Below are 57,671 nucleotides of genomic sequence, written 5' to 3'. Positions count from 1 at the left end.
CGCCAGTTTTGCGGCTTCTTCAAAATTGGTAGCAGAAGCTTCTTTCCCTTTAAGGAAGTTTTCTGATGCTGTTAAACGCCAGGGTTTATGTGCCACTCCGCCCATTGAAAGCCTCACTTCAGTAATTTTATGATCGGCTGAAATTTCTAATGCCGCTGCAACTGAAACCAGTGCAAAGGCATATGATGCCCGGTCTCTCACCTTCAGGTAGTGGAAATTTTTAGCCAGTTGGTTAACTGAAATCTCCAATCTGATGATCATTTCATCAGCCTTTAAGTTATTGTCCAGCTGTGGCGTATCTCCTGCCAGGCGATGAAAATCTTTAAATAATATTTTACGCTCTCCTTTCGGATTAGCCAGTACAACTATCGCATCTAAAGCAATTAGTGCCACGCACATATCACTTGGATGAACAGCAATGCATTTTTCTGATGTTCCAAAAATAGCATGCATCCTGTTGAAACCACCTATAGCCCCACAGCCCGAACCCGGCTGGCGTTTATTGCAGGGCATTTCAGTATCATAGAAATAGCCACAGCGGGTTCGCTGCATCATGTTTCCGCCAACAGTGGCCACATTACGCAACTGAGCAGATGCACCTGCATTTAATGCCATGGCCAGCAAGGGAAGTTTTTCTTTGATTAGCGGATGCTCCGCAACAGCCGTATTAGAGGCCAGTGCACCAATAATAATGGTATCACCCACCAGTTCGATTTGTTTCAAAGGTACATGGTTAATATCGATCAGTTTTTCTGGTGTAGCTACTCCACGTTTCATCAGATCAATGAGATTGGTACCACCAGCCAGGAACTTCGCATTTTTATCCTTTGATATTAAGCTCAGTGCAGATTTTGAAGTCGTTGTTCTTAAGTATTGAAAGTTAATCATATTTTATTTCCTCCTTTCGATACTTCAACAATGGCATCAACGATATTAGGGTAAGCACCACACCTGCAAATATTTCCACTCATATATTCACTGATTTCTGAACGTGAATTTGTATGTCCTTCATTTACGCAGGCCACCGCCGACATAATCTGCCCGGGCGTACAATAGCCGCACTGGAAACCATCATGTTTAATAAAAGCAGCCTGCATCGGATGAAGTTCATTGCCATTGGCCAGGCCTTCAATGGTGGTGATTTTTTTACCTTCATTCATCACCGCAAGGCTTAAGCACGAATTGACCCGTTCTCCGTCAACATGCACCGTACAGGCTCCGCACTGGCCATGATCACAACCCTTCTTGGTACCGGTGAGATGTAGTTCTTCACGAAGATAATCCAGCAATGTAACCCGGGGCTCCACAGAAGCCTGGTAAGTTTGATTATTTACCATAAGATTTAAGGGAATTCTTTCAAAAAGTTCGGCAAAACGTTCATCAGCCTGGCCTTCTGCCGCTTTTAAAGCTATTGTTGGAGTAAGGGCCACGGCAGTGATCAGTGAGCTTTTTTTAAGAAAATCCCTCCTGCTGTCGCCCTGATTATTTTTCGAATCAGATGAGTGCATAAAATATGTTTTGTAAAAATGGTGCAGTTTTAAATATCGGGAATATTAATCTTAAAATTACCCTCATCAGGAATTTAGAATAATTCTATCCGGTAATATTTATGTTTCGATGCGTCTTTGAATGTTCTGATCTTAATCCTGTTAAATATTAGATTGAAATCAACAGCCTTTCACCTGATGCTTAAAATTCAGAAAAAACTATTTGTTAAATGATTTCATAAAATCTGATACCATTTTCTATTTTTACCCAATGGAAGAGATGAAAGCACTGCCTGATTTATCTGCAGCAGAACAACGCGTATTAGGTTCACTGATTGAAAAAAGCAGAACCACTCCTGATTATTATCCCATGACATTAAACAGCCTGACTGCGGCCTGTAACCAAAAAAGCGCCAGAAACCCTGTGGTGAATTATGATGAAGAAACCATTACGCTGACCTTGAATTCACTTAAAATAAAAGGTTTAATTTCTACTGTAACAGGAGGTTCAAGCAGAACAATTAAATATAAACATAACCTTGGAATTGTATATCCGCTGGTGCCCGCTGCGCTTTCTATCCTGTGCCTGTTGATGTTGCGCGGACCACTGACACCTGGGGAAATAAACAGCAATGCTGCCAGGCTTTATGAATTTGACAGTATTGAGGAAGTTTTGGAGCAGTTACAAAAACTCTCTGAAGAAACGCAGCCATTTGTTAAACAACTGCCTAAAAGAACCGGTCAGAAAGAAGCACGGTTTGCACATTTACTGGGAGACCAAGCCGAACCCGAGGAGACTGAACAGGCAGCTCCTCAAGCAACAATTTTCCAGTCCAATGAAGAACTGGAAAATCGTATTTCAAAACTAGAACAAGAACTCGAAGAATTAAAAGAACTGGTTAACCTTTTAATGGATAAATAATTATCCTTCGTATTTTTTGAAAATTGTACTCGCCACATGACCACCGAAACCAAAGGTATTGTTAAGTACATAGTTGATCTCTTTTTTAATGGGTTCTGCAAGAACAATATTCAGACCTTGGGGGATTTTCTCATCCAGTTTTTCGGTATTGATTGTTGGCGGAATGATTCCATCCCTGATGGCCAATATACTGATCAGGCTTTCAACGGCACCTGCTGCACCCAGTAAATGGCCTGTCATTGATTTGGTGGCACCGATGATCACAGGTAAATTTCCGAATACTGTTTTTACCGCATTTAATTCACTTAGATCACCCAAACCTGTGGATGTGGCATGAGCATTAATATAATCAATCTTATCCGCTGTGATGCCTGCATCATGTAAAGCTTTTTTCATGCCCAATGAAGCACCTAAACCATCGGGAGGTGTTCCGGTTAAATGGTAAGCGTCGGCGGCCATTCCTCCGCCTACAACTTCAGCATAAATATGAGCACCACGATTGATGGCATGATCCAGCTCTTCCAGAATTAATGCTCCGGCACCTTCTCCCATCACAAAACCATCGCGTGTTTCGTCAAATGGTCTCGATGCCGTTTCAGGACTGTCATTTCTTTTAGAAAGTGCCTGTGCGGCGTTAAAACCACCAACAGAAGCTTCAGTTATAGCTGCTTCTGAACCTCCGGCAACCATGATATTGGCTTTACCTAAACGAATTGTATCAAAAGCACTGATAATAGCCGTATTGGAGGAGGCGCAAGCCGAAACCGTGCAATAATTTGGCCCGCGGAGTTTATGACGGATAGAAACCACTCCTGCAGCAATATCAACAATCATCTTCGGGATAAAGTACGGATTAAATCTTGGTGTCTTATCGCCCTGGTGAAATTCGGCCAGCTGTTGCTCGAAGGTAGAAATCCCTCCATTTCCGGTAGCCCAGATAACCCCGACTTCTGCAAGCTGATCATCTGTCATGATGGTAAAATCCAACCCTGCATCGGCAATGGCCTGATCAGTTGAGGCAATTGCATACTGCGTAAATAAATCGTACTTTTTAATTTCCTTCTTTTCAATAAATGAAGTGGCGTCAAAGTCCTTTACCTCAGCAGCAAAATGGGTTTTAAACTTGCTGGTGTCAAACTTAGTGATCGGACCCACTCCGCTTTTGCCAGCTAAAATATTTTTCCAAAAGCTATCTATCGTATTTCCAAGTGGGGTTATGGCCCCTAATCCAGTTACAACTACTCGTTTCATTCTATTTTTTTTAATTTTCTCCTGTGTACAGGTAAGGCATCAATCTAAAATTTCAATGCAATCGTTTTTACTTAACGCCGCAAAGGTGCCAATTCCTGTGCTTATTTATGGTATGTAAAGCGTAAAACTTCTTAACCGCCTGAAGCAACTGATCTTTTAGTCTCCAATCATACTTTCATACTCGTATTCATTGCCGCTAAAGGTGATTGCCTGAACAACTCATAAATTTTGCAGTATCTCCAACACGAATTTCAAACTCATCTTTTTCCAGCGCACTTATAAACGCATCAGCAACTATAGCAGGTTTGATGCCACCGTAACGATTCTAAATGGTACAGATCATGAATACTGTGGTTATTAGTTTGAATTTTGTAACTTTGTCACATGAGTACAATTGAAAGCCTTGAAGAATTCTATCAGAATAAATTTGATTTCCTCCCTGATAATCTGCAGAAAGATATGGGCCATTTCAATGTCTTTAAACTGGAAGACTGCCTTGGGGATGATAAACCACCCATGAATTACAGTCGAAGAGATTTTTATAAAATTGCATTGAACAGGGGGCATAACATTTATCATTATGCTGATAAAAGCGTAGAGATTAACGGCACGGCTTTAATGTTTTTTAATCCGCAGGTACCTTACACCTGGGAGCTCGCAAGCGGAAACATTGCTGACGTACGTGGTTACTTCTGCATTTTTACCGAGGCTTTTTTTAACGAAAAAATGCGTGGCCACATTGGAGATTTACCCATGTTCGCTTTGGGTGGAAAGCCGGCTTATGTATTAGATCAGCAACAGGATCAACTGATTTCATCTGTTTTTGAGAAAATGCTGGAAGAGATCAATAGTGATTATATCTACAAATATGACCTGTTGAGAAATTATACCACCGAAATCACACACTTTGCACTTAAAAGCAATCCTTCAGAAGCCTTATATAAACATCCCGATGCCAACTCACGGATTACGGCTGTTTTTACCGAACTTCTGGAGCGGCAGTTTCCGATTGAAAATACTTCGCAGCGGTTTACCATGCGTTCTGCAAAAGACTACGCCAGGCAACTTTCTGTTCATGTGAATCACCTGAACAGGGCAATTAAGGAAACTACCGGACGTACAACCACACACTATATTTCAGAGCGTTTACTTAGCGAAGCAAAGGCACTACTTAAACATACCGACTGGAATATCGCCGAAATAGGCTATTGCCTTGGTTTTGAAGAACCTACTCATTTTAATAACTTTTTCAAAAAATTAACCAACCATACCCCTACATCCTTCCGGATTGTTTGAATTTCGTAATCATCAGTTTGAATCCTGTAATACCATCATGTCATTCTTGCTGTAATTTTGTCTTAACAAAAAGAATAAAATTATGGGAATTAAAAAAGTTTGGTTTGTAACAGGTGCATCTAAAGGATTAGGACTAAGTTTAGTGAACCAGTTATTAAAGGCGGGTCAATCCGTTGCGGCAACTTCCAGAAATGTAAACGACCTGATTGCTGCAGTACACTCAAATGCTGAAAAATTTCTCCCGTTATCAGTAAATCTGGGAGATGAGCAAAGTGTCGAACAGGCTATAAAAGCTACGGTTAAACACTTTGGAAGAATTGACATTGTCATCAACAATGCCGGCTATGGCATTGGCGGCAGTATTGAGGAACTTACGGATGAAGAAACCAGAAACAGCTTTGATGTAAATGTTTTCGGAACCTTCAATGTCATCAGAAAAGTAAGTCCTTATCTAAGAGTGCAACGATCCGGTCATATTATTAATATTGCTTCCATTGCAGGTATTGCGGGTGCCACCGGCTGGGCAGTGTATTCGGCCGCAAAAGCAGCGGTAATTGCTCTTTCGGAAGTATTGGCTGAAGACCTGAAAGCATTCGGTGTAAATGTTACCGTTGTGGCACCAGGTGCTTTCAGAACAAGTTTTCTCACATCCGAATCACTGGTATTGACAAAAAATCCGATTGCCGACTATGAAGATGTTCGTGCCGTGCATTCCAGATATTTAAAAATGGATGGTGAACAGGTCGGTGATCCTGAAAAAGCCGCTGCAGCAATGATATCACTGGCAAGTATGCCAACCCCGCCTATTCATTTACTTTTAGGGAATGATGCTTTGCAACGGGCAACTACAAAAACTGACGCACTGATAAAAGAATATCAGGATTGGAAGGCAATAACAATTTCAACTGATTTTGATTAATCAGCAACGATCACCATTTATAAAAATTTAAACACAAAACTTATGGAAAATAAAAAAGTATGGTTTGTTACAGGTGCTTCAAAAGGACTTGGACTTACATTAGTAAAAAAATTATTAAGCCGCGGTGAACACGTTGCTGCAACTTCCAGAAACATAGCTGATCTGGAAAAAGCTGTCGGAAATCATGAACACTTTCTGCCACTTTCAGTTAACCTGATTCAAGAAAGCAGCGTGGAGGAAGCCATAAGCCAGACCATTAGCAAATTCGGACAAGTGGATGTAGTGGTTAACAATGCCGGCTATGGAATGCTTGGCGCATTGGAAGAGTTAAGCAACCAGGAAGCCCGTGAGAACTTTGATGTAAATGTTTTCGGCTCTCTAAATGTGATCAGAAAGGCATTGCCACAATTAAGAAAACAAAAATCAGGGCATATATTCAACATCTCCTCTATTGGTGGTTTCTCAGGCAATTTTCCTGGTTTTGGAATTTACTGTGCAACTAAATTTGCCGTGTCAGGATTTACAGAATCACTTGCGGCAGAGGTTAAATCATTAGGCATTAAAGCCACGGTGGTTGAACCGGGTTATTTCAGGACCGAGTTCCTGACATCAGGCTCACTGGCAGTTCCGGCAAATCCGATTGATGCTTATAAGGAAGTTCGTGAATCGCAAGCTGCGCACCAAAATGACATCAATAACCAGCAACCCGGCAACCCGTCCAAAGCCTGCGAGGTAATCATTGCAGCTGCAGATAGCGAAAACCCACCTTTACATTTATTTTTAGGCCCCGATGCTTATGCCGTTGCAAATACCAAGATTGCCGACGTACAGAAAGATATGGAAGACTGGTATTCGCTGGCAACCGCAACTAATTTTGACGAGATCAAAGTATAAACAACACCATTTTAATTCATGATCAGGAAGGGATAGTCATATCGCTTCCTGATTTTTTCAACTTTCTTAATTTAAGTTTGCCAGCTTGCTTTTTAATTCCGCTTCTGTAAATGTCTGTTCATAGAAACGCCTGACTTTTTGATTTACAAATAAAGTTGCCGGTATGGCACCTGACCATTTTTCATCAATCCTTTTGATATACTGTTGCTGATCTGGCTCATTTAGAAGGAAAACTTCTGCCTGAATATTATTTTTTTGCACAAATGGAATTACCGCTCTTTCTAATTTTGATTTAAAATCCAGACTGACCAGGAGTACCTGCACTGGTTTTTTTAAATTGGCCAGCCGCAACTTTTCAAAGTGAGGCAATTCATCAACACAAGGTGCACACCAGGTCGCCCAGAAATTAATGACATAAGTGGTATCCTTTCCGTTGCTGAGGCGTTTATCTAAATCATGTAATGTCAGCAACTTTACCTGAGCATCAGCTGAATAGGTGATGATTAATAAACAAAAGATAATAATGATGCGCATGTTTTGTATTAAGCTATTGGAGCCAGGTTATTCACATGGCGTAATCAGAATTGATTAAGACAACATTTAGTTTACTGAGCCTGATTTCACCAGAACTCTTTGATAAGCCGGTAAATTTAAATCATCTACAATTACCCCGCGGTTTGTACTCGCGTGTACAAAAAAGCCATTATTTAAATACACGCCAACATGATCAACATTATTTCCGCCAAAGGAGAAAAACACCAAATCACCTTCCTTTAAATTGTCAACGCTTTTATGTTTAATTACACTGGCCTGGTCTCGTGATACCCGTGGCAGCGTTACCCCGTAGATTTCTTTCTCCAGTAAAAATGCAAAACCAGAACAATCAACACCACTTTTATCCAACCCGCCAAAACGATATTTTACGCCTGTCCAATCGGTTATAAATCTATAGAGTTGCTTACTTTTTAAATTGGCCATCGCATCGGCGGCTTTTGATGCTTTGGTATCACTTTTAACGGTATATTTTCTCGAGCCGCAAGCTGTTATGATTAAGGAGAACATTAAAATTAACCAGAAAGAGTACTTCGTTTTCATCATATCGTTGTTATCTGCTATTCGACAAGTAAGCGCTAAACATGCAAAATTTAGTCTGTAGTTTCCACTAACTTAATTTTTTATCAGCCTTTGTATCTCATCCAGTTTCAATAATGCCTCTACTGGTGTTAATGCATTTACATCCAAATTATTGAGTGTATCTCTAATTTTAACCAGAACAGGATCGTCAATCGCGAACATTTGTAACTGATAAGCCTGGTTCTGTACTTTTTTAATACTGTCTTTAATGCTCTGTCCCTCTGTCCTATCGATTTCTAATTTCTTTAAAATCTCATTTGCCCGGCCAATTAATTTAGGAGGCATCCCAGCCATTTTAGCTACGTGAATACCGAAACTATGCTCACTTCCCCCTGGAATTAACTTCCTCAAAAAGATCACCTTATTAGTCATTTCCTTTACAGAAACATTAAAGTTTTTAATGCGTGGCATGGTATTCGCCAGCTCATTTAATTCATGATAATGGGTGGCAAAAAGCGTTTTTGGCCTCGCTGTTGGGTGTTGATGTAAAAATTCTGCAATGGCCCAGGCGATGGAAATTCCATCATACGTACTGGTTCCACGCCCGATTTCATCCAGCAAAATTAAACTGTCATCCGAAATATTATTCAGGATACTTGCGGTTTCATTCATTTCGACCATGAATGTACTTTCGCCCGAAGAAATATTATCAGAAGCACCCACACGGGTGAAAATCTTATCAACGATTCCTACTTCCGCATCTTTTGCAGGTACAAATGAACCCATTTGTGCCATTAACACAATTAATGCCGTTTGACGGAGAATTGCTGATTTACCGGCCATATTGGGACCGGTAATCATGATGATTTGCTGTGAATCTGTATCCAGGTAAACATCATTGGTAATATATTCCTGTCCGACAGGAAGTTGCTTCTCAATCACCGGGTGGCGTCCACCTTTAATATCCAGCACTTTATGATCAGTTACCTTCGGCTTATTATAATGATTTTTTTCAGCCAGCTGGGCGAAGCATAACAAACAATCTAATTGCGCAATCAGAAATGAATCGAGTTGAATAGGCTTTATATAACCCGCAGTTTCGTACATCAATTCGTTATACAAGCGAATTTCAATCGCCTGAATCTTTTCTTCGGCTCCTAGAATCTGATCTTCATATTCCTTCAGTTCGGGCGTAATGTAGCGTTCAGCATTAACCAGGGTTTGTTTACGGATCCAGCCTTCCGGAACTTTATCTTTGTGCGTGTGAGTAACTTCCAGGTAGTAACCAAAAACGTTATTGAAGGCAATTTTCAGAGATGGGATTCCCGTCGCTTCGGCCTCACGTTTTTGAATCTGAACCAGGTAATCCTTACCGCCAAAAGCAATTTTGCGCAAACGGTCGAGGTCTTCATCTATTCCATCCGCAATCACATTGCCCTTAATTAAAACAGCAGGAGGTTCTGGCTGTAACTCTTTTTCAATACGATCACGAATGGCGAGGCAAGGGTTTAACTGATCGGCAATTTTAATTAGAAAAGGATTTTTTGAATCTGCAGCAAGCTTTTTAACAGATTCGATATGGTAAAGTGCCCTTTTTAAGGCTACCAGTTCTCTTGGTCCGACACGCTGTAAACCTACTTTGGAAATCAGCCGTTCCAAATCCCCAATTTGTTTGATGTGGGTAAGAAATTCTTCCTGTAATACTGTATTGGCCACGAAGTAATCCACCATCCCCAGGCGTTCCTGAATAGGTTTCAGTTCTTTCAGGGGCATAATGATCCATTTCTGCAATAAACGGGCGCCCATTGGCGTGCAGGTATGATCAAGGATGTCAAATAAAGTTACCGCATTGTCGTTTGGTGAATTTACCAGTTCCAGGTTACGAATGGTAAACCTGTCCAGCCACATATAGCGGTCTTCTTCGATCCTGCTGATGGAAGTGATGTGCTGCAGGTTACGGTGTTCTGTTTCACCCAGGTAATGGAGTACGACACCAGCAGCCACAATGCCGCTTTGAAGCCTGTCTACACCAAACCCCTTTAAGGAAGTGACATCGAAATGCTTCATTAAAGTTTCATTCCCGTAATCAGCAGTAAAAGGCCAGTCGTCTAAACCGAAAGTGTAAAAACGGTCTCCAAAATTCTCGGTGAATGTTTGCCTTTTAGATTTTTGAAAAATGACCTCAGTGGGTTTAAAACCCTGCAAAAGCTTATCAATATAATCGCTGTTACCCTGCGCTATTAAAAATTCACCCGTAGAAATATCCAGAAATGAAACACCCAGTTGTGTCTTATCAAAGAAAACACAGGCCAGGAAATTATTTGATTTCTGATTTACAATATTATCACCATAAGCTACCCCAGGTGTAACCAATTCAGTTACACCACGCTTAACAATGGTTTTTGTCGTTTTAGGATCTTCCAACTGATCGCAGATGGCCACCCGCTGACCAGCCCTGACCAATTTAGACAAATAGTTATCCAGAGAATGGTGCGGGAAACCGGCAAGTTCGAGCGCGCCACCATTTGGTCCGGTACCTCTCCTGGTTAAAACAATGCCTAAGATCTGAGCAGTTTTTATGGCATCCTCGCCAAAGGTTTCGTAAAAATCTCCAACCCTGAACAATAATAATGCACCCGGATACTTCGCTTTAATGGCGTTGTATTGTTGCATTAACGGGGTTTCTTTATTCGTGTCTTTAGCCAAAACTGAAATTAATTTGCAAAAGCCATAAAGATAGCATGATTCTGCAATGCAAGGGTGTTTTGTTGAAAAATTGAATAAATGTTTGGAATGTTTAAACGGAAAATATGTAGTATGCCATTATGATGTAGAAACTAAAGCAATGATCACTGAAAGGATTAAAAAAGTAAATCTGAAAACCAACCTGTTACAATTATACGGAAGCTATTTAAAACGTTTTGTTGTGCCGTTTGTTAGAACAATATGATTTAACCTAAAATTAACATTATGACAATTCAACTGAACACCGACAAAAACTTAACCATACACCAGGAATACGAAGAAAAAATTAAAGGTGCCATTACTGATGGTTTAGGCCGTTTTGATGATTTACTTACCCGGATCGAAGTACACTTGTCTGATGAAAACGGAAGTAAAGACGGATTAGATGATAAGCGTTGTCTCCTTGAAGCGAAAATAGTTGGTAAAGAACCCATCGCAGTAACCAATCTCGGTAACACTTATGATTTAGCACTTAACGGGGCTATCAGTAAATTAAAAAGTAAGCTGGAAACCATCGCTGGAAAGCTGAAAGCACACTAACATATAAAAGGCAATTTATTTGCCTTTTTTTATGCCTTGACTTTTTCAAGTTCATTAATATACTGCAGAAACATTTTTAATGCTTTTGTCCTGTCTACTGTTACTTCAAACTGCAATTTATGATATAAGTAATCTTTCAAATCGAAGTTTGATATTTCTGGTAAATTGCTTAAAACTTCATCCCGATGTTCCAGACCAAATTTTAGTGCTGCATTAAATTCAGTTTTAAATTCTGCTGAAATTTCCTTGTTGGCTACCCAGGCTGCATACATAAAAGGCAAACCGGTAAAATTTTTCCACTCTTCGCCCATATCATAGGCAAAAGCGTAATGGCCCTTCTTTCCAAAAGTCCTGTCGCCAATCAACACCAGGGCATCTGTTTTAACGGACTGATCTGTAACAAATTCAACCTCTTTCTTCCAGTGAAATTTCAGCAAAACCTTCGCCAGGTTATTGGAAGTTCTGGAATGTACATCCATTTTTAGTGTTTTGATTTCATGTACCGGAACATCACTGAAAATAAATACAGAATTTACGGCACCATCACTTCCGATGCAATAGTCAGCAACAATGTTGGCATGAGGTACCAATGGAATTGCGGCGACTGGCATTAAACCGATATCTACCTGACCACTAATTACTTTAGCAGCACAATCTGAAGGGATATCTAAACTTAAATCGATTTTATTGATGATATCCGAATGTTCTAATCCGTATATAAAAGCTTTCGTGTTGGTATAGGCAACAGCCGATATTTTAATTTTATTCAAAGTAATATGTTAATGTTTTTGCCAAGCATTTAGCAAGTTATCCAATGACCAAATCATCCAGATGAATGGCGTTATTAAACTCAAGAACTGAAAATTTTCCATCCTCAAAGCCCATTTTGTACAAAACGGTATTCTGATGAGGAAATTCGGTCATTTGACTTAAAGGCTTTCCAAGCAATAAGCATAAAAAAACACGCATCGCACGACCATGCATACAAAGCAAAACTGTTTTTTCGGCTGGCCGGCTGGATAGGATTTCCATGGGGTGCTTAAGTCGCTCGTATACATCCTGAACACTTTCACCACCTTCAAAATGCGCCGTATAATCACCATTTTCCCATGTTCCAAGCATATTTCGAAAAGCTTCACGGGCGGCCTCACTGTTGGGCTGACCTTCCCAAATGCCCCAGGCCAGTTCATCCAGTCCTGAAAGTTTTTCCCATGGCAAACCTGAATCAATAAATTTTTGTACAGTTTGCCAGGTACGTTTCAAATCAGAGGTGTATATTTTATCAAAAGAGATATTTTTATATTGCTGATAGAAAGCTTCTGCCTGTGCCCGGCCCATATCATTCAGATCAGAATTTATACCCCTACCTTGTACTATTCCCTGCTTGTTAAGTTCCGTTTCACCGTGTCTGATGATATAAATTTGCTTCATTTAATAATTGAATTAAAGAATGGCAGAATTTTAAACCGCGAAATATTCACACATTCAAAACTCATTCATTCAAAATTAATTTACTACAGGTAACTTATAATATTGCGGTTTCTTTTCCTCTTCAAAAACAACATGTTCGAAATCGGTAACCACGTTATATAACGTATCGCGTTCTACCGCTTTCCGCCCTACCTGTTTAATCAGGTTAACCAGCTCTTTGGTACTCATTGCCGGGGTTTGTTCTTCTGCTCCGGCCATAGAATAGATTTTAGTGGTATCATCTAAGGTACCATCAATGTCATCCACACCATAATTAAGTGATAATTGAGCAGTTTCCCTGCTGATCATGGCCCAGTAAGCTTTGATATGATCGAAGTTATCCAGGTAAATCCGGGCAATGGCATAATTTCTTAAATCCTCAATTACAGAAGATTCAGGCACATTGCTCATCTGATTGTGCTGGTTCCTGAATTTCAGCGGAATGAAGGTTTGAAAACCACCTGTTTTATCCTGCAATTCACGAAGTTTCTCCATATGGTCAACCCGGTGTTCAAACTTTTCAATGTGTCCATAAAGCATGGTGGCGTTACTCCTCATGCCTAATTTATGCCATTCTTCATGTATCGAGAGCCACTGTTCTCCGGTACATTTATCTTTGGCAATCTGCTCACGGATTTCAGCATGAAAGATCTCGGCGCCGCCGCCTGGCATAGACTGTAAGCCAGCATCTTTCATCATTTTCATGCCGGTGGCATAATCTATTTTCGCTTTCTTAAAAATATAATGATATTCAACCGGCGTTAAAGCTTTAACATGTAAATCCGGACGGTGTGTTCTAATCGCTGTAAATAAGGCCGAATAAAAGGCAACATCATATTGAGGCAAAACGCCGCCCACAATATGCACTTCGGTTACTGGCTCGTCATCATATTTTTTTACGATATCGAGCATTTGCTCCATCGTTAACGCCCAGCCTTCTTCCTTTTGCTTAATTAATCGCGAATAAGAACAGAATTTGCAATCGTAAACACAAAGATTAGTGGGTTCCAAATGGAAATTGCGGTTAAAATAGGTTTTATCGCCATGTCTTTCCTCGCGGATAAAATTGGCTAAAACACCAAGATAACCCAATTCTGCATGTTCGTAAAGGTAAACGCCTTCATCGAACGTAATTCGTTCCTGATGAAGTACTTTATGTGCTATGTTTTGTAATTCAGTTGATAATGACGTATCAGCTAATATTTTTTCAACTTGTTCAGTTGTATTCATTCCTGATTATTTTGAACAAAAATACAATATTGAGGCGATTTGAAAATCATTTTCTTGTAACAAACGGACATTACTGGTTTAATAGCTCCTTAGTTCATCAGTCATTTGTCAGGGCGATTAAACCAAACGCCTAAATTTTAATTTAAAAATGAAAGAAGATTTGCATTTTACCGAGTTCTGACTAATAAACCAATAATTAATGAACCATTGAACCAATAAAAAAAAGCACCTCCTTTCGGAAGTGCTCTCAATTTATGTTTTTCGCAGGTAATTAGTGTTTAATTTGTTGCCGGTGAAAAGGTTAAAACAATGTTCGCTGTTTTGCCACCAAATTCGATTGGTGATTTCATCACCATATTACCTTTTGAAAGTTGTGTCAGCACCAAACGATAACCTTCTGTTACATTTTTAGCTTTATCGCCTTCAAATATTTTTTTGAATTGAAATGTTTCTTCTGAAGGTGTTGCAGACCAGAAAATGGTTTGCATTACCTGACCACAGGTACTTGATGCTGGTAGCGTGTAGGAACCATTTCCACTATTAGTTAATTTCCAGGTACTTCCCTGAAAACATTTGTAAGATTTTTCTCCGAACAAACCTTGGACAGCCTGATCAGGAAGACCTTCCAGCGATACATTGTTTAACACCCATGTACCGGTAATGGTACCTCTACCGCCATTGATACCTGTTGAAGCATTTTTTGTGGAAGAACAACTTTGTAACATCATCAAAGTAGAACATGCTATCGCAATAGCTATAAATAATCTTTTCATTTTAGTTTTTTTAAATTTGTGAAAACAGATACATAAATCCTGCCAAAACAATTATCAAGTTTAATTTAGCGTTAAATTGTTAAATTGCCTCGCGGTTAAAGTACCCTAATAAAAATCATGATGAAACCAGAAACCCTTGCTATTCACGCTTCTAATCTTCTTAAAAATTCAACTGGAGATGTTACGCCACCCATCAATCTTTCTACTACTTTTTTTCGTGATGAAAACGGCGGCTATCCGGGTGGTCATATGTATAGCCGGGTAAGTAATCCAAACCGGTCTGCTTTAGAAAACACTGTGGCTAAGTTAGAATATGGTGAAGATGCAGCTGCTTTTTCTTCTGGAAATTATTGTGGTATGGCCTTATTTCAGGCTTTAAAACCGGGCAGTCACATTATTGCACCGGATGATATGTATTGGGGCATTAAAAAACAACTGCTGACCATTTATCATGAGATCCTGGAATTTGATTTTGTTGATCAAACTGATTTGGATCTCATTCAATCCGCTATTAAACCAAACACAAGAATGATCTGGATGGAAACACCATCCAATCCATTACTGAAGGTTACAGATATTGCAGAAATTTCAAAAATAGCAAAAGCAAATCACCTGACATTGGTTTGCGACAGTACTTTTGCCTCTCCGGTTTTACAAAATCCGATTTTATTAGGGGCTGATATCGTAATGCATAGCAGTACAAAGTACCTCGGCGGACATAGTGATATTCTGGGTGGCATTTTGGTTACAGGCAGGAAAGATGCATTATGGGAGAGAATCAAAAACATCCAGCAAACGGGTGGTGCCGTTCCCTCTCCTTTTGATTGTTATTTATTATGCCGGAGCATTAAAACCCTGGCATATCGCATGAAGGGGCACTGCGAAAACGGAAAGAAAGTGGCAGATTATCTGGTTAGTCATCCAAGAGTAGAAGCGGTTTATTTTCCGGGATTAGAGACTCATCCGCAACATCAAATCGCTAAGAAACAAATGAAAGACTTTGGCGGCATGATGTCTTTTTTAGTTAAGGGCGACGTGGACGCAACCAGTAAAGTAGTGAATCAAGTGAAATTATTTGCGCAAGCTACCAGTCTGGGCGGTGTGGAGAGCTTAATCGAGCACCGCTACTCTGTCGAAGGACCAGACAGTAAAACACCAAAAAATCTGTTAAGAATTTCTGTTGGATTGGAGCATGTTGACGATATTATCGCCGATTTAGCACAGGCGCTGGCCTAAATTCTACAGTTCTATAAGGTTTAAAACCTTATAGAACTAAAAACCTATTTTGGGTTACAAACAGTAACCAACTTCTTCGCATAGTCTGCATTTAAAGGCTCATTGGTTTGTGCTAAACGTTGAGAACCTGTATTTGCAGGGCAGGCGATATCACCAGCTGCATCATAAACCAATTTTGTTCCCGAAGCAAGCAATTCTTTTGGCACATATACCTGTACGCGTGTGGTAGAATAGCCCGAAGGAAAATAACGTACATAATATCCATCAGGATGTTTGGTCCAGATACCGCTGGGCACATCTGCTCTTTGCGGGGCCATACCTGCAATAATTGCATACCGTTCCAGATCAGCATAGGTATAATTTCCTGAAGAAACGAGCTGGCGAATATTGTTTTCAGCTTCAAAAACTGCCTTTAAACCAGATGGCAACTGGTCTTTGGCTTTTTCCATTACGTCAAAGGGCAGCACACCTAATGCGCCGCCTTCTAACATGGTGATCTGTTTTGGCGTCAATAATTTTAATGCAGTAACTTTTACCTGCCCGCTGTAACTTGCAAATTTAGTGCGTGCTATGATGGTCCATAATAAAGCCTGAATATCATGTTGTTCTACTTCAGGGTGATTTTCTGCACTTTTAATGATCGCAATCACAACATCTTCTTTTGAGCCCAATACCGGAGCAAACATATAGCCATCTCCTTTTGACGGGGCGAAGGTACCAGCCATCAAGCAATAACTTTTATTCGTCATTTCATAAAGTCCTTCACAAAGCAGGTATCCTCCTTCCGGATTCTTTGGTAAGAGATATAGTGGTTGTGCCTTGAGTGTGGCCTTAAAATCTGGCATCATTTCTCCCTCGCGGTTTACGTCTTCAAAACTTGTGGTAATGGCACCGGGTTGTTTCAGAAATTTATCCACACCTAAAGCCTTAGCCCCCTGTACAGTTCCAACTTTTAATAATTTGTCTTTTAATCCGCCGAATTGAGCGTTAACTGTGGTAAAACTTGCCATGGTGAGTGAAAGGGCCAGACAAATCATTTTAGCATTTTTCATATAGATGAGATAGGTTATACAAACATAAAATTTTAATGTTAAATAAACTTACCTGAACAATCGTTTTGTGATTACAACATGGAATTGGATTTATTTAATAAAAAATCAGAATTAAATTTTGTTGTTTTAAAATTATTTCAGACATTTGAAATATTATTTGGTAGATCACTAAATAAAAGTCAATCTGAATCGGATTGATTTATAAAGAAGTGGCGAGAGACTGGCTCCGTGACCCACTGGCAACCCTCAGAAAGAGAAGGTGCCAATTCCTGACCGGATAACATGGAGTTAACCGGTGATATAAATTTAAACTGATGAATACTTTAAATCTTCTATCTCACGACGGCACTAGTCTGAAACAACAAACAGCAAATGTTTCCATTAAACTGTTGGTGTGCTGCAATGTGATGTATATGTCCCGTATGTGCTGTTGCATACGGTAATTTAAAAATCTTCCTCTCTTGTTTCTTTTCAAATTGGAAGGTCCCGGTTAACCGGGATACGCCCTGCAGGATAATTTACTTTTCTGATTTGTCCGTTCATTCCACTCATTCTTTAACCTTAATTATTAGAAAATTATGTCAACATCATATAAATTTGAAACGCTTCAGTTGCATGCTGGTCAGGAAGTAGACCCTACAACAGGTTCCAGAGCGGTTCCCATTTATCAGACCACCTCTTATGGATTTAAGAATGCGGAACATGGTGCTAACCTGTTTGCTTTAAAAGAGTTTGGAAACATCTATACCCGGCTGATGAACCCTACAACTGATGTTTTTGAAAAAAGAATCGCCGCTTTGGAAGGTGGTGTAGCCGCACTGGCGGTAGCATCAGGCCAGGCGGCACAATTTATCGCCCTGCATAATATCTTAACGGCCGGAGATCAGATTGTTTCGTCATCACATCTATATGGCGGAACCTACAACCAGTTTAAGGTTGCATTTAAACGTCTGGGCATTCACGTTGATTTTGCAAACCCGGATGTTCCTGAAGAGTTTGAACAAAAAATCACAGAGAAAACCAAAGCCATTTACCTGGAAACCATTGGCAATCCGGCCTTCAGCATCCCTGATTTTGAAAAAATTGCGGCCATTGCCAAAACACATGATATTCCTTTTATTGTAGACAATACTTTTGGTGCAGGTGGATATTTATTTAAACCACTGGAGCATGGAGCAAACATTGTAGTAGAATCTGCTACTAAATGGATCGGCGGTCATGGTACCAGCATTGGCGGTGTGATCATTGATGGTGGAAATTACAACTGGGGCAATGGAAAATTTCCGCAGTTTACAGCACCATCAGAAGGTTATCACGGATTAGTTTTTAACGATGTTTTTGGTATCGGAGGTCCGTTTGGTAACATCCAGTTTATTATTCGCGCCCGGGTAGAAGGCTTAAGGGATCTGGGACCTGCCCTGTCTCCTTTTAATTCTTTCCTCTTATTACAGGGATTAGAAACATTATCACTCCGCGTTCAACGTCATGTAGACAATGCACTTGAGCTGGCTACCTGGCTGGAAAATCATCCTTTGGTTAAAGAAGTACATTATCCTGGTTTATCCAGTAGTCCATACCATAACCTGGCCAAGAAATACTTAAGCAACGGCTTTGGTGGCGTTTTATCTTTCGAATTGAACGGAAGCAAGGAAAATGCCTCTCAGCTTATAGATAGTTTGAAACTGGTTTCTCATTTAGCTAATGTAGGTGATGCTAAAACTTTAATTATCCAGCCTTCAGCCACCACACACCAGCAATTAAGTGATGAAGCCCAACTGGCGGCCGGCGTTAAACCAAATGCACTAAGGGTTTCTGTAGGTATAGAGCATATTGATGATATTAAAGCAGATTTTGAACAGGCTTTTGCGGCTATTGGATCAAAAATCAGTCAGGAATCCCTATAAGCTTAATACCTATTCATTTTACAACATTACAATTTTACCATGAGCACTGCATCAACATATCATTATACCAAGCCATTTAAGCTGGAAAACGGGAAAAAAATTCGGAATCTGCAAATCGCCTATCAAACATATGGTAAACTAAATGCCAATAAAGACAATGTGATTTGGGTATGTCACGCGCTGACAGCCAATGCTGATGTATTTGAATGGTGGGAAGGTTTGTTCGGACAAAACGCACTGTTTAACCCAGAAGATCATTATATTGTTTGCGCCAATGTTTTAGGCTCGAATTATGGAACAACCAATCCATTAAGCATTAATCCGGTAACCGGCCAGCCTTACTATTTATCTTTTCCACCATTTACCATCCGCGATTTTGTTGCCGCACATCAGTTGCTGGCCAGGCATTTAGGTATCGATTCCATTAAATTACTGATTGGTGGTTCATTGGGCGGACAACAGGCTGTGGAATGGGGAATTATCGAACCTTCCAGAATTGAAAATCTGATTTTAGTGGCCACCAACGCGGTACATTCGCCCTGGGGCATTGCCTTTAATGAAAGTCAGCGACTGGCCATTACCACAGACAGGACTTTCTTTGCCAACCAGCCCGATGGCGGCAGTAAAGGTTTAAAAACCGCCAGAAGTATTGCACTCCTGAGTTACAGAACCTACCATGCTTATGGCAGTACACAGGTGGAAAGTGTAAATGATAAAACGGATCATTTCCGGGCCTCCTCCTATCAGAATTATCAGGGTGAGAAGCTGATTAAACGCTTCAATGCTTACAGTTATTATTATTTGACCAAAGCTATGGACAGCCACAATGTAGGGCGCAACAGAAAGAGTATTGCTGAAGCTCTAAAATTAATCAAAGCAAATACCTTAGTTATTGGTATCGAAAATGACTTTCTTTTTCCGGTGTCAGAGCAAAAATACCTGGCAGATCAGATCAATGATGCAACATTCGCGGTGATTCATTCTGAATATGGTCATGATGGTTTTTTAATTGAAACCAATGCCTTAACCAACATCATCGGCAACTTTATCAGAGAAAGCCGGGATAAGAAAATTATTAAGCTACAGCATACGGCCTGATAAGGTGGAGGGTAAAAGATTAAATAAAAGCGAGGCTAAACGAATTAAAAAATATTAATCAGACACGAAAACACTGAATCATGGAAATAAGGAATCTAATTCTGTGAAAATCTGTGTTTCCGTATCAAATAGAAGTTCACAAAAAAAATAGTAGCGAAAAGCGCTTTGAGCACAAGTCCTGATACTTGATACTCGCTACCTAATACACTATAAAACACCATGAGTAAAAATTTAAAAATCGGTTTATTTGGCTTCGGAGTGGTAGGCCAGGGATTATTAGATATTATCCAGAGTCAGAACCTTAACCTGGAAATCATAAAAATCGCTATAAAAAATCCAAAGAAAAAACGTACGCTCGATCAACATTTATTTACGACAGACCGCCATGAGATTCTGAATAATTCAGAAATCAATACAGTAGTGGAACTGATTAATGATGCTGATGCCGCTTATGAAATTGTAACCACTGCTTTAAAAAACGGCAAAAATGTTGTCTCTGCCAATAAAAAGATGATTGCCAATCATTTAAAAGAACTGGTTGAATTGCAGCAGAAATATGGTACATCATTACTTTATGAAGGTGCGGTTTGCGGTAGTATTCCAATCATCAGGAATCTGGAAGAATATTATGACAATGAGCTTTTTCATGCCTTAAGTGGCATCTTTAATGGTTCATCCAATTACATCTTATCGAAGATTTTTAATGAAAATCAAAGTTACAACGCAGCCTTAAAAGAAGCGCAAGACCTGGGCTTTGCAGAAACCGATCCGATTTTAGATGTAGGTGGTTACGATCCCAAATATAAACTGGCGATTGCCACAGCCCATGCCTACGGCTTGTTTGTGAATCCGGATGCTATTTTAAATATTGGTATTCAAAACCTTTCTGCAAACGATATCAAATATGCCCGTGAAAAGAATTTCAAAATTAAGCTGGTTCCTACTGCACGGAAAGTAAATACCAAGGATATCGTGACTTATGTATTGCCCAAGCTTGTGCCCAAAGATGATTTCCTGTATAATGTTGAAAATGAATACAATGCCGTAACGGTTCAGGCGGCATTTGCCGACAAACAATTCTTCTTCGGAAAAGGTGCCGGTGGTCATCCTACCGGTGCCGCCGTACTCTCAGATATTGCAGCTTTACGATATGATTATCGTTATGAGTATAAAAAATATCATTCAGAAAATGGTGTTAAACACACTGAAGATATTTTGCTGGAGGTTTATTTGCGTTATGCGGATGAAGACTTAGTGACCTTGCTGGGTTTTGATGAAATTAGCGAACGCTATGCAGCCAGTAACTATAAATATGTGATCGGAACAGTTAAGTTAGAACAGCTGATTAAAAACCGTGATTTACTTTTGGAAAAAGACGTTTTTATTGCCTATACCGGCAGACAGATCTACAAACAGGAGCAGGTTGCGGAAAATGTTTTCGCGGAAGAGCTGGCTTCCCTGTAAATTTTAAGGTTAATTTTTTTTATTTGTTTTGTTGTTAAGCATTAAGGCTGGAGCGATTCCGGCCTTTTTGTCCATTTAAGCGGTTTCCCCCCTTTTTGAATAAGCATATTCTTCTTCATGCTTAACAGCCAGCAAGAGACTAACCCCGCCCGGCCATTTCTGTGAGTTTTTTAGCCAAATCTTTTCCCAGGTAACTGTCGATAATCAAATGAACGATATACAGAATCGGGGTCATTAAAATGGCTACAATAAACTTGTAAGTATAATTTACCAGTCCGATGGCAGCAACCATTTTCCAGCTGTAATGATATTGTGGATTGAGATAAAAAGCAATAAAGATGACCACAAAGCTATCGATGAGCTGGGAAACCAGTGTTGAACCTGTTGCCCGCAACCATAAAGCCTTTTCTCCGGTTACCCTCTTAATACGATGAAAAATTAAAACATCAGCCAGCTGCCCTACAATAAAGGCAATGATAGAGCCTACAATAATCCACATCCCCTGACCGAATATCCCTGCAAAAGCGTTGTTCATATTTAAATCTTCCCCGTTGATGTTTTGGTGGACCCAGAAATCTGCCGCACTTAAATGCATGGAACCCCAAACCACTAAAAAGGCAAATGCAATGAGGATAGAAGTAAGTATGGAAAGAAAGCGAACCTGCTTTACGCCAAAATACTCGTTAATAATATCGGTCATGATAAAAATAATCGGCCAGGTTAACACACCAGCCGACATCACAAAAGACAGGTTTTTAACGCCTAATAAATTGATGTCAAACTTTTTAATCCCTAAAGTTTCCTCTACGCTAAATAATTTCACCCCAATAAACTCTGATAATATCGCATTCGCGACAAAAAAACATCCCAACACGAGAAATAGCCGGCTTTCTTTGGTTTTAAAAGTCATAGTGCATAAATCTAAAAATAATTCAAATCAGAATTACTGTACTTCGTGTTAATTTTTTTAACCAGTTATCTTTTTACAATCATTCGACCTCAAAAATAGGTTAAATGCATAAATCTGACAATCTTTGCGCCTCGGAAAAACTATTCATGATTATGGCTCAGCAAAAAAAAATCTACCTTATCTTAATTCTGGGTTCCCTGGCAGCGCTTGGCCCTTTTTCTATCGACATGTATTTGCCTGGATTTGTAGATATCGCAAAAGACTTAAAAACAAATGAATCGTCGGTAGCCCTATCATTATCAGCATTTTTTATTGGTATTTCTGCCGGTCAGTTACTTTACGGGCCACTTCTTGATAAATTTGGAAGGAAGAAACCACTCTATTTCGGTTTAGCACTTTATATCGTTTCTTCATTTTTATGCCTTGCCGTAACTGATGTAAATCAACTTATTGTTTTACGTTTCGTTCAGGCTATTGGCAGTTGCGCCACCGCTGTAGCCTCCATCGCCATGGTCCGCGATTTATTTACCGTTGAAGAAAGCCCGAAAGTTTTTGCTTCTTTAATGCTTGTTATTGCGGTTTCGCCCATGCTGGCCCCTACTGCAGGTGGTTATTTAATTTCCACACTTAGCTGGAAATATGTATTCGTTTTTTTGGGTTTTATGGCGATTCTGATGCTGCTGGCTTCCATCTTCAAATTACCGGAAAGCTATAAACCAGATCCGAATTACTCGCTGAAGCCAAAACCGATTTTAAATAGCTTCCTCATGGTACTGAAAGAACCGCAGTTTTCTACTTATGCCTTCATCAGCTCCATAACTTTTTCTGGTTTGTTTGCTTACGTATCATCATCACCAACGGTTTTTATGAAAATTTATGAGGTAAGCAAAACGGGCTATGGATGGATTTTTGCCTTGCTTTCAGTAGCCTTTATCGGTTCCAGCCAGTTAAATAGTTTAATTTTAAAATGGTTTAGCAGTAAAAAGATTGTCACCTGGGCATTAATGGCGCAATGTGTATTTAGTTTAATCTTCCTGGTTTTTGCCTTGAATGACTGGTTAAACTTATCTCTGACACTGGGCTTCATCGCTTTGTTCCTTTCCTGCTTAGGTTTCATTAATCCAAATGCAGCAGCGTTGGCACTGTCTCCATTTAGCAAAAATGCGGGTAGTGCTTCGGCCCTGATGGGTGCCTTTCAAATGGGACTTGGTGCTTTGGCATCTGTGGTGGTGAGTTTATTTAGTGAACATTCTGTTGTGCCCATGCCATTGGTCATGACGGTAGCTGCATTTATCGCCATGCTTTGTTTATGGATTGGAAGAAGTTTGATTAAAAGTGAGGTTGCCGCGTCAGCAGATGCGGCGGTTATGGCACATTAATCCTGCTGATTCAGGCAGGGTCAGGCAAAAGAGCAGGCATCAATATCCGCCGACAACACATTGATTTCAAATCATTTAAACAATACCTCCAATGTCTTAAGCTAAAATAGAACTGCTTTTTTAAGCTTTTTTTGCTATTTTCGCTTATCACATGTTAAATATACAATCAAAACTCCCTGGCGTTGGGACAACCATTTTTTCGGTCATGTCGCAGCTTGCGACAGCGCATCAGGCCATCAACTTATCACAAGGTTTTCCTGATTATCCTTGCGATCCAAAACTTGTAGCATTGGTTAACCAGGCCATGAAAGATGGATTTAACCAATATGCACCCATGCCTGGTAATCATTTCCTAAATGAAACCATTGCGCAAAAAGTAGAAAGCTTATATCAGGTAAAATATCATCCGGAGACTGAAATAACGGTTACAGCAGGTGGTACTCAGGCTATCTTTACTGCACTGGCGGCCATCATTAATTCGGGAGATGAAGTCATTATCTTCGAACCGGCTTATGATTGCTATGCCCCAACCGTCAGGCTTTTAGGTGGATTAGTTAAGACTTATGAATTGGCTCCTCCGCATTATGGAATCGACTGGGACATGGTTAAAAAACTGTTCACGTCAAGTACAAGGATGATCATTTTAAATTCTCCTCAAAACCCCACGGGCAGTATTCTATCTGATGAAGACATGAAATCGCTGATCAAGCTGATCAGTGGAACAGATATCTTAATTCTGAGCGATGAGGTTTACGAACACCTGATTTACGATGAAGAAAAACACAATAGTGTGATGCTTTACCCTGAATTACGGGAAAGAAGCTTTATAGTGGCCTCTTTCGGAAAGCTTTTGCATGCAACCGGATGGAAGCTGGGCTATTGCCTTGCTCCGGCCTTATTGATGAAGGAATTTAGAAAAGTACACCAATTTAATGTTTTCAGCGTTAATAGTGCCATGCAACAAGCCATTGCAACCTATATCCATGAACCTGGCAGTTATACTGAAATCGGCCGTTTTTTTGAAGAAAAGCGTAATTATTTTAGGGGATTACTAGCTGAAAGCCGTTTTGAACTGCTCCCTTGTAAAGGTTCATATTTTCAATGTGTAAGTTATGATCAGATCAGCGATGAAAAGGACACTGATTTTAGCATCAGGCTCATTAAAGAATTTGGTGTGGCCAGTATTCCGGTTTCGGCCTTTTATCAAAAAGCAACTGACCATAAAATTATCCGCTTCTGTTTTGCTAAAGAAAATGAAACCCTTGCTTTAGCGGCAGAAAAATTAATGAATGTTTAACATTTGCAAACCTAACATATGGAAGCACCTATCTACACGCAAATAGAAAACCTGAAAGTAACCATTTTTCAAGCGTACCTTTTTTGGGAAAATATAGAAAAAAACCTGGTTAACCTGGCACTTCGCCTATCAATGGGTGTTCGGGAAAAAACAGACCTGATTATTCTACCAGAAATGTTTAACAGTGGTTTCAGCATGAATGCCGAAACTTTGGCTGAAGAAATGGGTGGTCCGACGATGCAATGGATGCAGAAAACAGCTGCACTATACAATTGTGTGGTTACCGGCAGTTTGATTATCAAAGATAATGGCCGTTATTATAACCGCTTAATCTGGATGAATAAAGATGGCGAACACCAGCATTATGACAAACGCCATTTATTTGGCATGGGTGATGAGGATGAAAATTTCAGTTCCGGTGAAAACAAACTGATTGTCGAGCTGAAGGGCTGGAAAATCAGGCTGGCGGTATGCTATGATTTGCGATTTCCGGTTTGGTTACGCAATGTAAATGAAGAATATGATATCCTGCTTTTAGTAGCCAGCTGGCCCGATCGGCGTTCTGCACACTGGAAAGCACTGATTCCTGCCCGGGCCATCGAAAATCAGAGTTACGTAATTGGCGTAAACCGTGTAGGACATGATGGTAACCAGGTTTATCATGGTGGCCATTCGATGGTCATTGATCCGTATGGCAATACTGTTTATTATAAGCCGGAAGATGAAGACATGTATACCGTTACCATTAATTACGAAGAACTGGCCAAAATCAGGCGTCAGTTTCCTTTCTTAAGAGATGCAGATCAATTCACTATCCTATAAAAACAACCTCTAATATAGCATCATGTTTAACCGACGTAAATTTATAAAAGCTTCTGCCCTTTCTGCAGGCTTACTGGCCATCGATAAAACCAGTATGGCCAATGCCATTCCTTCACAACCTGCAAAGGCAAAAAACCTGCCCATTGTGATCTCTACCTGGGATTTTGGCATTGCAGCCAACGCTGATGCCTGGAAAGTATTGTCAAATGGAGGAAGATCTCTGGATGCGGTTGAGCAAGGCGTTTGGGTTCCGGAAGCCGATGAAAAAAACCAAACCGTTGGTTATGGTGGTTTGCCCGACAGGGATGGCAAGGTTACATTGGATGCCTGTATCATGGACGAACTGGGGAACTGTGGTGCTGTGCTGGCTTTAGAGCACATTAAGCATCCTATTTCTGTTGCCCGTAAGGTAATGGAAAAAACGCCGCACGTGATGCTGGCTGGCGATGGCGCCCTGCAGTTTGCGCTTGAACAAGGCTTTAAGAAAGAAAACCTGCTCACGCCATCCAGTGAAAAAGCCTGGAAAGAATGGTTAAAAACTGCTAAATATGAGCCGGTAATGAATATTGAGAACAAGTTATATGATAAGGCTGCACCTCAAAAATTACCTGGAAACCAATATAATCACGATACCATTGGTATGCTGGCTATTGATGCAAAAGGAAACATTTCGGGGGCGTGTACCACCAGCGGCATGGCTTATAAACTGCATGGCAGAATTGGGGATAGCCCGATTATCGGTGCAGGTTTATTTGTAGATAATGAGGTAGGTGGAGCAACTTCAACAGGTGTTGGAGAAGAGGTAATCCGGAATGTGGGTTCCTTTTTAGTGGTTGAACTCATGCGTCAGGGTTATACTCCGGAAGCGGCCTGTAAAGAAGCCGTGATGCGCATCATCAAAAAGAAACCCGAAACAGCTAAAAATATTCAGGTAGGTTTCTTAGCGATCAATAAAAAAGGTGAATATGGTGCTTATGCCATTCAGAAAGGATTCAGCTACGCCGTATGCAATACTGAAAAACAAGATTTATTAATCAAGGGCAAAAGTTATTATTAATATCGTAAATCACTAAAACACCTATCAGAATGGGGTTTCTATCTAAAATTTTCGGCAAAAAAAACGTGGCAGAACGAAAAGGTGAGCCTGGCATGGTTTATATTCCTGATGCTGATGAAGGCATGAAATGGGCCATTGAAAAAGCGAACCTTACACTTTGGTATTTTGAAGAGAGTCTGAATCAGCCAAAAAGTGATCAATCCAGTTTTTCCATTAAAGTGCAGATTCTGGATGGCGAAATAAGCGAGCATATCTGGCTTACTGATCCCAGTTTCGATGAATCGGGTAATTTGTTTGGCGTGGTAGGTAATGTACCTGTTGATGTGAAAACTGTAAAGGCTGACCAGAAAATAGGCGTTGATCGAAATTATATTTCAGACTGGATGATTATCGAACAGGGCAGGCTGATTGGTGGTTATACCATCCGGGCCATCAGAGATTCTATCCCAGATGTGGATAAAGCACAGTTTGACGAAAGCATTGGTTTGTATATAGATGACGGTGTTGACCATTTCAGAACTGATTTTAATACCCCGGAAGGCGCTATTCTTTCGCTCGAAAAGGCTTATAACGATCAGAATCTGGATGCCGCACTTGCCTGTAAAGATTTTTACGAAGAAGCTAAAATGATGCTGTCCAAATTATCTATGGAAACTGATGAAGAAATGATTGCCAATACCGCCGAGGTACTGGAGCTTTCGTTCATCAATCATATTCAGGAGCATGGCTTTCCGAATTTCTCAGATTTGCAACATGCATTTCCAATAAGAGAAAAAATTGATGATACCCATTATACCATTACAGAGGTTTGCTGGTTTCCGGATGGAGGTGTATCAGTTGAAAAATTAAATACCTGTAAATCTGCTTCCGGATGGAAGGTTCTTGGTCCGGTAAATGAAGCATAACCTTAAAAACATGCCTGGTATTTTAGAAGTTTGTGCAAACTCTTATGCCTCTGCCCTGGCTGCACAGTTAGGTGGTGCCAAACGGGTAGAGCTTTGCGATAATTTAGCTGAAGGTGGTACTACACCAAGTTATGGACAGATTAAACTGGCAAAACAGCAGCTAAATATTGCCATATGGCCAATTATCCGTCCGCGGGGTGGTGATTTTCTGTATACCGAAACAGAGTTTAATTTAATGAGGGAGGATATCCTAATCTGTAAATCATTAAACTGTGAGGGGATCGTAATCGGAATACTAAACGCAGATGGCAGTATAGACCTATCCAGGTGCCGGGAATTAATTGAACTGGCCAAACCAATGCAGGTAGCCTTTCACAGGGCTTTTGATATGTGTAATGATATGGAGAAGGCCCTGGAAGATCTGATTGAAATGGGCATTGTGAGGGTATTATCGTCAGGAGGTGCCGCATCTGCTTTTTCCGGTATGGATCAACTGACCAGATTGGTTAAACAGGCAAATGGCAGGATTACCATCATGCCTGGTGCGGGTATTCATGCTGCCAATATTCAGGAGCTTTATGCCAGAACAGGTGCTACCGAATTTCATGCTTCAGCCAAAGTATGGGTAAAAAGTAAGATGGCATACCTTAATACAACAGCCAAAATGGGCAGTATTGAAGATGAATATCAATATGAATTAACGGCTGAAGAAAAAGTAAGAGAACTGGTTACACAACTTGAAAATTTAAATCCATAAGTAAATTCAATATAACCAGACTTGGTTTATACCTTTTGGATTAAATCACCGCTTCCGGGAACGTAATGCAAACCGGGAGTCAGGTAGTGAAGTAAAATCACCCTCGAATACCGGTAATTAATCGGTGAACAAAGCAATACCCCAAAAAGGATCAATCCCACGTAATACCACAGGTTTTCATAAGTTAGGGGAAGGCCTAATACATAAGATGCTACGCCAATGGTAATAATTTCAGCAACATTCATCGCATAACTCACAAACATCGCCACATAAAAAAAGCCTGGTTCACGTTCAAATTTGAGATTGCAATGCGGGCAATAAATATTGGTTTTCTGTAGTTTGTACGAATAAGCACTGCCTGTGAAGATATCTCCTTTACGGCAACGTGGACACTTACATTGTATAAAAGCCTGGAAACTTGTTAAATCAGCCATATTGTATTTATTAATTATACAAATTTAAAGCTAATATCGGCCCCGATTTATGATCTGCATCATATTCATAAAGCGACCTGATAAAAAATGTTACTCTAATCGTATGATCTTCCCGCCAGACAATGAAATTAATCCTTTTTTAGATAACAGTTTTACACCTCTGATGACAGTTTCTACCCTTAGTCCGGTCATGTCTGCAAGTTCCTGCCTTGTAACCTTTAGCGGTGCGCCAACAGCTACATCAGGTAGCAGGTAATTAATAATGGTCAGCAAGCGATGCTCTGCTTTTTCATTGGCCAGTTCTTCCAGCATCATCGATTTATAGAATAAACGCCTGCTCAGTGTTTTAATTAGTGACATGCTGAAATCCGGTTCATTTTCAATCAAAGCAAAAAAATCCTGCCTGTTCACCTGGATGATCCGTGAAACCTTATTCACAATAGTAAAAGCCAGGTAAGGCTTGTCAATCAGCAATGCAGGTTCTCCAAAATACTGACCGGCCTTAAATACACCCTGAATAAATTCCTTTCCATCATCGCTGATGGTCACCATCCGCACTTCGCCCGATTGAATGAAATAGACGTAGCGCGGTTGCATGCCGGGTTCATAAATGATGGCATCCTTCTGGAAGGTTTTTGTGGTAAAGCCTTTGTCTGTAAGCCTCTGGATTTCCATCAGATCATTCTTTTAAGATTAACCTAACCAATGGTTTCTTTTAATAGGCCGGTATAAAATTCTTTCAGGGATATACCCATTGCTGCAACCTGCTGCGGAATGAAACTGGTAGCCGTTTGTCCGGGAATGGTATTGATCTCAATAAAATAGAACTTACCGGTTTCATGTTCCAGGAAATAATCTATCCGAACCACTCCCCTGCAATTCAGTTTTTTATATATCGCTTTAATGATGCGGTGAACCCTCGAATATTCCTCTTCATTCATGTTTCCTGGGGTAATTTCTTCAGCAGCACCAGGCGTGTATTTGGCCTCGAAATCAAAAAACTCATTGGCCGTTATCACTTCGGTAGTAGGCAATACGGTTACCTCACCTTTGGCACTGTATACCCCGATTGAAAATTCCCTGCCACTCACAAATTCTTCAATTAATACCTGGGGATCTTCTTTAAAGGCCTTTTCTACCGCATCTTCAAGATCTTCCGTACGTTTTACCTTACTCATCCCAATGCTGCTGCCTCCACTGTTTGGTTTTACAAAGTATGGTAATTTTAAATCCTGCCTGATTTGGCCAAGATCGTAATGACTGCCTTTAAAAATCTGAACAGATTTAGCGGTATACAAATCATCAATATCATGAACAACGGCTTTTGTATATCCTTTGTTCATGGTGATGGCAGACGTTAAAGCATCGCAGGCGGTATAAGGAATATGAAGCATATCAAAATAACCCTGTAATTTTCCATCCTCACCCGGTGAGCCATGAATGGCAATGAAAACACCATCAAATTTAATCTTCCTCCCTTCTATGCTAAGCGAAAAGTCATTCCGGTCAATTTCAATTTTAACAGAATCGGCCGGCTCATAAAACCAGCCATGGTCATTAAGCATTATTTTATAAACATCATATAAATCAGCATCAATATGATGCGAAATAGTGGCTGCACTTTTTACAGAAACAACCCATTCGCCTGTGGTACCGCCTGTTAACAAGGCAATCGTTTTTTTCATGAGGAAATTCTTAAGTATAAATTGAATTTGATTCTAAATATATCCCCAAAAATATAAATATCTTTGTGCAAAGTTTAATAATTGATGAATTGAATCAAGGATTAATGGTGTGATTATTGCTTTCAAAACGCCGGAAAGATTCATTCACTCTTTAATGATTACATTTGATTTTTACGCAAACACCAGAATTTAATATTCATGTCTAAATTTATAGCATATTTAAAAACCAAATCCTTCAGGACTAACATTATAGCTGCACTTTTAACCGTTGTGGGCCTCTTGCTCGTTGCTTTTTTCAGTTTGCGGTACTATACCAAACATGGCCAGGGTCTGAATGTTCCGCTGGTTAAAGGTCTATCTTTTGAACAGGCCGTACGTAAACTGGAAGATGCCGGGTTAAAATATGAGGTCGATTCTGTATTTATTATGGATCAGCCGGCCGGGATTGTGATTGACCAGGATCCTGATCCGAATACTTTTGTAAAAGACAACCGGACCATTTATTTAACCATCAATGCTGGCAAGATTCCAAACACCAAGTTTCCGGATATTGCCTTTAAAACCTTAAGGGAGGCACAAGCCGTTATTGAAAGTTCAAGACTTAAATTAGGTGATACCACTTATAAACCCGATGTGAGCCGGGATGTGGTATTGGAAGCCACTTTTGGCGGACAACCTATACAGCCTGGCGATATTGTTCCTGTTGGCTCCAGAATTAACCTGGTACTGGGCGACGGCCGTGGTAATGAAGAGGTTGATATTCCACAACTAACAGGTTTAACCGTTGATGAAGCTAAGTTTAGTTTAAAAGGTTCTAACCTAACTTTAGGAAATATTCTTTATGAAGGCGACATTACCGACAGTGCTAACGCGGTTATTATCAAACAAGACCCAATGCCGGTAGACTCTTTAACGAAAGTGGCCATCGGCACAAAAATTAATGTTACGCTATCCAATAAGCAACCATAAACACGCTTTATAAAAAAAATGACTGAAATAGAAAAAAAGAAGATGAGTACCGGAAAAAAAATCATACTAGCCGTCGTTGCAGCCATCGTGCTGGTTGCTGCCTATTTTGCACTCAATTTTTACAAGATATACTTTTCTCCCAACATTACTGAGAATCAAAAATATTTATACATCAAAACCGGAAGCAATTATGATCAGCTGGTCGCTGAAATGCAAAAGAAGGACATCTTAAAGAGCGTCTCTTCTTTTACCGCTGCCGCAGAGAAAATGAACCTGGCTGCTAATTTAAAACCTGGCCGCTATCGCCTTAAAAAAGGCATGACCAACCGGACTTTAGTGAACCTGATTAAAGCGGGCAACCAGGAGCCGGTGAAACTGAAGTTTCAGAACATCAGGAAGAAAGAAAATTTTGCCGCTTATCTTGCCAGTAATTTAGAAGCAGATTCACTAAGTTTTATCAATGTTTTGGATTCTACAGATCTGATTACCAAATATGGCTTTAACCAGGACAATATTTATACGATGTTTATTCCGAACACCTATGAAATGTACTGGAATATAGCTCCGGTTGATTTTTTCGAGCGGATGCACAAGGAGTATGAAAAATTCTGGACACCTGAACGCAAGCAAAAGGCAGCAAGCCTGAACCTTACGCCCACTCAGGTTTATATCTTGGCATCTATTGTTGATGCCGAAGCGCTATACGACAAGGAAATGCCAATCATCGCTGGTCTTTACTTAAACCGGTTGAACAAAGGTATTTTGCTTCAGGCAGACCCAACTGTGATTTTTGCCAATAACGACTTTACCGTAAAAAGGGTAACCGGAAAGTTATTGCAGGTACAATCTTTATATAATACCTATAAGTATGCCGGTTTACCCCCGGGACCGATAATGATGCCCAGTATTAATGCCATTGATGCAGTATTGAACCGGGAACAGAACAATTACATTTACATGTGTGCAAAAGAAGACTTTTCAGGATACCATAATTTTGCGGAAACAAAGGCACAGCATGAAATCAACGCCAAAAAATACCGTGAGGCATTAAACAAAAAAAATATCTACAGGTAATGTTTGTACATGAAACAAAGGTGAAGGTCCGATATGCAGAGACCGATCAGATGGGTGTGGTTCACCACGGTAATTACGCCCTGTATTATGAAATTGCCCGTACGGAATGTTTCGAGGCTTCTTCAGGCATTACTTATGAGTCTATGGAAGCTGATGGCGTGATGCTTCCTTTACTGGAACTACAATCAAAATTCCTGAAACCTGCATTCTATAATCAGGTTTTAACCGTCAAATGCCTGGTAAAAGAATTGCCAACTGTACGTTTACATGTGGAATATGAAATTTACAATGAAGCTGAACAACTGATCAACATTGGCAAAACTACATTGGTGTTTGTGGATAAAGAAACGAGAAGGCCTTGTCATCCGCCAAAGAATTTTATGGATGGGATTCAACCTCATTTTACAACATAATTAAATGGAATGGTTACACCGGCAGTTATTACATTTAAACATCTACGCGAAGTTTATCGAGTGGACGAAGAACTGTGTTCTGCCTGGTTTCAGTCCCTTACCCTTATATACGGTAGCCACTTTCTTTTTTAAAGAGATAGGTAAAGATACGCTGGTGAATAAATCATCGTCACTTGCCTATAGTTTTATGCTGGCTATTTTCCCAGGTATTATTTTCCTGTTTACACTGATCCCATTTATTCCGATTAAAGGTTTCCAGGATCAGTTATTAAGCCTGATTGAGCTTGTTTTGCCGCATAATGCATATGAAGCCTTTGAATCTACGCTGAATGATATTGTTAAAAACCAGAATACGGGTTTATTGTCCTTTGGTTTTTTATCGGCTATCTTTTTTGCCACGAACGGCGTGAAAAACCTGATGAAGGCTTTTAATAAATCGTCACTGATTATCGAAACCCGGGGCTGGATTAAACAGCGGTTGATTGCGCTGGCACTAACCGTATTTATCTGCCTGTCTATTATCGCCTGTATCACAGCCATGGCTTTAAGTGAAGTACTTTTAAAGTACATTAAAGATGAGCTTCATTTAAAGGCTAGCCTGGCGGTTTATGCCATTCAGTTTACACGCTGGGCTTTACTGGCAGGTTTATATTTTATCACCATTTCGATTTTATACCGTTACGGCCCTTCTCATGCAAAAAAATGGCGATTGTTTAGTGCCGGTTCATGGCTGGCTACTATTTTAGCTTTTATTACCATCTGGGGATTTTCCTTTTACATTAATCACTTCGGCTCTTATAACAAGGTTTATGGCTCCATTGGTACTTTAATTGTAGTGATGATCTGGCTATACCTCAATTCTTTTATTCTATTGATCGGGTTTGAGCTGAATGCCAGTGTTGATGTGAGTAAGCGCAGTGTTAAAATTATTCGCCCCACCTTTAATCTCTTTAAAAAAAGTGATCCCATTGATGAAAATTTCCAGAAAAAATAATTTTTTCTCCCTCTGTGTTAAGCAATTATCAATTTAATATAAAAAAAACAACATCATAGTTTGCAGATTTAGCTGGAGTTCGTACTTTTGCCTCCGGAAAGCTGGCAGAGTGGTCGAATGCGGCAGTCTTGAAAACTGTTGACTGTCATAGGTCCGGGGGTTCGAATCCCTCGCTTTCCGCCGGGAGGGTCTTTTATCAAAGACCCTCTTTTTTTTGTCCTGATTTTCCAAAATCTTCATCCCTCCCATTGGATCTAAAGAATTTCAAAAACGTCTGAACATACTTAAAAAACTAAAATGCAGCATACCTGCTATTTAAAAGCCTTATTAAATTAATCTCGAATCATTACATCAGTATTTACCTGAAAAAAGATATAAATATAATGGTCGCTCGTGAGAACGGGCTGCACATAAAAAAGCCGTTTCAAAATTAATTTCGAAACGGCTTTACTTTAAAAATTGATGCTATGCATTATTTTTTAACAGCAGCTTTTTTTGCTTTGTGGTGTTTTTTGGCAGATACTTTTTTAACCTGAGTTTTTTCGGTTTTGGCTTTAACAGGTTCTTTGGTTTGCGCATTTACTGCATTAAATGTAAATGTAGCTACCAGGGCGATCATTAAAATTTTAATTGCTTTCATGTTGATTTTTATTTATGGGTTTATAAATCTTGTTGATTGTTTAATAAAGTTCAACATATCAAATGAAGAATTAATGAATATTTATGAAGGGTATTTCTAATTTTTAAAGGCACAAAATCGTTATCAGAGAGATATTGAGAGCTGAATTATTAAAACGATTTTATTGGCCATCGGGGCAACCTGGTATTGGTAAGTTCTCAATCAAAAACTGGTCAGAAAATCTAAAGATGAAATAAAATATCTGAATCAATCCAAAACTATGAAAGCCTTTGGATGATCAGAATTACAGAAAGAGAAACGCTTCTTTAGCGAAATTTCAAATAGGTTAATGCAACCTTACTTTAACGATTTCTCCATTTTCTTTAACCTCTACAAACTCCTCAATCCTGTCCTGGTGGTCAACTGTATATTTTTTTTGCTGATAATAATTGGTCTGTCCGCCATAACTGTTGTAACCCGAACCTGTATACTCATTGTAATAGCCGTTGGAGGTCCAGTCTAAAAATCCCTGTAAAAAGTATTTACCTGGTTTCATTTCCGGAAAAGTAAATTTACCATCGCTGTTCGTAATGGCTTCCAGCCTGTACATGTAAGCTGCTGTCGAGAGGTAGACATAACGCCTCTTTCTAAAATTCTCTTTGTCTTTCCTCAGTTGGTACCAGGCTTCAAAATAAGGGGTAACCGGTAATAAGACGACCTTAATCTGATTGGCCAGAATTCTTGCACCGGCTCTGAAGCCCATATTGTTTTTTGCCTTTGTAAAAGCCACACCTTTTATGGTAGCAGTTCCTTTAGCCAGCATTTTTTTTGCCTGCAGGGAGTCAAAAACAACTTCAGGGTAGAAGATTTGCTTTTTATCTTTTTCTTCAGGCTCTTTATACTGTGCCAGAGAATGATAGGCAACACCACCAATGATCATAATGGTTAAAACAAAACTTTTTAAATTCATAGGATTAATATTTATACATTTTGTAATCTTTATTTATAGGTTTTAAAGATGATGAAAACAAGCTTCAGCTTACGATCAAACAGCATCACCCGAGGTCTGATCTTTTAAAATTCCGGATAGACAATCATTTTAAATGCAATTTAGATGGTACGATGAATTGGAGACAAAGCTAGATGAAGAAATCCCGTAAATAAATACCAGTATTTGTTGTTTTTTTTCTACTTATTTTCTGGTATTTAAGGATATCAATAAAGCATATTTATGATCACTATATAAAAAATTAATAAGATGAGCAGCAGCATAAAATCATACCATTATTGAAAAGAAAATACCCAATACAGGCAGATAGAATACTTTAAAACCAGGAATTGTCGGTCAATAAGATAGCTTATGATTTTGCACATCACTTGTCAAAAATCTATGAAACATGTATCAAAAACAAAATGTTGAAAATTTGCCGTAGCACCGTGTTTATTGTTAATGATATTCATTACATCTTGTTAAAAAAATGATGAATCTGCAAACAGTAATCCATATCCCAAAAAGTAAATGTTGAATACAGGATTATTGCGGTTAGCGGAGCTACAAACGGAGATGTACTCTATTCAAATGTCAATCGAGCAATGCATGCATTGACAATGTAAGCCTGCCTTATTCCATTAATTTAAAGAACTGTTAAACAATCAGATAACCTGGCATTAGGTTACAGTAAAATTATAGCGGCACATGAGATATAAAATGTAAGCTATCGATGCAGCAAAAAAACAACTTATTTTTTTATCTTAGTTCTAAGAATATCCATGTATTCTCAGTTATTTAAAAATATTAACGCTTACTCAATTTCTTATTAAAATGACGAATGACACGCTCATCGCACTAAATCCATTCCAAAATATAGCCATGGCCTTTTCAGGCGGTGGATTCCGCGCTGCATCTTACGGCCTGGGTACTTTAAGCTACCTGAATCACCTCGAAAGCAATGGAAAATCATTGACAGAAAGAATCAGCTTCATTTCTTCAGCCTCCGGCGGAACAATTGCCTCCATGCTTTATGCTGCGGGTGTACATCAGGATCAGCCATTTATCGATTTTTACAAGAAGCTTTATCATGATCTTAACGGCGAGGCCATAGTAGAACTTGCTCTGACTACCCTAAATGATGATAGCCAATGGCAGGCTGGTGCTGACTTCAAACAGCGAAACCTGATCAATTCTTTTGCAAAGGCTTATGATGAGATCTTTTTCAAACAACAAACCCTATCTGTTTTTTTTGAAAAAAGCTACAGGAAAAAGATGGAAGTTTGCTTCAATAGTACTGAATTTTACCGGGGGCTTAGTTTTCGTTTTCAGACGGATGGAACAGACAATCCACATCAGGTCATTGGGAATAATTACCTCTGGTTTGATCATAAGCAGCTGGAAACCTTTAAAAAGATCAAATTAGGTGACGTGCTGGCCGCTTCTTCCTGTTTTCCAATTGGCTTTGAACCCATTGTTTACCCGTCTGATTTCAGTTATGCTGATTCTCCGGAAAAAACATTAAATGCAGCAGCATTAAGATCAGCGCTTTATTATGAAAATTATAATGAAAAAAGCTTCCCGCTGTCGTTTGTACCGGAAGGTGGCCTAACTGCTCAAGAGGAAAAGGATAGTCATATTAACACTGTAGCATTGATGGATGGCGGAATCACGGATAACCAGGGACTTTCCAGCCTGATGCTGGCTGATAAAAAAAGACGTAACAGGGTAAAACCTGACCCATTCGACCTGATCATCGTTACCGATGTAGCCAGTTATTTTATGGACAGTTATGAGTCTCCGGTGATCGAACAAAAGCAGGGCTGGAGAGAAAACAGCCTGAATTACTATCTCACCAAATTTAAAAAGACGGCAAAAAACATTAACCGTTATCCCCTACTGTTTAGCTTTACCTGTATCATTTTGGCCGCAATGGGATGGATTTTCAAACATTCAGAAATAAATTTACTGTTGATCATTTTAGCCAGTGCTACCGCTACTCTCACTGTTCTAAGTAGTATGATGGTATATTCATCAACAGGTAAAAAGCTGATCAATAGCCTCATTACTTTTGATTTAAGGGAATTGCTTTACATTAAACTTGGCCTTCAAAAGTTTTTCTCCGCCATTATTACCGATAAACTGGCTGGTTACCTGCAGTTCACCCGATTGAATGTACTTGAGCAAATGATCAAAGCCAGGTTAACTTCCGCAGTGACGATGGTATCAGACGTTAACTTAAAGCAGGTCAGGCGGCTGATTTACCAGATATTTTTCGAAGATTCGAGATGGGATAACAGGCGAGTGCCCAATTTTATTTACGAGTTAAGTACTTATAATATAGCCGCCAGGCACAACCGGTTTAACAACCAAAAACGTTTAAAGTGGCTGCCTACACCGGCTGATAAACAGCTCCTGCTGGAAGGTCTTGAAAAAATTAATCCCATAGCCGAAATCGCCCGTTCAGCTGATACCACCCTCTGGTTTGATGCCATTCAGGTGAAAGGTGAAGTGCTTAAAAAAATTGTCAGCACCGGGCAGTTTACCACCTGTGCAAATCTGCTCGAATATGTGATTTCGCTGGAAAGGAAAAATGTTGCCGTAGACCCTGCCCATCAGGCTGAACTTACACACTTAAAAAGCCTGCTGGAACGTGATTTTATTCATTTTAAAGAAAATCCGTATTTTCTTTTTGATCAACTTAAAGATTGAAGCACTTAACGACATGCAATCAGCTAACTATATTGTTCAAAAAAAGAATAGCCATTTGATATTAAAATTTATCTCCCTGATTGGTTTAAGTCAAATCAAGATGCTGTAGTGCATTTTCCAGATTTTAGAAAATAAGTAGATTATAAATTAGATATCGGAGTAATCTGTTGGATAAAGAAAGGTTGTTACATTTTTCGAGACATTGTTCTGGTACTGTGGTAATCCGCTGATCTTTTTGTACTCCGGTCCGAATGCAGTCCAGTGATTGTCGCGATCAGCCTTGTTATTAAAGGTTGTCATGTACATCAGGTTGGGCATTTTGCTTCCAGAGATGACCTGACCGTAGAATACCGCATTGAAATTAAGTTTATTAAAAATACTGATCTCCAATTCATTGAACATGGCAATTTTATTTAATGAAAGTTTCTCGGTACTGGCTTCATAACTTCTGAGTTCGTACACCCTTTCTGCTTTGGGCGATGTTAATTTCGGTACCGCAGGAGAAGGCATACCTTCAAAAGTTTTTAAAATAATTGATTCTATACGCAAAAAAGGCGCCTGATTGAATGCTGCATTTAAATAGTCATTTCCTGCGCTGAGATAAGTCTGGTCTTTTTGCAATGCCTGCTCTATTTTAAGATAATTTTCAATTTTCCTGAACGGGATCAATACGTAAATCATTAGCTCAGCAGAATCCTTTTGAATGGGTTTGAATACGCCGATACCTGAAATTCCTTGCCGGTGTAATGCAGGCAAATAAGCGTTTTCCAGATAATGGTCGACTGTTTTTTCCTGTGCCGCATCTTTGAGATGATAAATCTTAATCTGATAATAATATGCAGGTTTAGCGGCAAAGGACGAATTGTACATAAATACAATAGCGGCACTGAAAATCAGCTTTATAAGTGAAAACTTAAATATTGTCATGATGAGAAATAATTTAAGATTAACGATATGAAGTCAGCAACAGAGGATTAATTTTAGATAAAGCTTTGAAAGTGGTAAAGTCGCAATTTAATGTATGATATGGATAAAAAAGCTTATCTAGTTAATTTATATGTAATACCTGTTATTATAATTTCGCTCATTATTTAATGGCAACTGTTTATCTCAGCTGCCATTAAATCTAAGCCTATAAATTACCTTGTGAATCGTTATGTACTCTTATTGCCTCGCCAATCATCGTAACAAATCGGTCGCCTAACTGATCCATTGTGCGCCAGCGTAAACCCTGCTCACCTGGTTCCGCATATATTAAACCAATCTTCTTTTCCTTATCAAAGATTCGATAGGTGCCATTTTCCTGGGGCTCAATGCCAAAAGTTCCATCTTGAGTATCGATTGAAAACTCCTGAAGTGTAGTAGCTGAATGTATTTCATTGTCCACCTCCGAAATATTTGTCGTTTCAATTGTATCAGTAATTTCAGGAATAGTCTCTGCTTCTGGTGTAGGTTGCGTAAATAGTTCATTCATATTGGTATTTTCCGTAGCATTATGCATAGCGGTAACATTGCCTCTATCGAAATGATGATGCCGATAAAACTCAGCATGGACTGTCTCAACTGATTCTTCTTCCATATCTAATACAGGCGAACCTGCTATTACTGATCTGATTTGCATTTCGGTATCTCTGGTTACCTCACCGATAATATAACGCGGCATAGCAATAAATTGGCTTTCCACCATTTCTGGTAAAATCACTTCTTTTTTATTATCTGCGAGGTTTGCGTAGCCAATGGGAATCAGTATTGCTTTTTCATCATCACCAGAAATTGACTGGTCAAGATCAATGATGATATATCGGATAGCATTTTGCACAGGGTCAAATAACATGTCTCTAACTTTACCAACCTGCCTATCATTTTCATCCTTTACCGACCAACCTGTAATATCCATTTCACCATCAATCAACTTATAATCGCCCTTAGATAATTCCTCGAGGTTAACATATTCAATAATTCCTGAATTCATAATTTATTTATTTTGCGGGAATTCACTTTCCCTCTTCTCTCAAACAACAGCGTAAGGAAATGGTTTTGTTTGTGAAAGCTGAGGAATTTTGAAAAACGTCTGTTCGCACTAGTTTAATCATCATAAAATTACAGATAGATGAGTGCATTAAGTTTCTTAAGTTCTCTCCTAAGATAAAAAGAGCTACTATATTTTAAATATTTCAAAACCTATTTATCGTTAAGCGTAAAGAAAATAACAGATGATCAACCAACGCGTGTAAACATTGAACCGCCAAAGAATTATTATAGAAAGACTTAGCATACCTTTATAAGGAAACTGGTTTTAGGAATTTCCATTTTTGGCATGTAACATATTTTACCTAATTAGCTGTTTAGTATCAGCCCATATTGTCGATCTTTATCATCACTTAAATGAAATAAATGAACGAACTTGAAAGTTATATCAATCACCATTTCGGCATTAGTGCTGATGAATGCCAAAAAGTGAGCGAATTATTTAAACCGGAAGTAGTGGAAAAGGGAAGCTATTTTTTACAAACCGGGAAGTCCTGCAATAAACTTAGTTTTATAAAAAGCGGCATTTTAAGGGTTTTTGTGAACCTATTAGACAAAGAAGTTACCCAGTGGATAGGCACAGCTGGATATTTTATGACCGATCTCCGGGGTTTCATGTTTCGCGAAACATCCCGCTTTGATATCCAGGCTTTAACAGAAACGCATTTATACACAATTGATTATGAAACATACGTTACTATCGGAAGACTGGTGTCCAAATGGCATGAATTTGAAAAACTGTTCATGGGTAAATGTTTTGTAATGATGGAGAATCGTATTTTAGACCTTATCTCCATGACTGCCGAGAAGCGTTATCAAAAATTCTTTAGTGAAAATCGTGAGCTTTTTAACCAGGTTCCGCTTCAATATCTGGCGTCCATGCTAGGCATGACACCTGAAACCTTTAGCCGTATACGCAGAAAAATGGTTTCTTGATTTTTGTCAAGCGCAGTGCCGAAGTTTCAGTTGTATATTTAAGGGAATCAAAAATCATTGTCATGAATCACGAAAAAACGATGGCTGTCGTTATCAAAATTGAAGAAGCAGCTATAACCGCGGTTGCTATTTATTTCTTAACGAAATATCATCTGGGATTATCTGTTTGGCTCTGGGTATTGCTGTTTTTTGCACCTGACCTTTCAATGCTGGGTTATCTGGTAAATTCCCGCATAGGTGCTTTCACGTATAACTTGTTCCATCACCGTGCTGTAGCAATAGGCTTGCTGGCGACAGGCTTTCTGATGCACATGGATATTCTTATTTCAATAGGCTTACTATTAGCCGCACATTCATCTTTTGACCGCATGTTGGGTTACGGACTAAAGTTTACAGATAATTTCAAACATACCAGTTCAGGCTGGATAGGAAAAGGGCAATAAAATTTTTCGGTCTAAATCAGCCATTTTTTAAAAGATTAATAGATGTAAGTAAACCATTTAATGGATGAAGATGTACTTGTTCCCTAAAATCCGGGTCGTTTTCAATAGTGTTATTTCCACCTGTTGAATGTTTACTTATATTTTTTTTAACAAATTTTCATAAAATTTTATAATCCGGATAAATAAACGTTAATTAGACGATTATTTATTGTTATGAGCACAGCAAACTATGTAATTGGGGTTGATTACGGGACCGATTCTGTTCGGTCTGTTTTAGTAGATACCGCTAATGGAAAAGAGATTTCGGCTTCCGTTTTTCTTTACCCACGATGGCAAAAAGGTTTATATTGTAAGCCGTCCATCAATCAATTCAGACAACATCCTTTAGATTATATTGAAGGCTTAACCCACACCATTAAAGATTGTTTGGCAAAAGCAGGAGGAGCTGAAATTGCACATTTAGTGAAAGGAATTTCCATTGATACAACTGGATCTAGCCCGGTTGCTGTTGATGCATCAGGAACTCCCTTAGCCTTAACGCCGGGTTTTGAAGAAAATCCAAATGCCATGTTTGTGCTTTGGAAAGATCATACCGCAGTTAAAGAAGCGGCTGAAATTAATGATCACGCTAAAAATTTTCCGGTCAACTATCTAAAATATGTTGGTGGAATTTATTCATCAGAATGGTTTTGGTCTAAGTTACTGCGGATTTTCAGAATAGATGCTGCCGTTAAAAACAGTACCGAATCATGGGTAGAGCATTGTGATTGGATTCCTTTCTTACTAACCGGAGGGAATGACATCGCCACCATGAAACGCAGCCGCTGCGCTGCCGGACATAAAGCTTTATGGGCAGAAGAATTTGATGGTTTACCTCCGGAAAGTTTTTTCAGCAGCCTGGATCCGCTTTTAGCTGACTTTAGAGAAAAACTTTTTGCGGATACTTATACCTCCGATGTTTCTGCAGGAACTTTGAGCCATGAATGGGCAGATAAGCTTGGCTTAAAAACGGATGTAGTCATCGGCGTTGGTGCTTTCGATGCACATATGGGTGCCGTAGGCGGTCAGATTGAACCTTATTACCTGAGTAAAGTGATGGGTACCAGTACCTGTGATATTTTGGTAGCGCCAAATCAGGATTTAGATGGTAAATTGATTAGCGGAATCTGCGGACAGGTGAACGGTTCGGTAATTCCGGGTATGGCGGGTTTAGAAGCCGGTCAATCTGCTTTTGGCGATGTTTATGCCTGGTTTAAAAACTTAATCAGCTGGCCTTTAAATCATTTACTTACCGAATCTAATATAATTGATGAAGCTACGGCAATCGCTTTGAAAGACGAACTGGAAAGCAAAATCATTGCTAACCTGAGCAAACAGGCTGATGCGCTGGATGATGATGATTATGCTGAGTTAGCCATCGACTGGTTAAATGGAAGAAGAACACCAGATGCCAATCAGGAGCTTAAAGGTGCCATCACAGGGCTTGGTTTAGGTACCGATGCCCCCCGGTTTTTCCGTGCTTTGGCCGCCGCCACTTGTTTTGGTGCAAAAGCCATTGTCGATCGCTTTAAAGAACAAGGCGTTCCGGTGAAAGGAATTATTGGCATTGGCGGAGTAGCCAAAAAATCATCTTACATTATGCAAATGATGGCTGATGTTTTAGAAATGCCAATCAGAATCCACCGTTTTGAGCACACCTGCGCCTTAGGTGCAGCCATGTTCGCCGCAGTTGCTGCTGGTATCTACCCCAATATCGAAGCCGCAATGGCCGCTATGGGAACAGGATTTGAAAAAGAATATACCCCAGATATTAAAAAGCAGAAATTGTATCGCCAACACTATCAGGCTTACTTAGGCCTGGGTAGATACCTGGAAAAATATAATAAAAAGGATGTTAAACCTTATTTGTCATGAGCAACTATCAGGATATAAAAGAGCAGGCTTATCTGGCTAATATGCAATTGCCAAAATTAGGTCTGGTGTTATTTACTTTTGGAAATGTGAGCGCAGCCGACCGTGCTAAAGGCGTTTTTGCCATTAAACCAAGTGGTGTTCCTTACGAGGATTTGTCAGCTGATAAGATGGTGATCGTGGATTTCGATGGGAATACCGTTGAAGGAAATTTACGTCCCTCATCAGATACTAAAACGCATGCTGTTTTATACAAGCATTGGGAAGATATTGGCGGCGTAGTACACACCCACTCTACTTACGGAACTGCCTGGGCACAGGCACAAAAGGCCATTCCGATTTATGGAACCACACATGCTGATCACTTAACTGTTGATATTCCTTGTGCACCGCCGATGGATGATGCCATGATTAAAGGCAATTATGAATACGAAACCGGCTTCCAGATTATGAACCATTTTGAAAGTTTAGGATTAAGTCACAAAGAGGTCGAAATGATCCTGGTAGGCAACCACGCGCCATTTACCTGGGGAAAAAATGCAGAGAAAGCTGTTTACAACAGCGCAGTACTGGAGGCCGTGGCACAAATGGCGATGTTAACACAGCAGATCAATCCACAGGCACCGAAGTTAAAAGATTCATTAATTGAAAAACATTACGAGCGTAAGCACGGTGCGGGCGCTTATTACGGACAGGTTTGAGGGAGTTTGGAGTCTTGAGTCACCTCGTATCCGTTATCACGAGGAGGTACGACAGCCTGCCCTGACTTTTCGGGTAAACAATATTTTGATAAACATTAATTGATTACTTAGTCTGAAGTTTTCAATCGATTAATCATATAACCAACAATAAACTATTAGCATTTAAATAAAATAAATAATGATTGATTTAAAAAAATTACAAGTTTGGTTTATCACTGGTACACAACATTTGTACGGTGAAGAAACCTTAAAACAAGTAGCTGAGCATGCACAACAGGTAGCCGATTCATTAAACCAAAATGAAAATATCTCGGTTTCGGTAGTCTACAAACCCATTGTGAAAACTACTGAAGAAATTTTCGAAACACTGCAACAAGCCAATATTGACGAGAACTGTATTGGTGTAATGACCTGGATGCACACCTTTTCACCGGCTAAAATGTGGATCAGAGGCTTGAATGTTCTGCAAAAACCTTTGCTTCATTTGCATACCCAATTTAACCGCGATATTCCATGGAATACCATTGATATGGATTTCATGAACCTGAACCAAAGTGCACACGGAGACCGTGAATTTGGCTTCATGGTTTCGCGCATGCGTAAAGACCGTAAGGTAGTGGTAGGTCACTGGCAAGATGAAGAAGTAGCAAAACAGGTTGATACCTGGTGCCGTGCTGCTGCCGGATGGAACGATTGGCAAGGTGCAAAGTTTGTTCGCTTTGGTGACAACATGCGTTTTGTAGCTGTAACTGATGGTGATAAAGTGGAGGCCGAAATGAAATTTGGTTTTTCAGTAAACACTTATGGCATAGGTGATTTAGTAGCTGTAATTAATGAAATAGGTGAAGATTCGATTCAGGCTTTGTTGACAGAATATGAAGAAACTTATGACATGGCTGACGACCTGAAGGCTGGTGGTGCCAGACATCAATCGGTTTATGATGCTGCAAAGATTGAGTTAGGTTTAAGAAAGTTCCTGGAAGATGGTGGTTTCAAGGGCTTCTCTGATACTTTCGAAGATTTACATGGTATGATTCAGCTTCCGGGAATTGCCGCTCAGCGTTTAATGGCCGATGGTTATGGATTTGCTGGTGAAGGCGACTGGAAAACAGCAGCTTTGGTACGTGCCTGTAAAGTAATGGGTGCCGGACTAGCTGGTGGTAATGCTTTTATGGAGGATTATACATACCATTTTGACCCGGCTAACTCGATGGTGTTAGGCTCGCACATGCTCGAGGTTGATGCCAGTTTAGCTTCAGGCAAGGCAAGTTTAGAGGTTCATCCCTTAGGTATTGGTGGCAAAGCTGATCCGGCCCGTTTGGTTTTTAATGTTTCAGGTGGTGATGCTTTAAATGCATCTTTAATTGACATGGGCAATCGCTTCCGCTTGTTAGTGAACGAAGTAAAAGCAGTTGAAGCTGAAAATGATTTACCTAATTTGCCGGTAGCTCGTGTACTTTGGAAACCACTTCCTGATATGAAAACAGGTTGTGCTGCCTGGATTTATGCCGGTGGTGCACACCATACGGCTTATAGCCAGAATCTGACTACTGAACATTTATTAGACTTCGCCAATATTGCAGGTTTAGAATATGTAAATATTGGTGCAGATACTAAAATCAACCAGTTCAGAAATGAATTGCACTGGAACGAGGTATTCTACAAATAGTTCTTTAAACTACTAAATATGAAAGCCGATAATTAAAAATTATCGGCTTTTTTTCATTTGCAAAGTGCAGAAATAAAAGAAATCTACTCGATACTTACCATCGCTTTAATCACCCCGTTTTTCGGATCCAGCCAACTTTTAAACTGCTCCTTAACTTCGCTAAAAGTAACCTGGTGGGTAATATAATTGGTCGGGTTTACCAGTCCAGCTTTCATAGATTTAATTACGTGTTCAAAATCTTCGATAGTGGCGTTTCTGCTACTCATTAGAGTGGATTCGCGTTTGTGAAATTCGGGGTGGTTGAATATGAGATTACCTTTCTGCAAGCCGATTAACACAAATCTTGCACCATGCGCCATGTAATTGATCGCATTGTTAATAGCTTTTTGATTTCCTGTTGCATCGATTACCACTGTAGGCATATCGCCATTGGTAATATTGCTAAGCCGCTGAACCACGTCGGCATCTAGTGCATTAATAACGTGCGCAACCCCTAATTTTTCTTTACAAAAAGCTAACCGGTCTTCATTAATATCCAAAGCGATCACGTTTGCACCGGCAATTCTCGCAAATTCCATTGTACCTAATCCAATGGGTCCGGCCCCTATTACCAATACAAACTCACCTTTTTGAACATCAGCCCGCCTAACGCCATGTGCTCCGATAGCCAAAGGTTCTACTAAGGCCAGCTCATCATAACTCAAACCTTCGCCATGCAAAAGCGTTCGGGATGGTACCTGCAGATACTCTCGCATCCCACCATCTACATGCACACCGCAAACCTGCATTTTTACACAGCAGTTGGGTTTGTTCATCCGGCAGGCAATGCATTCGCCACAATTAAAATAGGGAATAAAAGTAACCTTCTCTCCTATTGTAAATCCTTCAGCACCATCTACTTCTACTAACTCCCCGGATAGTTCGTGACCTAAAACTCTTGGGTAATTGAAGAAGGGTTGAGTACCTTCAAAAGCATGCAAATCAGTTCCACAGATTCCGATTCGTTTGATTTTGATAATGGCATGGTCTTTCTTTAATTCAGGTTTTTCAGTTTCTGAATATTCAAAAGTGCCAGGTGTAGTGCAAGTAAGGATTTTCATATATTTCAATAATTGAATAAATGAGTGAATTTTGAATGAATGAATTTTGAATGAAAAAATGATTGAATTAGTTAATTTTGAATGTAAGAATAATTGAGTTTTGAATGAAAGAATATGTAAAGCGATTTATAGCCATTCATTCTATTATTCTCTAATTCTATTATTCTCTAATTATTTTTCTATGCGTTTGCCAAAGCCCTGTCTAAATGCACATAACCACCATCCACATGAATAATCTGTCCGGTGGTGTGACTGGATTTATCCGACATCAAAAACACTGTCATGTTGGCGATCTCTTCAGCCGTTGTCATCCTGTTTTCCAAAGGAATTTTAGAGGTGATCTCATCAAGCTTTGACTGCGCATCTGCCAAGGTCTCGATCCAGGTTTCGTAAGCCGGTGTCCAGCATTCGGCCACTACCACTGCATTAACACGGATTCCGTACTTTAATAATTCAACCGCCCATTCGCGGGTTAACGCATTTCTGCCACCGTTTGCTGCCGCATAGGCTGAAGTGTTTCCTTGTCCGGTTTCAGCCGTTTTGGATGTTATGTTGACTATCGCACCTTTACTTTTGATCAATTCAGGCAAAGCATGATGTGCCATCAGGTAATAATGAACCACATTCTTGTGCAATGAGGCCATAAAATCTTCGTAGTTTCCACTTTCTAAACCAACACCATCGTTAACGCCGGCGTTATTTACCAAACCATCAATTCTTCCGAATTTTTCAACAATTGAGCGAATCACATTTTTGCAGTCTTCCGGTCTGGATAGTTCCGCTACAAACTGCGCGGCCTGACCGCCATTCTGCACAATTGCATCCACTACTTGCTGATTATCCGCTGCTTTTCTGCCAACAATAACCGCAATTGCATTTTCTTTTGCAAAAACCTCTGCAATGCTCCGTCCAATGCCTTTTGCGGCACCAGTAATGATAATGACTTTTTCTTTTAAGTTTAAATTCATATTCTTTAATTAGAAATAATAGCAATGGTGAATGTAAATGCCATTTGCAATTCTTTTATTCAGAAATCCGTTCCAATTGCTTGAAATGTTTTCTTCTAAATTTTAGTAGTGTTTTGTTTTAAATTCCTCATTTTTTATTTTCCATGCCGATGCCGCTTTCGTTTTATATGTCAGTTAAAGTTAAAATACGAGATCATAAAGTTATTTGACCATCTCATTAATATAAAACTGGAACAGGTTAGCGATGCGCGATTTTATAGCCTCTTAATCCGAAAAACAGCACCACAACGAAACAAACCAATGGGATACTATAACCCACCTGAATATGATCTCCATACATATCAATTAATGTTCCCATTCCGAATGGTAAAATTGCACCACCTACAATGGACATGATGAGCCACGAAGAACCTGGTTTAGTATCATCTCCGATTCCTTCAATCCCTAAAGCAAAGATAGTGGGGAACATAATAGACATAAAAAAACCTAGTCCGCCAAGTGCATAAACCACGATTACACCACTTCCTGTAATGGCCAGTAAACACAATAAAACAGAAATAACAGCATAAATCGATAAAAGCTGATGAGAAGCAATAAATTGTAAAAGTGCAGTTCCTGCAAACCTGCCTGCGGTAAAGAGAAAACCGTAAATAGCCAGGTAAGATGCTGCTGTCTTTTCGTCAAAGCCACCACCTTGCTGAGCCATCCTGATAAAAAAACTCGTTACACATACCTGCGCGCCTACATAAAAAAACTGCGCAATCACTGCCCACCTGAGGTGCTGATGTCGCAATGCCCCGAAAAAGCTTCCTTTGGCTTCGCCATCAATACTTTTAGTTTTAATTTCAGGGAGGTGAATAAAATAAAATATCACAGCAATAACCAGTAAAATAATACCCAAAGTGATGTAAGGCATTTTAACAGAAGCAGCTTCTTCCAGAAAATAGTGGTTTCTGCTCCCTTCTGACATTGCTGCGAGTTCTTCTTTCGTGTGCGATTTTCCTGACAGAATAAATAATCCGCCAATCATTGGAGCCACCATTGCGGCCAGGCCATTAAATGATGCAGCCAAATTTAACCTGCTCGTAGCCTTAGCCGGGTCGCCTAAAACTGCTGCATAAGGATTGGCTGATGTTTCAAGCATCGTTAATCCACAGCCAATGATAAAAAGAGCGACCAAAAATGTCACATAAGAAAGGTTATTAGCAGCAGGAACAAATAAAAATGCACCAAATGCAAAAGCAAGTAAGCCTGAAATCATAGTGGCTTTATACCCCCATTTTTTTAAGATCATTCCGGCCGGAATCGCCATTAAAAAATAGGCAAAGAAAACGGATGTGTCTATCAGCGTAGATTGCCTATTATTTAAGTTACATGCCTTTTTTAAATGCGGTATTAATATGGAATCCAGGTTGTGGGCCATTCCCCAAAGGAAAAATAAACTTACTACAAGTATAAATGGTAATACGTATTTCTTACCTGATGAGGGATCTCCTGTTGTTATAATTTCTGGTGCGGTGTTGTGGTTCATTATATTTGGTTTTATTTATTATGGTAATGCTGGCCTGAAAAAAGAACCAAATGGCCTCTTCTATGCTCATTGAAGATAAGCCATTGCGCCCATCAGTTCATCTGTTCTCAAAGCCAATGCAAGCTATAGATCATTATATGTTATCCAGTTGGCTTCAATCAATAGGTTTTAAATTTTGAAATTAGTAAAAAACATTTAGAATATACTATAATCGGCCCGATCCCCTTGAGGTTGCTGATTATGAGACCATAAAGATAAAATGGTTTTAAAGCATATACTGGATTAGCTTCTTTAAGTCATTTGTGGATTATCAATCCGGTATTTTACGACATAAATTACCATTTAGAATGAAGTATCTAAGATAAATGGGTTCATCAAAAATATGGGCATTCATCATACGGTGATCTTTATAATTTATAAGTAATAAGCAATTTTCTCGTTTAAGTTGGCGTTAACAGTAAAATCCGTTGAATGGGAATACACTGGAATATTGGTTAATAAGAATCAAATATGGGGAAACGTAGTCATAAAAACTTGTAAAAATTGGTTCAGAGAAAACTGTTTTTCAACTCATCACTAAGGCCTAAACATCTTGATGGATATTTAGATCAGCAGATAAAATTTTTATCAGCATTATTTATTTTATTTGTATTTCATTCTAATCAAAACAAATGCAGTATCAGATACCATAAAAATCAATGAAATTGAATATCATATTAACATTGGAATTAATTTTAATCCATATATTTCGACTGTCAATTATATATAAATAATAAGGGATGTTTTCATTAACAAATAAAAAAGCAATAGTTACTGGCGGCGGAAGTGGTATCGGGAAAGCTATAGCGATCATTTTAGCACAGCAGGGTGCTGAAGTCCATATTTTAGAATTGGGCATCGGGCAGGCAGAAGCAACATTAGCAGAAATAAGCAATCAGGGCGGTAAAGCTTTTAGTTATGCCTGTGATGTGTCTGACCATCAAAATGTTAAAGTCATTTTTGATCAGATCGGGGAAATCAATATCCTGGTGAACAATGCCGGTATTGCACATATTGGCAAGGCAGATACTACAGAAGAAGCTGATTTTGACCGGGTAATGCGGGTAAATGTAAAGGGTGTTTACAATTGTTTGTATGCAGCAATTCCTCACCTGCGTGCTGCTGGTGGTGGAGTCATTATTAATATGGCCTCTATTGCATCTTTAGTAGGTTTACCTGATCGTTTTGCATACAGCACAGCAAAAGGTGCGGTAAAAGCCATGACGATGAGTGTGGCGAAAGATTATATTTGTGAAAACATCAGGTGTAATTCCATTTCGCCGGCCCGCGTACATACGCCATTCGTTGATGGATTTTTAAAAAACAACTATCCTGATCATATAGCGGAAATGTTTCAGAAATTATCTAAAACACAGCCGATTGGCAGAATGGCCAGACCCGAAGAAGTAGGAGCCCTTGCCCTTTATTTATGCAGTGATGAGGCTTCGTTTATTACAGGCTGCGACTACCCTATTGATGGGGGTTTTACTACTTTGAATAATTAGGCGGAAGCGAAAAGCTTAAAGCAGAAAGCGGAATGCGGAAAGTTTTTGATAATTAATAATCTACATCTTGTATTTGACATTTAATACTAAATAAAACAACATGAAATTAATACGTTTTGGAGCGGCAGGCGCAGAAAAACCAGGAATTATTATAGATAATAAATACTATGATGTTTCTGGTTTGGTACAGGATTACAATGAAGAATTCTTTGGCGGCAATGGCCTGGAAAAATTAAAGCAGGATCTTACATCAGCAAGCTTAACTGAAATAGATAAAGGTGTACGCCTCGGACCAGCTTTAGCACGTCCGTCTAAAATAGTTTGCGTAGGTTTAAATTATAAGGACCATGCAGCCGAAACCAATGCAGCCATTCCGACAGAACCCATTTTATTCTTTAAAGCCACATCAGCAATTGTTGGCCCTAATGATGACCTGATCCTTCCTAAAAATAGCAGGAAAACGGATTGGGAAGTTGAACTGGCAATTGTTATTGGCAAGAAAGCCAGTTATGTTTCAGAAGAGAATGCCTTAAACCACGTAGCGGGTTATGCTTTACACAATGATTACAGCGAACGTGAATTCCAGATTGAGCGTAACGGACAATGGGTAAAAGGTAAAAGCTGTGATACCTTTGCTCCTATCGGTCCCTTTATTGCTACGCCGGATGAAATTGAAGATGTGCACAAGCTTCGCCTGTGGCTAACCGTAAACGGAAAAACATTGCAGGATGGTAATACCGCTAATTTTATATTTAATGTGCCTTTTATCGTTTCATACATCAGCCAGTTTATGACACTTTTGCCTGGTGATGTAATCTCTACTGGTACACCTGCCGGCGTTGGATTAGGACAAAAACCAGAACCCTGGTATTTAAAAGCAGGCGATGTGGTGGAGTTAGGAATTGATGGTTTAGGCAGCAGTAAACAAGAAGTTAAAGCTTACACAGAAAAATAATGCAAAGATATTGCTTCACTCTTGATCTGATTGACAACCCATCTTTGATTGCTGAATATAAAAAATATCATGAAGCAATTTGGCCGGAGATACAGGAAAGCATCACATCGGCCAGCGTGCTTGATATGGAAATTTACTTAAGCGGAAACAGGCTGTTTATGATAATGGAAGTGAATGAAGATTTCTCTTTTGAGCAAAAAGCAAAAGCCGACCTTGAGAACCCTAAAGTACAGGAATGGGAAACCCTGATGTGGAAATACCAGCAGGCCCTTCCCGGCGCTCAGCCGGGAGAAAAATGGCGGTTGATGGATAAAATTTTCAAGCTATAACCCATGATAGATACCCATGTACATTTTTGGAACTTCGACCCTGATAGAGACAGCTGGATAACGGAAGACATGCGGGCGATCCGGAATGATTTCGCTCCTGAAAACTTAAGCCGGATATATCAAGATCTTCAGATTACAGGTTGCATAGCCGTTCAGGCCAATCAGTCTGAAGCAGAAAATGAATTTTTGCTGAACCTGGCTGATGATCATGATATGATCAAAGGTATTGTTGGATGGATCGATTTTAAAAATCCAAATTTAGAAAGCAGGCTTGATTATTATAAAAACTTTAAAAAGATTAAGGCCTGGCGACATGTTCTTCAGGCTGAAACAGCCGCATTCATTCTTGATCCTATTTTTATCAATGGGATTAAACAGTTGAAAAAATTTGGTTACACTTATGATTTATTGTGTTACCATAACCAGCTGAAAAGCATTATACAAATGGTTGATCAAATTCCTGATCAACCATTTGTTCTTGACCACTGCGGAAAACCGGATGTTAAAACCCAGGATTTAAAAACCTGGAACGAAAACATTAAACTGCTGGCTGAAAATCCAAATGTTACCTGTAAAGTATCAGGACTGTTAGCAGAAGCAGATTGGAAAAACTGGAAAGAAGCAGAACTTTTTAATTGCTTTGATGTGGTATTTGAAAATTTTGGTGTAGAGCGGGTGATGTATGGCAGCGATTGGCCGGTTGTGTTGGTAAGTCGCCCTTATGAGGATTGGTTTAACCTGGTTAATAAATACGCTTTAAGGTTTAGCGAAAAAGAAAGGAAATTAATTTTCGGAAATACTGCGAAAGCTTTTTATAAGCTTTAAAGCATAGCTATCAGGCCTTTTTAAGGTTTCGAATCAGGTAAATGCTCAAATAAACCAAATATAACAGATAGTGCAGGATGGAGAAATTAATATATAGTATTAGTTTTCAATTTTAAAAGGCATCTGACAGAAACAATAGCTTAAATAATGAGTAAAAAAATTACCTTTCCTTATAATTCTCAATATCCCTCTGTTGCCGACTTAAGACGCAAAGCGAAAAGCAGAATCCCTAAGTTCGCATTTGATTATTTAGAAGGTGGTTGTAATGAAGGATTGAACTTAGCCCGTAACGAGAACGACTTTGATAATATTTATCTTAAACCAAATTATTTACGAGTTGGTGGAGATATTGATATGTCAATAGAACTCTTCGGGCGTAAGTACAGTGCTCCGTTTGGCATCTCTCCGATAGGATTACAAGGTTTAATGTGGCCAAACGCACCGGAAATTTTAGCTAGGGCAGCTGCCAAACACGATATCCCTTACACTTTAAGTACTGTTTCTACCAGCAGCATCGAGCGCATTGCCGAGGTATCTGAAGGAAAGGCATGGTTTCAGCTTTATCATCCTACAGAGAACAGGCTGAGAGATGATATACTAAATCGTTTGAAGGCGGTTGAGTGCCCGGTTTTGGTCGTACTGGTTGATGTTCCGGCATTTGGTTTAAGGTACAAGGAAATCAAAAGCGGACTTTCCATTCCCCCTAAAATGTCGATCAATAACATCCTGCAGGCTTTTGCCCGTCCGTTATGGGGTATTAAAACACTTCAGCATGGCATTCCATCTTTTGCTACATTAAAGCCATACATGGAAAAAGGTATGGATATGTCGCAATTAGGACAATTCATGAACAGGACTTTTACCGGCAAAGTTGATATCGAAAAGGTTTCTGCCATCCGCGAAATCTGGAAAGGGCCATTGGTATTGAAGGGTATTACAACCGATGAAGATATGCAGGTTGCTATACAGATTGGGGTAGACGGTGTAATGGTATCAAATCACGGTGGAAGGCAAATTGATGCAGGTGAATCATCCATCAATTCATTAATGAAGTTAGCGGCAAATCCGGCTTATAAATCGAAACTCAAGATCATGATGGATGGTGGTATTCGTTCAGGAGTTGATTTAGCCAGGGCGCATGCCGTTGGATCTGAATTCAATTTTATGGGTCGTCCGTTTATGTATGGCGTTGGTGCCCTGGGTGATGAAGGTGGTGAACACACCATTAACATGTTCAAAACGCACCTCTACCAGATCATGCAGCAATTAACCATTGAGAAGATATCGCAATTCCCTGACAGGCTGCTGAAAGTATAAATGAAGTCCGATGTCAGGAGACCAAATATCCCAAGTGTTGCGAATGATAAAATACATGCTGCTGTTTCCTTTCTTTCCGAGTTTCTGCAGCTAAGCCAAAAAAATTGTAAATCAACGGCAAAAGAAAAAGCGCTCCTGCAGTTGCAGGAGCGCTTTTTTATTATTTTGAAAACTTATACGTCGTACTCGTTTTATACGTCTCTCCGGGTTTCAATTCTGTAGAAGCAAAGTTTGGATGATTTGGTGCATCAGGAAAATGCTGTGTTTCCAAACAAATTGCTGAGCGGTGCGGATAAGATTTACCCCCCTTACCATCTTGATCAGCTCCTGTTAAAAAGTTCCCGCTGTAAAACTGTAAGCCAGGCTCAGTGGTATATACTTCCATTTTAATTCCTGTTGAAGTACTTTTCACCGTAGCCACAGGTGTTTTTGCATCATGTTTATTCAGTGCGAAGTTATGGTCGTAGCCTTTTCCAAACTTCAGTTGCTCATTGCTTTCTTCAATAGATTTTCCAATGGTTTTGGCTTTGGTAAAATCAAATGCAGTTCCGGTTACAGCTAATAATTTACCTGTCGGAATTAAAGTAGAATCAACTGGGGTAATCGAATCTGCCGCGATGGTAAGTTCGTGATCCAGGATACTTTTATTTCCCTCACCATTTAGGTTAAAATAAGCATGATTGGTCAGGTTTACCACTGTAGCCTTATCAGTAGTGGCTGTATAATCAATCTGTAAAGCATTATCATCTGTTAAAGTATACAGCACCTTTATATCCAGCTTACCTGGATATCCGGCTTCGCCATCTTTAGCGGTATAGGTTAATTCTAACTTCTGCCCATCTACCTGTTTTGCATCCCATACTTTCGAATAAAAACCATCGGTTCCACCGTGTAAGGTATTTGGCCCGTCGTTCAGCTGTAAAGTATATTGTTCTCCATTTAAGGTAAATTTGCCTTTGCCAATCCGGTTGCCGTATCTGCCGATTAAAGCTCCGAAAAACGGCTCTCCTTTTTTGCGGTAAGCACCAATACTGTCGTAGCCCAACACCACATCTGTTAATTTATCATCCTTATTAGGCACTAAAAGTGAAACAATCCGCCCACCATAATTTGTAATGGTAACGGTGGTACCCTTTGCATTTTTCAAGGTGTAAAGACTTACCTTTTTACCGTCAATGGTGGTATTGTATTTTAAGGAATCTGTTTGCGCAATGGTTTCTGTAGCCTTATCAGCCTTTGGATTACAGGAAGAAAGCGCCACAGCTAAACAAAATGTTGCCAATGGTACCGCGCTAAGCATTATTTTTTTCATAAAGATCTATTTTGGTTAGGGCTAAATTAAGAAAATATATTATCCTTGCCATGACGATTATAATTATAATTGTAAGATTATTGATGTGCCTCTTGATACATCTGCAAAATAAATCATATAATTTAACGGCGATATGCAAGATTTTCATTTTAAGCCCAGCGCTTTTCTTTTCGACTTAAACGGCACTATGATCAATGATATGGAATACCACACCAAGGCCTGGCATGCCGTGATGAATGAAGATCTGTGTGCCAATCTGGATTACGATGTCGTAAAAAAAGAGATGTATGGAAAAAACCATGAGGTATTAGCGCGTGTTTTCGGTAAAAATAAATTTAGTGATGAGGAGGTGAAAAAACTTTCCTTCGATAAGGAAAAACGATACCAGGAAGGATACCTCCCCCATTTAGCCTTAATTGGCGGATTAGCTGATTTTCTGGATAAGGCCAGAGACAAAAACATCAAAATGGCGATTGGTTCTGCAGCCATTCCTTTCAATATCAACTTTGTGGTGGATGGATTGAATATCCGTCATTATCTTTCCGCGATCGTCAGTGCCGATGATGTCGCAGTTAGCAAGCCTGACCCGGAAACTTTTCTAAAAGCCGCAGCAGCACTTCAGATTCAACCTAAAGATTGCCTGGTTTTTGAAGATGCACCGAAAGGTGTAGAATCGGCCCTGCTCGCAGGAATGAAATGCATCGTGTTAACGACTACGCATACTCTAGCAGAATTTGAAGATTATTCCAATATCCTTACTTTTATCAGTAATTACAACGACCCTAAATTAAATACGCTTTTTTAAATGGCAAAATATATCAATCAAAAACCTGTATTGGTGGCGGTAGATTGCATCATCTTCGGCTATGATGGTGAACAGCTTAAGCTGCTGGTGATTAAAAGAGCCATCGAACCGGTTAAAGATCAATGGAGCTTAATGGGTGGTTTTATCGGTGAAGCAGAAGATTTAAATGGCGCAGCCAAGCGGATTTTACTGGAATTGACCGGCTTACATGATGTTTACCTGGAACAGCTTCATGCCTATGGTTGCCCCGACCGTGACCCTATTGAGCGTACCGTTTCAGTGGTTTATTTTGCTTTAATTGACATCAATAAGTACAGTACCCAAATCAACGATCAGTACCATGCAGAATGGTTTAATGTGACAGAAGTACCGCAATTAATCTTCGATCATAACACAATGGTACAGGCGGCTATGGATAAAATCCGTTATCAGGCAGCCCTGCACCCCATCCTTTTTGAACTTTTGCCCAAAAAATTCACCATCCCACAATTGCAGGCTTTGTATGAACAGGTATATGATGCCCCGATTGACAATCGGAACTTCATCCGGAAAATTACCGCCAGTGGTTTATTGATCAAGCAGACTGAGAAAGATAAATCAAACTCCAGACGTGGCGCATTTTATTTTAAACTGGATAAAAACAAACATAAGGCGCAATTTCAGTCTTTTTTAAATTTTATTCCAAAGACTGTGAAATAATTTTTGGGTGTTCTGATTTGCTATAAAATTAGAAATCAACTATTTATAGTCGTGATTTTTTATCATAAATGTATGACTAAAAATTAATTTCAAAAAACATTTGCGTGATTAATTATTATCTCTATATTTGCACCTCCTTAAACAAAAGGAAATGATTCCGTAGCTCAGCTGGTAGAGCATTACACTTTTAATGTAGTGGTCCTGGGTTCGAATCCCAGCGGGATCACA

The 57,671-nt window shown here is 39.5% G+C and carries 55 protein-coding genes, 2 tRNA genes and 1 riboswitch (1 of these 58 running past the window's edge); of the genes, 34 read left to right on the top strand and 23 right to left on the bottom strand.

Annotated features, from left to right (window positions below; translation table 11 throughout):
* A protein-coding gene (locus CBW18_RS12185) for a xanthine dehydrogenase family protein subunit M (protein WP_088301617.1) crosses the window boundary here: on the bottom strand, positions 1-888 show its 5' portion. 99 nt of this gene lie to the left of the window's left edge; only the first 888 of its 987 coding nucleotides appear in the window; it begins with the start codon at positions 886-888; the stop codon falls past the left edge of the window.
* Positions 885-1,508, bottom strand: coding sequence for a (2Fe-2S)-binding protein (locus tag CBW18_RS12180; RefSeq protein WP_088301616.1), 624 nt, complete (start codon positions 1,506-1,508; stop codon positions 885-887). Before CBW18_RS12180 ends, CBW18_RS12185 begins: the two co-directional genes overlap by 4 nt.
* A gap of 250 nt (positions 1,509-1,758) precedes the next feature.
* Here CBW18_RS12180 and CBW18_RS12175 point away from each other — a divergent pair, with 250 nt between their 5' ends.
* A complete protein-coding gene (locus tag CBW18_RS12175) occupies positions 1,759-2,409 on the top strand; it encodes a YceH family protein (protein ID WP_088301615.1) in 651 nt (216 codons plus the stop codon).
* On the opposite strand, the gene fabF is transcribed toward CBW18_RS12175, so the two are convergent.
* The gene (gene fabF / locus CBW18_RS12170; protein WP_088301614.1) at positions 2,410-3,660 is read right to left on the bottom strand and encodes a beta-ketoacyl-ACP synthase II; all 1,251 of its coding nucleotides are present in this window, start codon (positions 3,658-3,660) and stop codon (positions 2,410-2,412) included.
* Positions 3,661-4,044: 384 nt separating this feature from the next.
* Between fabF and CBW18_RS12165 the strand changes: the two genes are divergently transcribed.
* From CBW18_RS12165 to CBW18_RS12155, 3 genes are all read left to right on the top strand, one after another.
* Positions 4,045-4,956, top strand: a complete 912-nt coding sequence (locus tag CBW18_RS12165) for an AraC family transcriptional regulator (protein WP_088301613.1) — start codon at positions 4,045-4,047, stop codon at positions 4,954-4,956.
* A gap of 82 nt (positions 4,957-5,038) precedes the next feature.
* Entirely contained in the window at positions 5,039-5,875 is an 837-nt protein-coding gene (locus CBW18_RS12160; RefSeq protein WP_088301612.1) for an SDR family NAD(P)-dependent oxidoreductase, read from the top strand.
* A gap of 42 nt (positions 5,876-5,917) precedes the next feature.
* On the top strand, positions 5,918-6,769 hold the full coding sequence (locus CBW18_RS12155) for an SDR family oxidoreductase (protein WP_088301611.1): 852 nt from the start codon (positions 5,918-5,920) through the stop codon (positions 6,767-6,769).
* Between the two features lie 66 nt (positions 6,770-6,835).
* On the opposite strand, the gene CBW18_RS12150 is transcribed toward CBW18_RS12155, so the two are convergent.
* The 3 genes from CBW18_RS12150 to mutS form a co-directional block, all read right to left on the bottom strand.
* Positions 6,836-7,303, bottom strand: coding sequence for a TlpA disulfide reductase family protein (locus tag CBW18_RS12150; protein WP_088301610.1), 468 nt, complete (start codon positions 7,301-7,303; stop codon positions 6,836-6,838).
* A gap of 66 nt (positions 7,304-7,369) precedes the next feature.
* Positions 7,370-7,831 (bottom strand): C40 family peptidase, encoded by a 462-nt coding sequence (locus CBW18_RS12145; protein WP_253249024.1) that lies wholly within the window; start codon positions 7,829-7,831, stop codon positions 7,370-7,372.
* Positions 7,832-7,936: 105 nt separating this feature from the next.
* Positions 7,937-10,549: a DNA mismatch repair protein MutS gene (gene mutS, locus CBW18_RS12140; protein WP_088301608.1), complete on the bottom strand. Its 2,613-nt coding sequence runs from the start codon at positions 10,547-10,549 to the stop codon at positions 7,937-7,939.
* A gap of 264 nt (positions 10,550-10,813) precedes the next feature.
* On the opposite strand from mutS, the gene CBW18_RS12130 reads away from it, so the two are divergent.
* Positions 10,814-11,128, top strand: a complete 315-nt coding sequence (locus tag CBW18_RS12130; RefSeq protein ID WP_088301606.1) for an HPF/RaiA family ribosome-associated protein — start codon at positions 10,814-10,816, stop codon at positions 11,126-11,128.
* A 29-nt stretch (positions 11,129-11,157) separates the two neighbouring features.
* Here CBW18_RS12130 and CBW18_RS12125 read toward each other — a convergent pair whose 3' ends face one another.
* The 4 genes from CBW18_RS12125 to CBW18_RS12110 all read right to left on the bottom strand — a co-directional run bounded on the left by CBW18_RS12125 (position 11,158) and on the right by CBW18_RS12110 (position 14,601).
* A complete protein-coding gene (locus CBW18_RS12125) occupies positions 11,158-11,898 on the bottom strand; it encodes a menaquinone biosynthetic enzyme MqnA/MqnD family protein (RefSeq protein WP_088301605.1) in 741 nt (246 codons plus the stop codon).
* Between the two features lie 37 nt (positions 11,899-11,935).
* Positions 11,936-12,559, bottom strand: coding sequence for a histidine phosphatase family protein (locus tag CBW18_RS12120; RefSeq protein WP_088301604.1), 624 nt, complete (start codon positions 12,557-12,559; stop codon positions 11,936-11,938).
* A 75-nt stretch (positions 12,560-12,634) separates the two neighbouring features.
* Complete coding sequence (gene mqnE / locus CBW18_RS12115) at positions 12,635-13,828, bottom strand: aminofutalosine synthase MqnE (RefSeq protein WP_088301603.1); 1,194 nt, start codon at positions 13,826-13,828, stop codon at positions 12,635-12,637.
* A 278-nt stretch (positions 13,829-14,106) separates the two neighbouring features.
* Positions 14,107-14,601 carry a lipocalin family protein gene (locus CBW18_RS12110; RefSeq protein WP_253249023.1) on the bottom strand — a complete coding sequence of 165 codons (495 nt, stop codon included), beginning with the start codon at positions 14,599-14,601 and terminating at the stop codon, positions 14,107-14,109.
* Positions 14,602-14,721: 120 nt separating this feature from the next.
* On the opposite strand from CBW18_RS12110, the gene CBW18_RS12105 reads away from it, so the two are divergent.
* Entirely contained in the window at positions 14,722-15,837 is a 1,116-nt protein-coding gene (locus CBW18_RS12105) for a PLP-dependent aspartate aminotransferase family protein (protein ID WP_088301601.1), read from the top strand.
* A 44-nt stretch (positions 15,838-15,881) separates the two neighbouring features.
* Here CBW18_RS12105 and CBW18_RS12100 read toward each other — a convergent pair whose 3' ends face one another.
* Positions 15,882-16,889: a hypothetical protein gene (locus tag CBW18_RS12100; protein WP_088301600.1), complete on the bottom strand. Its 1,008-nt coding sequence runs from the start codon at positions 16,887-16,889 to the stop codon at positions 15,882-15,884.
* Between the two features lie 196 nt (positions 16,890-17,085).
* A riboswitch (SAM riboswitch) is annotated at positions 17,086-17,196 on the top strand.
* 271 nt (positions 17,197-17,467) lie between these two features.
* Here CBW18_RS12100 and CBW18_RS12095 point away from each other — a divergent pair.
* From CBW18_RS12095 to CBW18_RS12085, 3 genes are all read left to right on the top strand, one after another.
* Positions 17,468-18,793, top strand: coding sequence for an O-acetylhomoserine aminocarboxypropyltransferase/cysteine synthase family protein (locus tag CBW18_RS12095; protein ID WP_088301599.1), 1,326 nt, complete (start codon positions 17,468-17,470; stop codon positions 18,791-18,793).
* A gap of 39 nt (positions 18,794-18,832) precedes the next feature.
* Positions 18,833-19,891, top strand: coding sequence for a homoserine O-acetyltransferase (gene metX, locus CBW18_RS12090; protein WP_088301598.1), 1,059 nt, complete (start codon positions 18,833-18,835; stop codon positions 19,889-19,891).
* A gap of 219 nt (positions 19,892-20,110) precedes the next feature.
* Positions 20,111-21,355, top strand: a complete 1,245-nt coding sequence (locus CBW18_RS12085) for a homoserine dehydrogenase (protein ID WP_088301597.1) — start codon at positions 20,111-20,113, stop codon at positions 21,353-21,355.
* A 139-nt stretch (positions 21,356-21,494) separates the two neighbouring features.
* On the opposite strand, the gene CBW18_RS12080 is transcribed toward CBW18_RS12085, so the two are convergent.
* Positions 21,495-22,265, bottom strand: coding sequence for a queuosine precursor transporter (locus tag CBW18_RS12080; RefSeq protein ID WP_088301596.1), 771 nt, complete (start codon positions 22,263-22,265; stop codon positions 21,495-21,497).
* A gap of 152 nt (positions 22,266-22,417) precedes the next feature.
* Here CBW18_RS12080 and CBW18_RS12075 point away from each other — a divergent pair, with 152 nt between their 5' ends.
* The 6 genes from CBW18_RS12075 (at position 22,418) to CBW18_RS12050 (ending at position 28,482) form a co-directional block, all read left to right on the top strand.
* Positions 22,418-23,644: a multidrug effflux MFS transporter gene (locus CBW18_RS12075; protein ID WP_088301824.1), complete on the top strand. Its 1,227-nt coding sequence runs from the start codon at positions 22,418-22,420 to the stop codon at positions 23,642-23,644.
* Between the two features lie 151 nt (positions 23,645-23,795).
* Positions 23,796-24,941 (top strand): methionine aminotransferase, encoded by a 1,146-nt coding sequence (locus CBW18_RS12070; RefSeq protein WP_088301595.1) that lies wholly within the window; start codon positions 23,796-23,798, stop codon positions 24,939-24,941.
* An 18-nt stretch (positions 24,942-24,959) separates the two neighbouring features.
* Positions 24,960-25,763, top strand: a complete 804-nt coding sequence (locus CBW18_RS12065) for a nitrilase family protein (protein ID WP_172406512.1) — start codon at positions 24,960-24,962, stop codon at positions 25,761-25,763.
* Positions 25,764-25,785: 22 nt separating this feature from the next.
* Complete coding sequence (locus CBW18_RS12060) at positions 25,786-26,820, top strand: N(4)-(beta-N-acetylglucosaminyl)-L-asparaginase (RefSeq protein ID WP_088301594.1); 1,035 nt, start codon at positions 25,786-25,788, stop codon at positions 26,818-26,820.
* A 65-nt stretch (positions 26,821-26,885) separates the two neighbouring features.
* Positions 26,886-27,725: a YegJ family protein gene (locus CBW18_RS12055; protein WP_253249022.1), complete on the top strand. Its 840-nt coding sequence runs from the start codon at positions 26,886-26,888 to the stop codon at positions 27,723-27,725.
* 10 nt (positions 27,726-27,735) lie between these two features.
* Positions 27,736-28,482, top strand: coding sequence for a copper homeostasis protein CutC (locus tag CBW18_RS12050; protein WP_088301822.1), 747 nt, complete (start codon positions 27,736-27,738; stop codon positions 28,480-28,482).
* Positions 28,483-28,508: 26 nt separating this feature from the next.
* On the opposite strand, the gene CBW18_RS12045 is transcribed toward CBW18_RS12050, so the two are convergent.
* The 3 genes from CBW18_RS12045 to CBW18_RS12035 form a co-directional block, all read right to left on the bottom strand.
* Complete coding sequence (locus CBW18_RS12045) at positions 28,509-28,916, bottom strand: DUF983 domain-containing protein (protein WP_088301592.1); 408 nt, start codon at positions 28,914-28,916, stop codon at positions 28,509-28,511.
* A gap of 90 nt (positions 28,917-29,006) precedes the next feature.
* The gene (locus CBW18_RS12040) at positions 29,007-29,591 is read right to left on the bottom strand and encodes a Crp/Fnr family transcriptional regulator (protein ID WP_088301591.1); all 585 of its coding nucleotides are present in this window, start codon (positions 29,589-29,591) and stop codon (positions 29,007-29,009) included.
* 23 nt (positions 29,592-29,614) lie between these two features.
* Positions 29,615-30,601, bottom strand: a complete 987-nt coding sequence (locus tag CBW18_RS12035; RefSeq protein ID WP_088301590.1) for a D-alanine--D-alanine ligase — start codon at positions 30,599-30,601, stop codon at positions 29,615-29,617.
* A gap of 198 nt (positions 30,602-30,799) precedes the next feature.
* Here CBW18_RS12035 and CBW18_RS12030 point away from each other — a divergent pair, with 198 nt between their 5' ends.
* The 5 genes from CBW18_RS12030 to CBW18_RS12010 all read left to right on the top strand — a co-directional run bounded on the left by CBW18_RS12030 (position 30,800) and on the right by CBW18_RS12010 (position 34,231).
* On the top strand, positions 30,800-31,570 hold the full coding sequence (locus CBW18_RS12030; protein WP_088301589.1) for a PASTA domain-containing protein: 771 nt from the start codon (positions 30,800-30,802) through the stop codon (positions 31,568-31,570).
* A gap of 18 nt (positions 31,571-31,588) precedes the next feature.
* Entirely contained in the window at positions 31,589-32,644 is a 1,056-nt protein-coding gene (gene mltG, locus CBW18_RS12025) for an endolytic transglycosylase MltG (protein ID WP_088301588.1), read from the top strand.
* On the top strand, positions 32,644-33,057 hold the full coding sequence (locus CBW18_RS12020) for a thioesterase family protein (RefSeq protein ID WP_088301587.1): 414 nt from the start codon (positions 32,644-32,646) through the stop codon (positions 33,055-33,057). Before mltG ends, CBW18_RS12020 begins: the two co-directional genes overlap by 1 nt.
* A gap of 4 nt (positions 33,058-33,061) precedes the next feature.
* Entirely contained in the window at positions 33,062-34,051 is a 990-nt protein-coding gene (locus CBW18_RS12015; protein ID WP_088301586.1) for a YihY/virulence factor BrkB family protein, read from the top strand.
* Positions 34,052-34,146: 95 nt separating this feature from the next.
* Positions 34,147-34,231, top strand: a tRNA-Ser gene (locus tag CBW18_RS12010).
* 292 nt (positions 34,232-34,523) lie between these two features.
* Here the strand turns inward: CBW18_RS12010 and CBW18_RS21390 are convergent.
* Together CBW18_RS21390 and CBW18_RS12005 are read right to left on the bottom strand one after the other, a co-directional pair.
* The gene (locus CBW18_RS21390) at positions 34,524-34,691 is read right to left on the bottom strand and encodes a hypothetical protein (RefSeq protein ID WP_172406511.1); all 168 of its coding nucleotides are present in this window, start codon (positions 34,689-34,691) and stop codon (positions 34,524-34,526) included.
* A gap of 325 nt (positions 34,692-35,016) precedes the next feature.
* Entirely contained in the window at positions 35,017-35,640 is a 624-nt protein-coding gene (locus CBW18_RS12005) for a carboxypeptidase-like regulatory domain-containing protein (RefSeq protein ID WP_216359235.1), read from the bottom strand.
* A gap of 852 nt (positions 35,641-36,492) precedes the next feature.
* Here CBW18_RS12005 and CBW18_RS12000 point away from each other — a divergent pair.
* Positions 36,493-38,370, top strand: a complete 1,878-nt coding sequence (locus CBW18_RS12000) for a patatin-like phospholipase family protein (protein WP_088301585.1) — start codon at positions 36,493-36,495, stop codon at positions 38,368-38,370.
* A gap of 147 nt (positions 38,371-38,517) precedes the next feature.
* On the opposite strand, the gene CBW18_RS11995 is transcribed toward CBW18_RS12000, so the two are convergent.
* Together CBW18_RS11995 and CBW18_RS11990 are read right to left on the bottom strand one after the other, a co-directional pair.
* A complete protein-coding gene (locus CBW18_RS11995; RefSeq protein WP_088301584.1) occupies positions 38,518-39,297 on the bottom strand; it encodes an NIPSNAP family protein in 780 nt (259 codons plus the stop codon).
* Positions 39,298-39,502: 205 nt separating this feature from the next.
* Positions 39,503-40,342, bottom strand: a complete 840-nt coding sequence (locus CBW18_RS11990; protein WP_088301583.1) for a PRC-barrel domain-containing protein — start codon at positions 40,340-40,342, stop codon at positions 39,503-39,505.
* A gap of 422 nt (positions 40,343-40,764) precedes the next feature.
* Between CBW18_RS11990 and CBW18_RS11985 the strand changes: the two genes are divergently transcribed.
* From CBW18_RS11985 to araA, 5 genes are all read left to right on the top strand, one after another.
* Positions 40,765-41,334, top strand: a complete 570-nt coding sequence (locus CBW18_RS11985; RefSeq protein WP_088301582.1) for a Crp/Fnr family transcriptional regulator — start codon at positions 40,765-40,767, stop codon at positions 41,332-41,334.
* A gap of 62 nt (positions 41,335-41,396) precedes the next feature.
* Positions 41,397-41,777 carry a DUF4260 domain-containing protein gene (locus tag CBW18_RS11980; RefSeq protein WP_216359234.1) on the top strand — a complete coding sequence of 127 codons (381 nt, stop codon included), beginning with the start codon at positions 41,397-41,399 and terminating at the stop codon, positions 41,775-41,777.
* Positions 41,778-41,990: 213 nt separating this feature from the next.
* Complete coding sequence (locus CBW18_RS11975) at positions 41,991-43,691, top strand: ribulokinase (protein WP_088301581.1); 1,701 nt, start codon at positions 41,991-41,993, stop codon at positions 43,689-43,691.
* A complete protein-coding gene (locus tag CBW18_RS11970) occupies positions 43,688-44,389 on the top strand; it encodes an L-ribulose-5-phosphate 4-epimerase (RefSeq protein ID WP_088301580.1) in 702 nt (233 codons plus the stop codon). The genes CBW18_RS11975 and CBW18_RS11970 overlap by 4 nt, the downstream gene beginning before the upstream one ends.
* Before the next feature lie 178 nt (positions 44,390-44,567).
* Positions 44,568-46,058, top strand: a complete 1,491-nt coding sequence (araA, locus tag CBW18_RS11965) for an L-arabinose isomerase (RefSeq protein ID WP_088301579.1) — start codon at positions 44,568-44,570, stop codon at positions 46,056-46,058.
* A gap of 83 nt (positions 46,059-46,141) precedes the next feature.
* Here araA and CBW18_RS11960 read toward each other — a convergent pair whose 3' ends face one another.
* The 3 genes from CBW18_RS11960 to fucP form a co-directional block, all read right to left on the bottom strand.
* Complete coding sequence (locus CBW18_RS11960) at positions 46,142-47,158, bottom strand: zinc-binding alcohol dehydrogenase family protein (RefSeq protein ID WP_088301578.1); 1,017 nt, start codon at positions 47,156-47,158, stop codon at positions 46,142-46,144.
* Positions 47,159-47,337: 179 nt separating this feature from the next.
* On the bottom strand, positions 47,338-48,126 hold the full coding sequence (locus CBW18_RS11955) for an SDR family oxidoreductase (protein WP_088301577.1): 789 nt from the start codon (positions 48,124-48,126) through the stop codon (positions 47,338-47,340).
* A 238-nt stretch (positions 48,127-48,364) separates the two neighbouring features.
* Complete coding sequence (gene fucP / locus CBW18_RS11950; RefSeq protein ID WP_088301576.1) at positions 48,365-49,657, bottom strand: L-fucose:H+ symporter permease; 1,293 nt, start codon at positions 49,655-49,657, stop codon at positions 48,365-48,367.
* 779 nt (positions 49,658-50,436) lie between these two features.
* Between fucP and CBW18_RS11945 the strand changes: the two genes are divergently transcribed.
* From CBW18_RS11945 to CBW18_RS11925, 5 genes are all read left to right on the top strand, one after another.
* Complete coding sequence (locus CBW18_RS11945; protein WP_088301575.1) at positions 50,437-51,201, top strand: SDR family NAD(P)-dependent oxidoreductase; 765 nt, start codon at positions 50,437-50,439, stop codon at positions 51,199-51,201.
* A gap of 100 nt (positions 51,202-51,301) precedes the next feature.
* The gene (locus tag CBW18_RS11940) at positions 51,302-52,156 is read left to right on the top strand and encodes a fumarylacetoacetate hydrolase family protein (RefSeq protein ID WP_088301574.1); all 855 of its coding nucleotides are present in this window, start codon (positions 51,302-51,304) and stop codon (positions 52,154-52,156) included.
* Positions 52,156-52,485, top strand: a complete 330-nt coding sequence (locus tag CBW18_RS11935; RefSeq protein WP_088301573.1) for an L-rhamnose mutarotase — start codon at positions 52,156-52,158, stop codon at positions 52,483-52,485. The genes CBW18_RS11940 and CBW18_RS11935 overlap by 1 nt, the downstream gene beginning before the upstream one ends.
* Before the next feature lie 3 nt (positions 52,486-52,488).
* Positions 52,489-53,310, top strand: coding sequence for an amidohydrolase (locus CBW18_RS11930; protein ID WP_088301572.1), 822 nt, complete (start codon positions 52,489-52,491; stop codon positions 53,308-53,310).
* A gap of 147 nt (positions 53,311-53,457) precedes the next feature.
* Positions 53,458-54,627, top strand: a complete 1,170-nt coding sequence (locus CBW18_RS11925) for an alpha-hydroxy acid oxidase (RefSeq protein ID WP_088301571.1) — start codon at positions 53,458-53,460, stop codon at positions 54,625-54,627.
* Between the two features lie 160 nt (positions 54,628-54,787).
* Here the strand turns inward: CBW18_RS11925 and CBW18_RS11920 are convergent, their stop codons facing one another.
* Positions 54,788-55,939 carry an aldose epimerase family protein gene (locus tag CBW18_RS11920; protein ID WP_088301570.1) on the bottom strand — a complete coding sequence of 384 codons (1,152 nt, stop codon included), beginning with the start codon at positions 55,937-55,939 and terminating at the stop codon, positions 54,788-54,790.
* A gap of 133 nt (positions 55,940-56,072) precedes the next feature.
* On the opposite strand from CBW18_RS11920, the gene CBW18_RS11915 reads away from it, so the two are divergent.
* The 3 genes from CBW18_RS11915 to CBW18_RS11905 all read left to right on the top strand — a co-directional run bounded on the left by CBW18_RS11915 (position 56,073) and on the right by CBW18_RS11905 (position 57,669).
* Positions 56,073-56,744, top strand: a complete 672-nt coding sequence (locus tag CBW18_RS11915; protein ID WP_088301569.1) for an HAD family phosphatase — start codon at positions 56,073-56,075, stop codon at positions 56,742-56,744.
* A complete protein-coding gene (locus tag CBW18_RS11910; protein WP_088301568.1) occupies positions 56,745-57,443 on the top strand; it encodes an NUDIX domain-containing protein in 699 nt (232 codons plus the stop codon). It begins immediately after the preceding gene.
* A 153-nt stretch (positions 57,444-57,596) separates the two neighbouring features.
* Positions 57,597-57,669, top strand: a tRNA-Lys gene (locus CBW18_RS11905).
* Positions 57,670-57,671: the final 2 nt, after the last annotated feature.

The sequence above is a fragment of the Pedobacter sp. AJM genome (assembly GCF_002197755.1).
GTDB lineage: Bacteria > Bacteroidota > Bacteroidia > Sphingobacteriales > Sphingobacteriaceae > Pedobacter.
Note: the sequence above shows the minus strand (reverse complement) of the source record. Positions and strands in the feature narration are given on the sequence as shown.

What these genes read in the sequence shown, in the direction of transcription:
- CBW18_RS12180 (WP_088301616.1), bottom strand. Translation starts at nt 1,508, where the DNA reads ATGCACTCATCTGATTCGAAAAATAATCAGGGCGACAGCAGGAGGGAT.
- CBW18_RS12175 (WP_088301615.1), top strand. Translation starts at nt 1,759, where the DNA reads ATGGAAGAGATGAAAGCACTGCCTGATTTATCTGCAGCAGAACAACGC.
- fabF (WP_088301614.1), bottom strand. Translation starts at nt 3,660, where the DNA reads ATGAAACGAGTAGTTGTAACTGGATTAGGGGCCATAACCCCACTTGGA.
- CBW18_RS12165 (WP_088301613.1), top strand. Translation starts at nt 4,045, where the DNA reads ATGAGTACAATTGAAAGCCTTGAAGAATTCTATCAGAATAAATTTGAT.
- CBW18_RS12160 (WP_088301612.1), top strand. Translation starts at nt 5,039, where the DNA reads ATGGGAATTAAAAAAGTTTGGTTTGTAACAGGTGCATCTAAAGGATTA.
- CBW18_RS12155 (WP_088301611.1), top strand. Translation starts at nt 5,918, where the DNA reads ATGGAAAATAAAAAAGTATGGTTTGTTACAGGTGCTTCAAAAGGACTT.
- CBW18_RS12150 (WP_088301610.1), bottom strand. Translation starts at nt 7,303, where the DNA reads ATGCGCATCATTATTATCTTTTGTTTATTAATCATCACCTATTCAGCT.
- CBW18_RS12145 (WP_253249024.1), bottom strand. Translation starts at nt 7,831, where the DNA reads ATGTTCTCCTTAATCATAACAGCTTGCGGCTCGAGAAAATATACCGTT.
- CBW18_RS12130 (WP_088301606.1), top strand. Translation starts at nt 10,814, where the DNA reads ATGACAATTCAACTGAACACCGACAAAAACTTAACCATACACCAGGAA.
- CBW18_RS12120 (WP_088301604.1), bottom strand. Translation starts at nt 12,559, where the DNA reads ATGAAGCAAATTTATATCATCAGACACGGTGAAACGGAACTTAACAAG.
- mqnE (WP_088301603.1), bottom strand. Translation starts at nt 13,828, where the DNA reads ATGAATACAACTGAACAAGTTGAAAAAATATTAGCTGATACGTCATTA.
- CBW18_RS12110 (WP_253249023.1), bottom strand. Translation starts at nt 14,601, where the DNA reads ATGAAAAGATTATTTATAGCTATTGCGATAGCATGTTCTACTTTGATG.
- CBW18_RS12105 (WP_088301601.1), top strand. Translation starts at nt 14,722, where the DNA reads ATGAAACCAGAAACCCTTGCTATTCACGCTTCTAATCTTCTTAAAAAT.
- CBW18_RS12100 (WP_088301600.1), bottom strand. Translation starts at nt 16,889, where the DNA reads ATGAAAAATGCTAAAATGATTTGTCTGGCCCTTTCACTCACCATGGCA.
- CBW18_RS12095 (WP_088301599.1), top strand. Translation starts at nt 17,468, where the DNA reads ATGTCAACATCATATAAATTTGAAACGCTTCAGTTGCATGCTGGTCAG.
- metX (WP_088301598.1), top strand. Translation starts at nt 18,833, where the DNA reads ATGAGCACTGCATCAACATATCATTATACCAAGCCATTTAAGCTGGAA.
- CBW18_RS12085 (WP_088301597.1), top strand. Translation starts at nt 20,111, where the DNA reads ATGAGTAAAAATTTAAAAATCGGTTTATTTGGCTTCGGAGTGGTAGGC.
- CBW18_RS12080 (WP_088301596.1), bottom strand. Translation starts at nt 22,265, where the DNA reads ATGACTTTTAAAACCAAAGAAAGCCGGCTATTTCTCGTGTTGGGATGT.
- CBW18_RS12075 (WP_088301824.1), top strand. Translation starts at nt 22,418, where the DNA reads ATGGCTCAGCAAAAAAAAATCTACCTTATCTTAATTCTGGGTTCCCTG.
- CBW18_RS12070 (WP_088301595.1), top strand. Translation starts at nt 23,796, where the DNA reads ATGTTAAATATACAATCAAAACTCCCTGGCGTTGGGACAACCATTTTT.
- CBW18_RS12065 (WP_172406512.1), top strand. Translation starts at nt 24,960, where the DNA reads ATGGAAGCACCTATCTACACGCAAATAGAAAACCTGAAAGTAACCATT.
- CBW18_RS12060 (WP_088301594.1), top strand. Translation starts at nt 25,786, where the DNA reads ATGTTTAACCGACGTAAATTTATAAAAGCTTCTGCCCTTTCTGCAGGC.
- CBW18_RS12050 (WP_088301822.1), top strand. Translation starts at nt 27,736, where the DNA reads ATGCCTGGTATTTTAGAAGTTTGTGCAAACTCTTATGCCTCTGCCCTG.
- CBW18_RS12045 (WP_088301592.1), bottom strand. Translation starts at nt 28,916, where the DNA reads ATGGCTGATTTAACAAGTTTCCAGGCTTTTATACAATGTAAGTGTCCA.
- CBW18_RS12040 (WP_088301591.1), bottom strand. Translation starts at nt 29,591, where the DNA reads ATGGAAATCCAGAGGCTTACAGACAAAGGCTTTACCACAAAAACCTTC.
- CBW18_RS12035 (WP_088301590.1), bottom strand. Translation starts at nt 30,601, where the DNA reads ATGAAAAAAACGATTGCCTTGTTAACAGGCGGTACCACAGGCGAATGG.
- CBW18_RS12030 (WP_088301589.1), top strand. Translation starts at nt 30,800, where the DNA reads ATGTCTAAATTTATAGCATATTTAAAAACCAAATCCTTCAGGACTAAC.
- mltG (WP_088301588.1), top strand. Translation starts at nt 31,589, where the DNA reads ATGACTGAAATAGAAAAAAAGAAGATGAGTACCGGAAAAAAAATCATA.
- CBW18_RS12020 (WP_088301587.1), top strand. Translation starts at nt 32,644, where the DNA reads ATGTTTGTACATGAAACAAAGGTGAAGGTCCGATATGCAGAGACCGAT.
- CBW18_RS12015 (WP_088301586.1), top strand. Translation starts at nt 33,062, where the DNA reads ATGGAATGGTTACACCGGCAGTTATTACATTTAAACATCTACGCGAAG.
- CBW18_RS21390 (WP_172406511.1), bottom strand. Translation starts at nt 34,691, where the DNA reads ATGAAAGCAATTAAAATTTTAATGATCGCCCTGGTAGCTACATTTACA.
- CBW18_RS12005 (WP_216359235.1), bottom strand. Translation starts at nt 35,640, where the DNA reads ATGAATTTAAAAAGTTTTGTTTTAACCATTATGATCATTGGTGGTGTT.
- CBW18_RS12000 (WP_088301585.1), top strand. Translation starts at nt 36,493, where the DNA reads ATGACGAATGACACGCTCATCGCACTAAATCCATTCCAAAATATAGCC.
- CBW18_RS11995 (WP_088301584.1), bottom strand. Translation starts at nt 39,297, where the DNA reads ATGACAATATTTAAGTTTTCACTTATAAAGCTGATTTTCAGTGCCGCT.
- CBW18_RS11990 (WP_088301583.1), bottom strand. Translation starts at nt 40,342, where the DNA reads ATGAATTCAGGAATTATTGAATATGTTAACCTCGAGGAATTATCTAAG.
- CBW18_RS11985 (WP_088301582.1), top strand. Translation starts at nt 40,765, where the DNA reads ATGAACGAACTTGAAAGTTATATCAATCACCATTTCGGCATTAGTGCT.
- CBW18_RS11980 (WP_216359234.1), top strand. Translation starts at nt 41,397, where the DNA reads ATGAATCACGAAAAAACGATGGCTGTCGTTATCAAAATTGAAGAAGCA.
- CBW18_RS11975 (WP_088301581.1), top strand. Translation starts at nt 41,991, where the DNA reads ATGAGCACAGCAAACTATGTAATTGGGGTTGATTACGGGACCGATTCT.
- CBW18_RS11970 (WP_088301580.1), top strand. Translation starts at nt 43,688, where the DNA reads ATGAGCAACTATCAGGATATAAAAGAGCAGGCTTATCTGGCTAATATG.
- araA (WP_088301579.1), top strand. Translation starts at nt 44,568, where the DNA reads ATGATTGATTTAAAAAAATTACAAGTTTGGTTTATCACTGGTACACAA.
- CBW18_RS11960 (WP_088301578.1), bottom strand. Translation starts at nt 47,158, where the DNA reads ATGAAAATCCTTACTTGCACTACACCTGGCACTTTTGAATATTCAGAA.
- CBW18_RS11955 (WP_088301577.1), bottom strand. Translation starts at nt 48,126, where the DNA reads ATGAATTTAAACTTAAAAGAAAAAGTCATTATCATTACTGGTGCCGCA.
- fucP (WP_088301576.1), bottom strand. Translation starts at nt 49,657, where the DNA reads ATGAACCACAACACCGCACCAGAAATTATAACAACAGGAGATCCCTCA.
- CBW18_RS11945 (WP_088301575.1), top strand. Translation starts at nt 50,437, where the DNA reads ATGTTTTCATTAACAAATAAAAAAGCAATAGTTACTGGCGGCGGAAGT.
- CBW18_RS11940 (WP_088301574.1), top strand. Translation starts at nt 51,302, where the DNA reads ATGAAATTAATACGTTTTGGAGCGGCAGGCGCAGAAAAACCAGGAATT.
- CBW18_RS11935 (WP_088301573.1), top strand. Translation starts at nt 52,156, where the DNA reads ATGCAAAGATATTGCTTCACTCTTGATCTGATTGACAACCCATCTTTG.
- CBW18_RS11930 (WP_088301572.1), top strand. Translation starts at nt 52,489, where the DNA reads ATGATAGATACCCATGTACATTTTTGGAACTTCGACCCTGATAGAGAC.
- CBW18_RS11925 (WP_088301571.1), top strand. Translation starts at nt 53,458, where the DNA reads ATGAGTAAAAAAATTACCTTTCCTTATAATTCTCAATATCCCTCTGTT.
- CBW18_RS11920 (WP_088301570.1), bottom strand. Translation starts at nt 55,939, where the DNA reads ATGAAAAAAATAATGCTTAGCGCGGTACCATTGGCAACATTTTGTTTA.
- CBW18_RS11915 (WP_088301569.1), top strand. Translation starts at nt 56,073, where the DNA reads ATGCAAGATTTTCATTTTAAGCCCAGCGCTTTTCTTTTCGACTTAAAC.
- CBW18_RS11910 (WP_088301568.1), top strand. Translation starts at nt 56,745, where the DNA reads ATGGCAAAATATATCAATCAAAAACCTGTATTGGTGGCGGTAGATTGC.